A 57671-nucleotide genomic window follows, 5' to 3' on the forward strand; every position below is an offset into this window, starting at 1 on the left:
ACACCGGCACCGCCACGAACACCCCCGGGAGGGCTTGAAGCCCTTGGCGGAGCCACGCGAACGGTGACAGCGTCGAGAGGAACGCGACCGCGAACGCGAGCACCGCGGCCAGCGCGAACCCGAGCGTCGCCAGGGCCGCCGTCGGCGGGAGCGCCTCCCCGATGAGCTGCAGGACCCCGGTGCCGTACTGCGTGGAGAATCCCAAGTCCCCCTGCGCGTATCCGGTGAGGGTGGCCCAGTACTGCTCCCACCACGGCGAGTCGACGCCGTACGCGGTGCGGATGGACGCGATCTGATCAGGCGTCAGTCCCAGCTCGGGATTGTCGTACTTGATGAGGACGGCGTCGCCGGGCAGCAGCTGCAGCAGGACGAAGGTGGCCGTGAAGGCCGCGATCAGCACGATCGCGGCCTGCCCGGCGCGTCGGAGCGCGTAGCTCATGGGTTCGGCTCCCGAGTCCTACTGCTGCTCTTCGAGCCACACGTCGTAGAACAGCGGACGCGCGACCGACTCGAACTCGATCCCGTGGACGTACGGTGCTGCGCCGTACACCTGCGGCTCCTCGAACAGCGGGATGACGTACGCCTGCTCGGCGAGATGGTCCTGCACCGCCTGCGACGCCGCGATCCGCGCCTCCGCGTCGGGCGTCGAGGCCACGGCCTCGAGCAGGCGGTCGAGCTCGGCATCGTCCGACAGCAGCGTGTTGCGGTTCTTCGTGTAGTACTGGCTCTTGATGACGTCGAGGTCCGCGCGTCCGACCATCGAGTGGTAGAGCGGGGTCTTCAGCGGGTCCTTGATGTCCTCGGCGTACGTGCCGGCATCCGCCGACTTCACGTTGAGCTCGACGCCGATCTTCTTCAGCTGCTGCGAGACGAGTTCGAGCGTCTGCTTCGACAGCGGCTGCGGCTTCGCCTCGTAGACGTCCAGAGACAGGCGCTGGCCGTCCTTCTCGCGGATGCCGTCGGCTCCCGGCTCCCACCCGGCCTCGTCGAGCAGCTCCTCTGCCTTCTCGGGGTCGTACTCATAGAAGTCCGACTCGTCCTTGTATCCGAGAGCGGACGAGCTCAGTGCAGACGTGGCTCGCGGGTAGTTGCCCGTGAAGATCGTGTCGACGACCTCCTGGCTGTCGACACCGGCGACGAGGGCCTGACGAACACGGATGTCGCTCAGCAGGGGGTTGGTGAACCGCAGGCTCAGCCCGTTGTTCACACCACGGGTCTGCGGAGCGTACAGGTCGAAGCCCGACGACTCGACGCGCGCCTCGTCGAACGCCTGCACGTACCGGATGTAGTCGGCCTGGCCCGACAGCAGCGAGCCGATGCGCACGCTGTCCTCGGGCGTGACGATGAGGTGGATCTCGTCGAGGTACGCGCGGCCCTGGTGCTCGAAGCTCGGCGGCGCCCAGTCGTAATCCTCGCGTGCCTCGAGTGTGAGGTCGGTGCCCAGCTTCTCATCGGTGACCACGAAGGGACCCGAGCCCACGATGTCGACGGCGTTTCCGGCGCCGAGCTCCTCCAGCGAACGATCCAGCGTCGTCGGCGAGAGCAGGCCGGAGTTGATGGTCGACGTCGCCTGGAGGAAGCCGGGCGCCGGCGCCGAGAAGCGGAACGTCACGGTGTCGGCGTCGACGACCTCGCTCGAGGCGTAGTTGTTGATCGCCTCCGAGACCGTCAGTCCCAGCGTCGGGTTGCCGAGACCGTACGTGTCGAAGTTCTTCGCGACGGCGGCGGCGTCGAGCGGAGTCCCGTCCGAGAAGGTGACATCGTCGCGCAACCCGAACGTGTACTCCGTGGCGTCGGCGTTCACCGTCCACTCCGTCGCGACCCACGGCTCGATCTCGAGCGTTTCGGGATTCTGCCACGTCAGGCGCGCCGTGATGTTGTTCACGATGCCGCCGTTGGGGTAGAAGCCCGCCTGCGGCGGGTAGAGGTTCGTGTACGTCTGGTGCTCGAGGTAGGTGAGCGTGCCGCCGCGGACGGGGTCGTCGGCTGCGGCCGCCGCGCCCTCCGAGGCGGGCTGCCGCGACGCGCACGCCACCAGGGATGCCGCGGCGACGAGCAGGGCGGCAGCCCCGGCGGCGATTCGCAATGCGGGACGGGACATGGGTTCTCCAATGTGATTCGGGTGAGGTGAAGGGGTGCTGGCCACGCTAGGGAGCGGCATCCGTCGCCCGCCGATCGGGCTGTCACTGCTGTTCACCGTGCGCAAACGAGGGTCACCGACGTTCACGGGACGTAATACGGCGAGCTCAGCGACGCAGGGCGGCGGGTTCGGGTGCCCGCGCGAGCCGGGGCGCACCGAGCCCCAGGCGATCCCGAAGCGTCGCCCCGGAACGGCCGATGAGGCCCCGGCGCCGCAGTTCCGGCACGGCGAGGGACGTGAAGGACTCGAACTGCGACGGCTGGAAGGCAGACAGCACATTGAAGCCGTCCGCGGCGCCGGAGTCGCGCCACAGCTCGAAGTGATCGGCGATCGCTCCGGCACCGCCGACGACGAAGTTGGCCGGCACGGCGTGCGCGGCGATGAGGTGACGCCACGTGACCGGGTACGGACCGTCGAGGCTCCGGCCGGTGCGCCCGCGCACGATGTCGAGCGTCCGCGCCGCCGGCTCCGCGAAGCGGGCCGCGGCCCGCCGTGGCACCGCGTCGTCGACGGATGCCTCGCGCACGGCGTCGTCGGCGTCGATACAGGCGATGTCGAGGAACGATGCCAGCGAGCGGTTCGATGGGAACGCCGGCCGCCCGTCGGAGCCGGAGAAGCCGTCGTCGATCGGGACGAGCAGGAGCAGCCGGTCGACGATCGCGCGGGCCGCGGCATCCGTCTCCGCCACCACCGGCAGCACCGGGACGATGACCTTGAGCTCGTCGGGATCACGGCCGGATGCCTCCGCCAGCGTCCGCAGCCCGGCTCGCGTCGCCGCGGCCACGGCCGGCTCTCCCGCGGCGATGAGCGCGAGGTCGGCCTCGGTCGCGGCCAGCGCACGTGAACGCGGCGAAGTGCCGGCGTGGACGATCGGCGGATGCCCTTGCGGTGGGCGCGCGACATTCAGCGGCCCCTCGACTCGCACGTGCGCGCCCGAGAATGCGGCCGGGCGCAACCGGTCGGCGTCGATGAGCACGCCCCGAGCGGTGTCGGCGAGCCACGCGTCGTCGTCCCACGATTCCCAGAGCAGCCGCAGCGCGTGGACGAACTCGTCGGCGCGGTCGTAGCGCGACTCGTTGTCGGCGTGCGCGTCGCGCCCGTGGTTCGCCGCGGCGCGCGGCTCGGCGCCTGTGACGAGGTTGACGCCGGCGCGACCGCCGGTGAGGACGTCGAGGGATGCCGTCGCGCGAGCGGCTGCGTACGGATCTGCGTACGTCGAGTTGACGGTCGCGATGAGCCCGATGCGCTCGGTGACCCCGGCCAGGTACAGCACGGCGCTCAGCGGATCGATGCGTGCGAGCAGGTAGGGGTCGCGGAACTCCAGGTCGGGTCCGGTCGCGAGCCAGTCGCCGAAGAAGAGGTAGTCGAGGTCGGCGTCCTCGCCCAGGCGTGCGATGCGACGCAGGACCGCGGCATCCGACTGCGGGTCGTTGTGCGCGCCGGGGTAGCGCCAGCCTGACGGGTACGCGCCGAGTGTGCGCACCATGGCGCCGACGATGAGAGGCTCGCTCATACCGGCACCACGTCCAGCGAGGGCGCCGGGCCGACGGCGGCGAGGCGGCCGCGCGCGCGCGACCACTGGCTCCACGACCCCGGATACACCACGACGTCGATGCCCGCGATCACCCCGGCCAGCGCCGTGTGGGTCGCCGCGATGCCCGAGCCGCAGTAGGCGGCGACGGCGACTCCGTCGCGCACCCCGGCGGCGGCGAACTCGGCGCGGATCTCTTCGGCCGAGCGGAACTTCCCGGCTGACAGGTGCACGGTCGTCGGCAGGTTCACCGCGCCCGGGATGTGACCGCCGACGGGGTCCAGCGGCTCGCTGTCGCCGCGGTATCGCTCGGGCGCGCGGACGTCCAGCAGCAGGCCGTGGTCGGGCCACTCCTCCACGCCGTCGATGTCGGCGAAGCCGTCGCTGATGTCATCGAGAACGACATCGCCCGGCGGGCGCGGCAGCACGTCGCCGGTCTCCAGCGGCAGCCGCTCCGCCAGCCACCCGCGAAGCCCGCCATCGAGCACACGCACGTCGGCGAGTCCGGAGCGGGTCAGCACCCACCAGGCGCGGGCCGCCGCGACCGAATGCACGTCGTCGTACGCGACGACGGTGTCACCGGTGCGGATCCCCCAGCGCCGGGCAGCGGCCTGCAGCTGCTCGCGGGACGGGAGCGGATGCCGCCCCTCACGCGGGTCGCCGCGGCGGGCGAGCTCGTTGTCGAGGTCGACGTAGACCGCGCCCGGCAGGTGCCCGTCGAGGTAGTCCGGACGGCCCTCCGGCCGGTCGAGGCGCCAGCGCACGTCGAGGATCCGCGGCGGGGTGCCGCCGCGGATCAGATCGGCGAGGTCGGTCGGCGAGATGAGTGGGGTAGGCATGCGCTCATGCTGGCCGGGCGCCCGACTCGGTGAAACGCTGAGACGACACACGCCGCGACAGGGCGACACGCGGCGTCATACGGGGTCATCCGCGCGCTGAATCGCGGTGTCGCGATCGAATCGCGGTGCGCCGTGCGCACCGACTACCGCGAGTCGTACGCGACATCACGAGTGGACGACGGGGGCGCGGGTCAGCCGCGCAGCGCGAGGGCGAAGGGCAGCACCTCGGCCGCGCCTGCCCGCCGCAGCTCGCGGGCGGCGATCGTCAGGGTCCACCCGCTGTCGACGCGGTCGTCGACGAGGAGCACGGGCCCGTCGGGAAGGTCGAGAGTCGCCGCGGAGAAGCGCCCCCAGACGCCCGCCACCCGGAATGCGCTGTTGCCGCCCGGCCGGCCCGTCGGGCCGCCGTCTACGAGGTCGAGGGCGCCGAGGAACGGCAGCCGCCCGATCTCGGCGATGCCGCGGGCGAGCGAGTCCACCAGCTGCGGCTTCGACCGCGACGGCATCGCCACGACGGCCACGGGCCGGCGGTCCCAGCCCCACTCCGCGAGCACGCGGACGCAGGCCTGCAGCACGTTCGGGGGCACCGGCGCGTCCCCGGCGCCGACGGCGAAGAGGTCGCGCAGCGCGCCGCCCCAGCCGAGGTCGGTGAGGCGAGCGAGCGCGCGTCCCTCGGCTGCCTGCTCCTCCGAAGGGATCCGGCCCTTCACCGCGACTCCGAGCCGGTCGGCGCCCGTCGGCCACTGCCGCCGGGGCTCTATCGGCACGCCGACGCGATCGAGCGCGGCCGCGGCGGCATCCGTCGCCCCCGTCGCGATCTCGGTCGGGAACCACGCGCCGGCGCAGTTGTCGCAGCGGCCGCACGGGGCGGCGGTGTCGTCGTCGAGCGAGCGCTGCAGGAACTCCATGCGGCAGCCGCGCGACTCCTCGTACTCGATCATGTGCTGCTGCTCGGCGACCCGCTCGGCGGCGATGCGCCGGTAGCGGTCCTCGTCGTAGGTCCACGGCTCGCCGGTGGCGATCCAGCCGCCCCGCACCCGGGCGACGGCTCCGTCGACGTCGAGCACCTTCAGCAGCAGCTCGAGCGGCGTGCGGCGGATGTCGACGACCGCCTCGAGCGCGGGCGTCGAGAGCGGCCCCGCGGCGTCGGCGAGAGCCGCCAGCACCCGCTCGGCCCGCTCCCGGTCGGGCATCGACGCCGTGGCGAAGTAGTGCCAGATCTCGCGGTCCTCGGTTCCCGGGAGCAGCAGCACGTCGGCCGACTCGGTCGCACGGCCGGCGCGCCCGACCTGCTGGTAGTACGACACCGGCGACGACGGGGCGCCCAGATGCACGACGAAGCCGAGGTCGGGCTTGTCGAACCCCATCCCCAGCGCGCTGGTGGCCACGAGGGCCTTCACCCGGTTGTCTTTCAGGAGCGCCTCGGACTGCTCCCGCTCGTCGGTGTCGGTCTGTCCGGTGTAGGCGCGCACGTCGTGGCCCCGCTCGCGCAGCAGTCGCGCCGTGTCGTTCGCGGCGGCGACCGTGAGGGTGTAGATGATGCCAGAGCCGGGCAGGTCGCCGAGGTGGCTGATGAGCCAGGCGAGGCGGCTCGGCGAGTCGGGCAGGCGCAGCACGCCCAGCCGCAGCGACGCGCGGGCCAGCGGCCCGCGGATCGTGAGCACGCCTGGTCCGGCATCCCCCGCCGGCCCGTCGCGGTGCGCACCCGCGTCGAGCTGCTCGGCGACGTCGGCGACCACGCGGCTGTTGGCCGTCGCGGTCGTCGCCAGCACGGGGACCCCGTCGGGCATGCGCGCGATGAGCTCGCGCAGGCGGCGGTAGTCGGGGCGGAAGTCGTGGCCCCAGTCGCTGATGCAGTGGGCCTCGTCGACGACCAGCAGGCCGATGCGGTCGACGAGCTGCGGAAGCTGCTCGTCTCGGAACGAAGGGTTGTTGAGCCGCTCCGGCGAGACGAGCAGCACGTCCACCTCGTCGTGGTCGAGCTGCGCGAGCACATCGCCCCACTCGTGCGCGTTCGTCGAGTCGATCTTCACCGCGCGGACCCCTGCCCGGGCGGCCGCCGCGATCTGGTCGCGCATGAGGGCCAGGAGCGGAGACACGAGCACGGTCGGCCCCGCACCCCGTCGGCGCAGCAGCAGCGTCGCCACGAAGTACACCGCCGACTTGCCCCAGCCGGTGCGCTGGACCACGAGCGCGCGGCGCCGGTCGTCGACGAGCGCCTCGATCGCCTCGAACTGGCCCTCGTGGAAGTCGGCGTCGTCCCGCCCCACCAGCGCCCTCAGCACGTCGAGGGCCTCGGCACGGGTGGTCGTCGTCGGTGTCACGGGTTCCACCCTGCCCCATGCTCCTGACACGTCTCCCAGACGCGTCCGCGCGCGCGACCGGTCAGGCGCGGGGGGCCGCCAGCAGCTGGTCGAGCAGGGCGAGCGCGGCGTCCTGGGGAGCACTGGCGTCCAGGAGCCACTGGGTCTGCAGACCGTCGGATGCCGCGATCACCAGGGCCGCGACCGCCTCGGGGTCGACATCCGCCCGGATGCGACCGGCCTCCTGGCTGTGACGCACCCGCCTGGCCATGTCGGCGCGCACGCGGGCGAAGCGCGAGGTGGCGAACTCGCGGGCGGCCGGATGCCCCTCCTCCAGCGCCGTCGCGACGAGAGTCGAGTAGAGCTGGACGAGTCCCTGCACCTCGCGGTTCGACTCCGTCCAGCGACGGAGCGCCTCCACGGGGGTCTCGTCCTGATCGGTGGAGGGCTCGTCGTCGCCGCGTCGCTCGGACTCCTGGTAGACGGCGACGAGCAGCTCTTCCAGCGACCCGAAGTAGTGCTTCAGCGCGGCATGGGTGACGCCGACCTCCTCGGCGATCGCGCGCAGGCTCGTGCGGTCCGAGCCGCGCTGCGCGAAGACCTCGATCGCGCGGTCGAGGATCTCCTGACGTCGGGCGACGCCCTTCGCATACGACCCGCGCGGGGCCGGCTGGTGCTCGTCGCCGGACATGCGGCCATGCTATCCGACGAAAACCTCCACGTGGAGGTTTTCGTGGTACCGTGATCGTCGGCGGGGTCGGTCGACCCGCTCCCGCCCACAGCGACAACCGTCGAAGCAGACAACGAAGGAGCGCGACCGATGCCGGTCCAGACATCCATCCAGCTGTTCACCGTGAAGGACGCGCTCGAGGCCGACCTCGAGGGCACCCTCGCCGAACTGGCCGCCCGCGGCTTCACCGCCGCGGAGCCGTACGACTTCGTGCGCCGCGCCGAGCCGCTCGCGGCAGCGCTGAAGGCCAACGGCATCGCCGCCCCCACCGGTCATGCCTTCCTCGCGTCGACCTCGTTCGTGAACCCCGACGGCACGACGACGACCCGCCCGGTCCCCGCACCGGAGGCCGTCTTCGACGCCGCGGACACCCTCGGCATGACCACCGTCATCGAGCCCTACACCGACCCCGCCCTGTGGCAGAGCCGTGAGCACATCGCCGACATCGCCCGGCAGCTCAACGCCGCCGCCGAGATCGGCGCCGCACGCGGCATCCGCGTCGGGTACCACAACCACGCGCACGAGCTCGAGGCGACCTTCGACGGCAAGACCGGTCTCGAGGTGCTCGCCGACCAGCTCGACGAGCGCGTCGTGCTCGAGGTCGACCTCTATTGGGTGGCGCGCGCCGGCGTCGACTCGGCGGCGCTCCTGCGCCGGCTCGGAGACCGCGTGATCGCAGTGCACGTCAAGGACGGCACGCTCGACCCCGAGGCCGTCGCGGCCTACCCGCCGGCCGACCAGGTGCCCGCCGGCCAGGGCGTCGTGCCCCTCGAAGAGGCGCTGGCCGCGGCATCCGCCCTCGAGGTCGCCATCGTCGAGTTCGACCACTTCGGCGGAGACCTGTTCGACGCCGTCGAGCAGAGCCGCCGCTTCCTCGACGAGAAGGTGTCCGCCTGATGGCCGCCGCGACCCAGCCCGTCGGCGTCGGCCTCATCGGCGCCGGAAACATCAGCGACCAGTACCTGACGCACCTCACGAGTTTCCCCGACGTGCGCGTGCTCGCCGTCGGCGACCTTCTCGAGGAGCGCGCCAAGGCCCAGGCCGACAAGTACGGCGTGCCGCGCGGCGGCAGCGTCGAGTCGGTGCTGAACGACCCCGACATCGACATCGTCGTGAACCTCACGATCCCGGCGGTGCACGTGGAGGTGTCCGAGGCGATCATCGCCGCGGGCAAGCACGTGTGGACCGAGAAGCCGATCGGCATCGACCGCGAGGAGTCGCAGCGGCTGCTCGACACCGCCCGCGCGGCCGGTCTGCGGGTCGGCGTCGCGCCCGACACCGTGCTCGGCCCCGGTGTGCAGACGGCGAAGCGCGCGATCGCGCGCGGCGACATCGGCCGCCCGCTGTTCGCGACCACCACGTTCCAGTGGCAGGGTCCGGAGCTGTGGCATCCGAATCCCGCGTTCCTGTACGCCAAGGGCGCCGGGCCGCTGCTGGACATGGGTCCGTACTACGTCTCGACGCTCGTGCACGTGTTCGGCCCGGTCGCGTCGGTCGCCGCCCTCGGGCTCCAGGGCGTCCCGACCCGCACCGTCAAGTCGGGAGAGCTCGCCGGCCAGGAGTTCCCGGTCGAGATCCCGTCGACGCTGTCGGTGCTGATGGACTTCGAGCAGGGCGGTCAGGCGCAGAGCCTGTACAGCACCGACTCGCCGCTCAAGCGCCACGGCATCGTCGAGATCAACGGCACCGAGGGCACGATCGTGATCCCCGACCCGAACATGTTCGGCGGCGACATCTCGATCATCCGTCCGCTGACCGACGCGTCGGTGAGCGAGCAGGAGATCCTCGAGGTGCCGCAGGAGGGCGTGCTCACCGGCCGCGGCCTCGGACTGCTCGACATGGCGCGCTCGATCCGCGAGGACCGCCCGCACATCGCCACCGGCGAGTTCGGCTACCACGTGCTCGACACCCTGCTCTCGATCGAGGAGGCCGCGGCGTCCCGCGGCTTCGTCGAGGTGAAGAGCACCCTCGGCGAGGTCGGCTCGCTGCCCGCGGACTTCGACCCGCTGGCCGCCACGCTCTGACGGGCGCCGCCGCGCCGAACGCCCCCTGCCGCGAGGCGGGGGGCGTTCGTTTTGGGGATGACGGATGCCGCAGGCCGCGACACCGGAGCTCAGCCCAGCAGCGGCCGCTGCGTGACCCGCTGCTCCTCGTACTCCCGACGGGCCCGCTGCGTGGACTCGAGGGTCGAGACCTCGGCCACCGGGACGTCCCACCAGCCGGCGCCGTCGGGCGCGTAGATGAGCGGATCGCTGTTGATGTGGATGACGGTGGACCGGTCGGATGCCTTCGCCTGCGCGACGGCCGCCTTCAGGTCGTCGATGGCGGAGGCGCCGGGCTGGACCTCGATGACGTCGAGTCCGTAGCTGCGGGCGTTCATCGCGAGGTCGACCGGGAGGATGCCGTCGCCCTGGAAGTTGCGCGCGTGGGGGTCGTACTCCCGGTAGCGGGTGCCGAAGCGCTCTGAGCCGACCGTCTCGGACAGGTGGCCGATGGAGGCGAACCCGTGGTTCTGCACGAGGATCACGATGAGCTTGATCCCCTCCGCGACCGCGGTGACGAGCTCGGTGTTGAGCATGAGGTAGGAGCCGTCCCCCACCATGACGATGACGTCGCGGTCGTCGCCGTCGGCGAGGAGACCGCGCTTCGCGCCCAGTCCACCGGCGATCTCGTACCCCATGCACGAGAACGCGTACTCCACGTGATAGCCGAGCGGGTCGCGGACGCGCCACAGCTTGTGGAGGTCGCCCGGCAGTGAGCCGGCCGCCTGGACGACGACGTCCTCCGGCGCGCTCGTGGACTGCACGGCGCCGATGATCTCGGGCTGGCCCGGCAGGGCGAGCCCGGACGGCGCAAAGGCTGCATCGACCGCGGCATCCCACTCCGCCTTCACGCGGGCGATCCGCTCGCGGTGGTCGCGGCCGACCTGGAAGCCCTCGAGCTCGATCGAGAGCTCGCGGAGAGCCTCGCGCGCGTCGGCGATCACCGGCAGCTCGGTGCCGTGCTTGTAGGCGTCGAAGGACGCGACGTTGATGTTGACGAACACGACACCGGGATTCTGGAACGCCGTGCGCGAGGCGGTCGTGAAGTCGCTGTACCGGGTGCCGATGCCGATGACGACGTCGGCCTCCGCCGCGAGGCGGTTGGCGGCGGAGGTGCCGGTCGCGCCGACGCCTCCGACGTACTGCGGGTGGTCCCACGCGAGGGAGCCGCCGCCTGCCTGCGTGGTGCCGACGGGGATGCCGGTCGCCTCGACGAGCGCGCGGAGCTGGTCCTCGGCCCCCGAGTAGAGGACGCCGCCGCCGGCGACGATGAACGGGTTCTTCGCGCCGCGGATCGCTGCCACCGCCCGCGCGAGCGGGCCGCGCTCGGGAAGCGGACGGCGCAGGTGCCACTCGCGGTCGTGCAGGAACTCGACGGGCACGTCGAGGGCCTCGGCCTGGACGTCCTCGGGCAGGGCGATGGTGACGGCGCCGGTCTCGGCGGGATCGGTCAGCACCCGCATGGCGGCGAGGGCGATCGAGTACAGCTGCTCGGGGCGCTGCACGCGATCGAAGAAGCGCGACAGCGGGCGGAAGGCATCCGTCACCTGCAGCCCGGTGTCCCACGGCTGCTCGAGCTGCTGCAGCACCGGGTCGGCGACGCGCGTGGCGAAGGTGTCGCTGGGCAGCAGCAGCGCGGGGAGGCGGTTCGTCGTCGCGAGCGCCGCGCCGGTGAGCATGTTGGCAGCACCGGGACCGACGGAGGCCGCCGCGGCGATCGTCCCGCGCCGGCGATGCATGCGCGCGTACCCCACCGCCTCGTGCACCATGGCCTGCTCGTTGCGGGCCTGGTAGTACGGCATGAGCTCCGGCTGCTCGACGTTGACCTGCTTCAGCGCCTGGCCGATGCCGGCCACGTTGCCGTGCCCGAAGATGCCGAGCACCCCCGGGACGGTGCGCTCGCGGATGTCGCCGTCCACGGTCCACTGGTGCGCGAGGAACTCCACGAGGGCCTGGCTCACCGTCATCCGTCTCGTCGCGCCCATCAGCTGCTGCCTTCCTCGTCGTCGGCGGTGAACGGCAGTCGGTCGTCGACGTCCTGCCCGGTCCAGGTGTCGCGCACCCACGCGTGCGCGGGGTCGTCGCTGATCAGCCACACCCGCTCGGGGTCGGGGCCGGCCATCACGTTGAGGTAGTAGAGGTCGTACCCGGGCGCCGCCACGGCCGGGCCGTGGTAGCCGTAGGGCACGAGCGCGATGTCGCCGGTGCGCACCATCGCGTTGATGTCGATCTCGCCTGCGGGTGAGGAGTAGGTGCTGAACATGCCGAAGGATGCCTCGGGCGAAGCATCCGATCCGGCCACCGGCGCGGTCTCGAAGTAGTAGATCTCCTCGAGGCGCGACTCGTGGCCGGGGACGTGCTCGTCGTGCTTGTGCGGCGGGTACGACGACCAGTTCTCGGCGGGCGTGATGACCTCGCACACGATGAGCCGCGCGGCGTCCAGGGCCTGCGGGGTGCCGAAGTTGTGCACCTGACGGCTGGAGCGGCCCGCCCCGCGCAGCTCGACGGGCGTGTCGGCGGCGGGGACGTGCACGCTCGGCTTCACGATCTCGGTGGGCGAGGACGCGATCGCGACGCGGCCGGCGCCGGCGAGCACCGCGGTCGCGGCGGACGAGAGGTAGAGCACGTCGGTCGGCCCGTCGAACACCGACGCCCGGCCCTTCAGACGCGCCGTGGTGGTCTCGGCGCCCTCGAAGTACGAGACGGTGAACGATCCGGCCAGCGGCACGACGATGCGCTCCACCCCTGTCGGCGCGAGCGCGAGCGAGTCGGTCTCGGCCAGTTCGGCCACCCGGATGCCGGTGTGCGCCCAGCCGGGAGTGGTCTCGTCGACGACGCTCTCCCACCCGTCACGGGCGAGCTCGCCGCGGCGGTGGAACCAGCGCTGGTCGGTGGTGCTCATGTCTCCCAATCGGGGTGATCAGTGGTTCTGGGGGAAGCCGAGGTTGATGCCGCCGTGGCTGGCGGGGTCGAGCCAGCGGGAGGTGATGGCCTTCTCGCGGGTGAAGAAGTCGAAGCCGTGGACGCCGTAGGCTTTCGCGTCACCGAAGAGAGACTGCTTCCAGCCGCCGAAGGAGTGGTAGGCGACGGGCACGGGGATGGGGACGTTGATGCCGATCATGCCGACCTGCACCTCGTTCTGGAAGCGGCGAGCGGCTCCGCCGTCGTTGGTGAAGATCGCGGTGCCGTTGCCGAACCGGCCGGAGTTGATCAGCTCCAGGCCCTCGTCGTAGGACTGCACCCGGACCACGGACAGCACCGGTCCGAAGATCTCCTCGGTGTAGGCCCGGGAGGTGGTGGGGACGTTGTCCAGCAGGGTGGGGCCGAAGAAGAACCCGTCCTCGTGGCCGTCGACGGTGCAGCCGCGGCCGTCCACCACGATCCTCGCGCCGTCGGCCTCGGCGATGTCGACGTACTCGGCGACCTTGGCGCGGTGCGCGTCGGTGATCAGCGGACCCAGGTCCGGCTCCACCCCGTCGGTGCCGGCGCCGTTGCCGATCCGCAGCCGCCCGATGCGGTCCTGGATCTTCGAGATCAGCTCGTCCGCGACCGGCTCCACCGCGAGAACCACGCTGATGGCCATGCAGCGTTCCCCGGCGGCGCCGTATCCGGCGTTCACGGCCTGGTCGGCGACGAGGTCCAGGTCGGCGTCCGGCAGCACCAGCATGTGGTTCTTCGCGCCGCCCAGCGCCTGCACCCGCTTGCCGTGCCGTGACGCCGTCTCGTAGATGTACTGCGCGATCGGGGTCGACCCCACGAAGCTGATCGAGGCGACGTCCGGGGAGGTGAGCAGGCCGTCCACGGCGAGCTTGTCTCCCTGCAGCACCGTGAACACCCCGTCCGGCAGTCCCGCCTCCTGCCACAGTCGCGCCAGCCACAGCGCCGCCGACGGGTCCTTCTCACTGGGCTTGAGGACCACCGAGTTGCCCGCGGCGATCGCGATCGGGAAGAACCACATCGGCACCATCGCCGGGAAGTTGAACGGGCTGATGATCCCCACCACGCCGAGCGGCTGCTTGAGCGAGTACACGTCGATCCCGGTCGAGGCGTTCTCGCTGAACGCGCCCTTGATCAGGTGCGGGAACCCGCACGCCAGCTCCACCACCTCCTGGCCGCGCAGGATCTCCCCCATCGCGTCCGAGACGACCTTGCCGTGCTCGGCGGTGATGATCTCGGCCAGCTCCTGCTTGCGTGCGTTCAGCAGCTCCCTGAACGCGAACAGCACCGTCTGCCGCTTCGCGACCGAGAACCCGCTCCACACCTGGAACCCCGCCTGCGCCGATGCGATCGCCGCATCGACCTCCGTCTCATCCGCCAGCGCCACCTGAGCCTGCACCGCACCTGTCGCCGGGTTGAACACCGGCGCCGTCCGCCCCGAGACCGACGGCCGCTCCGCGCCGTCGATCCAGTGCGAGATGACGCGGACGTCCGAGTCGACGTCGGACGTCGCGGGAGAGATCTGGGTGTCGGTCATGTGAGTTCCTTCGTGAGAGTCGAGAGGTCGGAGTGGACGAGCCCCGCCGCGATGTCCACGGCGGCGGCGACGCCGTCGTCGGGGGGATACAGGAGCGTGCGGCCGACGGTGAGCCCACGCACGCCGGGGAGCGACAGGGCATCCTCCCACGCGGCGAAGGTCTCGTCGGGATCGACCCCGGAGTCGCCGCCCAGCAGCAGCGTCGGCATCGTCGTCGCCGCCATGACCCGCTCCATGTCGTCCACCACGGGCAGCTTCATCCACGTGTGCGAGCTGGATGCGCCCAGACCCGAGGCGATCGCCACCGACAGGATGACGGCATCCGTCGACAGGTCGTTGACGACGCGGCCGTCCGCGCGCGTGCTGAGGAACGGCTCGAGCATGATCGGCAGCCCGGCGGCCGAGGCCTGCGTGACGGCGGCGGCCATCGCCGTGAGCGTGGACACCGTTGCGGGATCGGCGAGGTCGATGCGGACCAGCGTCTTGGCGAAGTCGATACCCGCGCCGACCATCGTCGGCACGTCGTACGCGGTCATGCGGTCGTCCAGCTCGAACGCCGCGCCGCGCAGTCCGCCGCGATTCATGGAGCCGACGATGATCTTGTCGTCCAGAAGCCCGAGCGCGGCGAGGTCGTCAATGATGTCGGGCGTGCCGAGCACGCCGTCCACACCGGGCCGGCTGAGCGCGATGGCGAGCCGGTCGAGCAGCTCGTACCGGTCGGCCATCGCGGTGGGGTTCGGGCCGACCGCGAGCGCGCCGCGGGCGGGATGGTCGGCCGCGACGATGAACAGGCGGCCGTCGGCGGACAGCACGTCGCGCCGGCGGCGGGCGGTGAGGGAGGCGCGGATCACCTCGGGTGCCGTGGCACGCAGATCGCGCAGGCGGACGAAGTCGTCCGCGGTGAGGAACCGGGTCATCGGGATGCTCCCGCCCCGATGATCGCGGCCACCTCGGACTCCGTCGGCATCGCCGTGGAGCATTCCAGGCGCGAGGCGACGATGGCTCCGGCGACGTTCGCGAACCTCAGGAGCCGCTCCAGGTCCCAGCCCGCGAGCAGCCCGTGGCACAGGGCGCCGCCGAACGCGTCGCCCGCGCCGAGGCCGTTGACGACGTCCACGTGATGCGGGGGCACCACGACGGACCCCTCGCGGGTCTTCGCCAGCACCCCCTTCGGGCCCTGCTTGACGATCGCGAGCTCGACGCCGCGCTCGAGCAGGGCGTCGGCGGCGCGCTCCGGCTCCGACTCGCCGACCGCGACCTCGCACTCCTCGCGGTTCCCCACGGCGACGGTGGCGTGCTCCAGGGCACGGGTCATCTGGGCGTGCGCGTCGGCCGGGCCGGCCCAGAACATCGGACGGTAGTCCAGGTCGAAGACGGTGTGGCCGACCGTGCGCGCCTGCAGCGCGGCATGATGAGCGGCACGACTCGGCTCCTGGCTCAGCCCGGTCGCGGTGATCCACAGGATGCGGGCGGCGCGGACGGCGTCGAGGTCGAGGTCCGCCGGCGGCACGTTGAGGTCCGGCGCCTTCGGCTCGCGGTAGAAGTACAGCGGGAAGTCGTCCGGCGGGAAGATCTCGCAGAACGTCACCGGCGTCTTGAGGGTGTCGTCGACCGCGACGAAGCGGTTGTCGACACCCAGCCGCTCGAGCTCGGCGAGCAGATAGCGTCCGAACGGGTCGTCCCCGACGCGCGAGATCAACGCGACGTGCCGGCCGTGGCGGGCCGCGGCGACGCTCACGTTGGCGGCGCTGCCCCCGAGGAACTTGCCGAACGTCTGGACCTCTTCGAGCCCGACGCCCGACTGGAGGGGGTAGATGTCCACGCCCAGGCGCCCGAACGCCAGCACGTCGAAGGGAGGAGTGTTCTGGGTCATACCCCGCTGTACAACTCTCTGCGGCGCCCTCGGGCCGCCTCGGCGGACTCTTTGTCCTGACAATAGCACAACGCCTCCGGAAAGCGACACACCCGCCTGGACGTATGACAAACGCCTGGCGATGTATCATTGTCGGGACATTATGCTGTCGGGACTTGGAGTGGATGATGGCAGACGACGTGGTCAGGCTCGACGACTTCCTCTCGAGCATGGACCGCACCGGCCCCGTGCCGCTGTACTTCCAGGTATCGAGCGCGATCGAGAAGGCGATCCGGTCCGGTGAGATCCCGCCGGGAGCGCGGCTCGAGAACGAGATCGCGATCGGCCAGCGCCTCGGGCTCTCCCGCCCGACGATCCGCCGCGCGATGGAGGAGCTGGTCGACAAGGGGCTCCTCGTGCGCCGGCGCGGCATCGGCACGCAGGTGGTGCAGGGTCAGGTCACGCGGCAGGTGGAGCTGACGAGCCTGTACGAGGATCTCAAGAACTCGCAGCACGAGCCCGGCACCCGGGTGCTCGAACACGACACGCGCGCCGCCGACCCCGCGACGGCGGACGCGCTGAGCGTGCCCGTCGGATCCGACATCGTCTACCTCCGGCGGCAGCGTTCCACCGACGGCGTGCCCGTCGCCGTGCTCACCAACTACCTGCCCCTGGACTTCGCCGACATCACCACCGAGCAGCTCCAGCAGAAGGGGCTCTACGAGATCATGCGGGCGCGGGGCGTGACCATCCGCGTGGCCAACCAGAAGATCGGCGCCCGGCGGGCGCACGGCGATGAGGCGGGACTGCTCGACATCGACAAGGGCGGGCCGGTGCTCACGATGGAGCGCGTGGCCTTCGACGCCTCGGGCCGCGCGGTGGAGTTCGGCCACCACTGCTACCGGCCCGACATGTACAGCTTCCAGACGACGCTCGTGGCCAGGTAGGACGAGCGGGACGGATGCCGCAGGCCCGCGCCCGCGGCATCCGTCCGGTCACCTCGTTCAGCGCAGCGCGCGGTGCCCCTTGTACTCGGGCGACCACTGGCCGAGCGCCTTGCCCTTGGCCGTGCCGTTGATCGCCGACTGCGTCTCGGCGAACGTGAGCGTCGCGTGGGCGGCGGCATCGGACATCTGCTCGAGCAGCGTGTCGCTGATGTTGGCGTAGGTGTCGCAGGCCTGGTGGTAGCACGGGTCGAACGCGACCCCCGCGGTGCCTCCGTACAACTCCACCTGCGCCGCCGACTTGAGGTCCTCGGCGCCCGAGAACAGGCCACCGGCCGGGATCCCGGCGCCGATGAAGGCGAAATAGTCGCTGCGCCCGTCGAACGCCGTCGGCTCCGTGTCGAGATCACGCGCGTCGAACCAGTCCTCGAATACGCTCTCGACGATGTCGGATCCGTTGGGGCCTGTCGTGCCGAACCCGTCGCCGTCGCCGTCGTAGATGAACCGGCCGCCGTTCGGCGACCCGAGCATGTCGAAATTGAGGTTGACGGCGTGCTGCTTGATCTCGGCCTTGCTCAGCTGCGACACGTAGTGGTTCGAGCCCTGGAGGCCGTCCTCCTCGCCGCCCCAGAACGCGAACCGGATCCGGTTCTCGGTGTCGATGCCGAGCGCATCGATCTGGAGGGCCATCTCCATCAGCGCCGCGATGCCCGAGCCGTTGTCGTTGATGCCCGGCCCTTCGGGCACGGAGTCGAGGTGCGCGCCCACGATGACCGTGCGATCGGTGCGCCCGGTCGGAGTGTCGGCCAGCAGGTTCGAGGTCTGGATCGTCGTCTCGGTGGTCACGACGTTGATCTCCATGACCAGCCCGCTCGTGGCGACCAGCGCTGCCCCGAGGTCGAACGAGGTGCTCACGACCGGCACGGGGTCGGCGGTCCAGTCCGCCGTGCTGAGGGTGCCGCCGAAGACGCCGAACCGGTCGTCGTTGGGGTTCTCGTTGCCCTGGTTGAACATGATGACGCCCACGGCGCCGGCGGCCACGGCGTTGACCGCCTTGACACTGAAGTCGCACGAGCCGCGCTGCAGGAGGGCGATCGAGCCGGCGACGAAGTTCGCGAAGTCGGCGCTCTCGCAGCCGCTGGTCGACGCGCGGTCGCCGCCGAGGTTCACGTCGACGGCCTGGACGGCGGCTTCCACCGTGCCGTCGCCCGAGTACTCGAACGGGTAGAACTCATCGATGAAGTCGTATGAGACGTCCGCCGGCGCGGTCTGCGTGAGCGTCGAGCCCTCGTAGTCGACCACGGTGTACTCGAAGGGCTGGACCGTCGTGAGATAGCCGGCTGACTCGAGGGTCGTCTTGACGTACGCGAGCGACGCGTCGTACCCGCTGGTGCCGGCTGCGCGGTTGCCGCCATTGGCATCCGCGATGCTCTGCAGCGCCGCCAGGTGGGACTTCAGCCCGTCGATGGTGATGGCGTCGGTCAGGGCCGTCGTGTCGATCACGGGGGCCGCCGTCGCGGGGGCGCCGACCGCGGCGACCGTCAGGCCGCCGGCGACGAGAGCGGACACGGCGATCGTGGCGCCGCGCCTGGTTCGATGATTCACTGCTGCTCCTAGGGTCTCGGGAGAGTGATGTTCCGACGTCGGGAGACGCCTGAGCGGGAACCTACTCGCCGCCGACCCCCGGGGGAAGAGCGGTGCCGCGCGCAGCGGGGGCGCCCGGCCGGCGAGCTCAGAGGGAGGTCTCGGAGTGATCGCTCGCGCGCGTCGCCGCGCCGAGCGCCTCGCGGGCTGCGGCGATCGCCGCATCGGTCGCGGAGTAGCCGTGCTCAGGCCCGGGGAACACGCCGCCGCGCACCTCCCGCGCGTACGCCGCCACGCCGGCGACCATGTCGGGCCCGATGGCGCCGTAGCGCTTGACGAAGGCGGCCGTCTTCCCCTCGGTGATGCCGAGCAGATCGTGGATGACGAGCACCTGGCCGTCGGCCGGCCCGGCGCCGATCCCGATCACCGGGATCCGCAGGGCCGGCAGCACGACGGCGGCGACGTCGGCAGGCACCGCCTCGATGACGAGCACCGCGGCTCCGGCCTCCTGGACGTCCAACGCCTCCCGCACGATGCGCGCCGCCGACTCCGCGGTGCGTCCCTGCGCGCGCAGCCCGCCGAGCGCCACGGCCGTCTGCGGGGTGAGCCCGACATGGGCGACCACGGGGATGCCCGCGTCGGCGATCGCCCGGATGCGGCTCAGCCGCGCCTCGCCGCCCCCCTCGAGCTTGACCGCGTCGGCGCCGGCCTCCTTGACGAAGCGCACCGCCGTGGTCACGGCCTGCTCGTCGGACACTTCCGTCGAGCCGAAGGGCAGATCGCACACGACGAACGCGGAGCGCACGCCGCGACGCACCGCGCCCGCGAGCACCAGCATCTCGTCGACGGTCACCGACACCGTGGAGTCGTGGCCGAGCACGACCTGCGCCCCGGAGTCGCCCACCAGCACCATGTCGACCTCGGCCTGCTCGGCGGTCCGCGCGGTCGGGAAGTCGTAGGCCGTGACCATGACGATCGGCTCGCGGCGTGCCTTCATCTCGTTGAGCCGCTGCAGCGTCACCGGGGCGCGCATCATGAACCTCCAGGAGCCGGGACGCCGCGGGGAGCGACGACGGTGTTGTCGATGAGTCGCGTGGCCCCCACGCGGCCCGCGACGGCCACGAGGACGGGGCCGCCCACGTGCGCGATCGGCGCGAAGGTGCCGGGGTCGACGAGCGCGACGTAGTCGGGACGGATTCCGGATGCCTCGAGCACGGCCTGCGCCCGCGACCGCAGAGCCTCGGCGTCCGTGACGCCCGCGGCCGCGGCATCCGTCACCTCCTGCAGGGCGCGCGGGATCGCCAGCGCCCGCGCGCGCTCTTCGGGCGAGAGACGGGTGTTGCGGCTCGATCGGGCAAGACCGTCGTGATCGCGCGACGTCGGGCACACCACCAGCGACACGGGGATGCCGAGGTCGGCGACGAGGCGGCGGATGACGGCGACCTGCTGGGCGTCCTTCGCGCCGAAGTAGGCGCGGTCGGGCAGCGCTGCCAGCAGCAGCTTGGTGACGACCGTCGCGACGCCGTCGAAGTGCGAGCGACCGCGCTGCGCCCCTTCGAGCGTCTCGGCGATCGGGCCGGTGACGCTGACGGTGGTGGCGAAGCCGGGCGGATACACCTCCGCGGCGTCGGGGGCGAACACCACATCGACACCCTCGGTTTCGGCGAGGGCGAGATCGGCCTCCTCGGTGCGCGGGTAAGCCGCCAGGTCGGTCTGCTCGTCGAACTGCGCCGGGTTGACGAAGATCGACATCACCACGGTGTCATCGGCGGATCTCGCCGCGCGCAGCAGCGTCGCGTGGCCCTCGTGCAGCGCTCCCATGGTCGGGACGAGCCCGATGCTCCCGTCGCGCCTTCCGCGCAGCGCGTCGCGGAGATCGGCCACCGTGCGCACGACGATCATGACGTCGCCCCTCGCAGCTCGCGCGCGGCAAGGTCCCTCGTCGCGGCGGTGAGCGCATCGAACAGCTCCGAGCGGGCGGGCAGCCTGTCGTGCACGGCCTCCCGCTGGCGGGACACGGTGCCCTCGTCGCCGCGGGCGATGGGCCCGGTGAGCGCGGCCGCGCCGTGAGATCGCCAGTTGTCCAGCGCGGCCTGCGCCAGCGGCACGAGGGCGTCGCGCGGAACGCCGGCTGTCGCGGCCAGCTCCTCGGCGAACACCTCGAGAGCGACGAGGAAATTCGACGCGATCGAGGCGGCCGCGTGGTACGCGGCGCGGTCGGCGTCGGCGATCTCGAACGCCGTCATGCCGATCGCCTCGGCGATCGCCCGCGCCCGCTCGAGCGCATGGGGCGTGGATCCTGCGACCGCCGCGGGGACGCCGGCGAACGAGGTCTCCCCCGCCACGGTCATGAGGGGGTGGATGCCGAGAGCCTCGTGCGGCGCCAGCGGCTCGAGGGTCGTGGCCCCGGAGAAGTGCCCGACGAGCCGTCCGGGTGCGACCAGCGCGGCCGCGGCGGCGATCTCGGCGTCCGGGACCGCCAGGAGCACGATGTCGGCGTCCGCCGCCGTCGCGCCACGGCCGAGGGGGCCGGTCACCTCGACGTCCGCCCCGCGCAACGCCGCCGCGACCGCACGGCCGACGCGTCCGTCGCCGATGACCGCGACGGCGCCGAGGCCGCCGGGGCGCGCGCGATCGGGGTCGAGGTCGGGCATCGTCGTCGTCTCCCGTCGTGCGGCGTCTGGATCGCGTTCCAAACTACCCCCGCGCGCACACCCCTCACGCCCGGCCGAGCGGCACCCCTACGTCTGCGGCGACGTCTGGTACGCGATGCGGACCTTGCCGATCTCCCCGTCGAACGCGAACGGCATCCGGTCGGCGTACGCCCTCGACACGGCGCCGCCGTACGCGCGCCCGATGTCGAGGCAGTCGTTCGCGGAGAAGAGCAGTGGGGCACTGATCGGGACCACGCCCGAGGCCACCGCTTCGCCGTCGACGCGCAGCGTCACCGAGAGAGGTCCTCCGGGCCTGGCCTCGACGTACGTCGTCTCGACCTCGATCGTCACGTCGCCGGCCGATACCGGTGCCGACGTGGCGATGGTGGTGCGCTGCACGAGGAACAGGTTGTACTCGAACGTCAGCACGCCGTCCGCGAAGAAGCAGGTGAGTCCGCCGCCCGCGCCGCCGAGCTTGTAGAGCACGCCGTTCGCCCGATCGGGCACCGACGCCTTGATCGTGACGATGTTGGGTGTGTTGCCGAGCGCCGGCGCACAGAACTCGGGCACGCGCACGGTGTCACCCGACATCTCCCACGAGGTGTAGGGCACGGTGATGCGGAACTCCGGGTGGTAGACCGGCACCCAGAGCCCGGCACCGACCGGGAGGACCTCGTTCCTGGCCGCCTCCATGGCGAAGAGCTCCTTGAGCTCGGCGAGCTTCTCGGGATGCTCGGCCGCGAGGTCGCGAGCCTGGCTCCAGTCCTCGTCGAGGTGATACAGCTCCCACGCGTCGTGGTCGGGTGTCCAGGCGGCGATACCGGGAGGGACGCCCGGCACCCACGGCAGCCGCGGGCCGGTCGCCGACGCGATCCATCCGTCGGAGTAGATCGAGCGGCTTCCCATGATCTCGAAATACTGCGTGCGGCGGCGGCCCTCGGCGGACGCATCGTCCACGGCATACGCGAAGCTGATCCCGTCGACCGGATCCTGGTGGATGCCGTTGACCGACTCGGGATGCGAGATGCCGAGGATCTCGTAGAGGGTCGGGGCCAGGTCGATGACGTGGTGGAACTGCGTGCGGGGCACCGGGTCGTGCTCGACACGGCCGGGCCACCTCAGGAACATCGGGTTGCGCGTGCCGCCGAGGTGCGAGGCCTGCAGCTTCATGCCCTGGTACGGACTGGAGCCTGCCCACGCCCACGCGGCGTGGTACTGGTTGTCGGTCGCCGGCGTGCCGAGGGCGTCCAGCCCGCCGAGCTCATCGAGTGCGGCGAGGTGCTGCTCGATCGTCGTGGGGATCATGTTCTGCGCGAGAAGCTCGCTGATCGTGCCGTTCTGCCCCTCGCCGGATGAGCCGTTGTCTCCCCAGATGTAGACGACGAGCGTGTTGTCGCCGTAGCCGAGGTCCTCCAGCGCGTCGATGACGCGGCCCGCCTGAACGTCGGCGTGCTCGCCGAAGCCGGCGCACACCTCCATCAGGCGCGCCTGGAAGGGCTTCTGATGATCGGGGATGTCATCCCAGCTCTGCAGGCTCTCCGGACGAGGGGTGAGCACCGCGTCGTCCGGCACCCAGCCGGCCGCCTTCGCGCCCTCCAGCGCCCGTTCGCGGTAGACGTCCCAGCCGTCGTCGAACGCGCCGCGGTACTTGTCGGACCACTCCTTCATGACGTGGTGCGGGCCGTGGATCGCCCCCGTCGCCCAATACATGAAGAACGGCTTGTCGGGCGTGAGCGCCTTGTGGTCGCGCAGCCACCCGATCGCATCGTCGGCGATGTCCTCACTGAGGTGGTAACCCTCCTCCGGCGTGCGGGGAGGCAGCACCGACGTGGTGTTGCGCACGAGGTTGGGCTCGTACTGCGAGGCCTCTCCGGCGAGGAAACCGTAGAAGTACTCGAAGCCGTATCCCGTGGGCCACCGGTCGTACGGGCCGGCGACGGTGGTCTCCTCGGCCGGGGTGTTGTGCCACTTGCCCCACGCACCCGTCGAGTAGCCGTAGTTGCGCAGCACCTCGGCAATCGTCGCGCTGCTCTTGGGGATGTGCCCCGAGTAGCCGTCCCAGTCGTTCGCGAGCTCGGCGATCTGACCCGACCCCACGCGGTGGTGGTTGCGGCCCGTGAGCAGCGACGCGCGCGTGGGCGAGCACATCGCCGTCGTGTGGAACCTGTTGAAGCCGACCCCTTCGCGGCGGATCCGGTCGAGGGTCGGCGTGGCCACGGCCCCGCCGAGGGGCTCGGGCAGGGCAGGTCCGGCGTCGTCGATGAGGATCACCAGGATGTTCGGTGCGTCCTCGCCGAGATGACGCGAGGGCGGCAGTGGCGAGTACGTGGACTCCGCCAGCGTGCGCCCCGCGACGCTTCCCGACGTCTTGGGCGGGAAGGGCAGCGTCCTGGCCGGCGGGAGGGGCGCGCCCACGATCGTCTGGTTCTCTTGCGTCATCGTCTTCTCCTGTCACGGCGCAGTCATCCCGCTCGACCGGCGCGCTGACGGGCAGCCGGCCGAGACCCCCGCGTCACGGTATCGAGCGGCATTCCGCCCCACATCACTCGGATCGCGTGAAGCCGATGGCGAAAGGGGCGCAGGCACCTGGTTCACATGATCTGCATGGTGCGCGCGATCGGCGCACATTGTGCACTTGGTCCAGTTGTCCGGGTTTCGGAGCGGAGGCGGGCAGGTGGACGATGTCGAACGGCTGCGACGCTTCTGCGTCGACGACCCGGCGCTGGAGAGCGAATCCGGGGCTCCGTGGTGGTCGGGAGCGCTCGACACCCGCACCGTGGCGCTCGTGCGGATGGGGGCGCTCATCGCGACCGACGCACCCGCCGCGTCCATCCGCTCCGCGGTCGACGACGCGGTGGCGGCGGGGGTCACGCTGCACGAGATCGTGGCGGTGCTCGAGGGGATGGTGAGCGTCGTGGGCCTGCCCCGGGTCGTCGCCGCCGCACCACGGATCGCCGCGGCGCTCGGCTACGGCGACGACCTCGTGCCCGAGCCGGCGCTCTGACCCTGCCGAGTCCGGCGCGCGTCAGCCGCCGAGGAGTCCCAGCGCGCTCGCCCTGTCGACCGCGCCGCCGCGCGTGGTGACCCCGAGCTTGCGATAGATCGACCCGACCTCCGAGCTGACGGTGTTCCGTGAGATGAAGAGGCGCTGCCCGATCTCGGCGATCGTCAGGTGCGTCTGCAGATACGGCAGGAGCCGCAGCTCGGCCGGCGTCAGGGGAACGGATCCGCCGGCGGCGGGCTCCGCCGCGAGCGCACTGCGCAGCTCCGCCACCTGCGCCGAGACCACGCCGACGTCCGGTCGCCTGCGCAGCAGGTCGTCGATCTCCTTGACGAGATGCCACGCCGCTGACCGGTCCCCGATCGCGACGTGGGCTTTCGCGAGCTGGATGCGTGCGCGGATCGAGAGGTACGGAAGCAGGTACGTGCACCCGATGCGCGCCCGCATGCCGCGGGAGAGCAGCCGCGCCCCCTCGTCGCGGTCGCCGTCGTGGATGGCCACGCGGGCCGCGACGGCCAGCGCCAGCGCTGTGGTCGGGTAGCCGTCCATGTGACTGGCGTCGATGGCGCCGACGCCGCGTTGCGCGTGATCCCGGGCGACTCCCCAGCGCCCGGCGTCGATCGCCAGCAGTGCGAGCTCCGGCTCGCTGAGGATCACGGTGTCGGGGTTGCCGGCCAGCGTGGCGACCTCGACGGCCTCGTCGAACGCGTCCTCCGCCCCCGCGAGGTCGCCGACGAGCAGGCGGGCAGATCCCCACAGGTGAAGGGCCTGATCGCGCCAGGGACTGGTCGTCGGCTCGTGCTGCACGGCGTAGGCGGCATCCGCCACGACCCGCTCGTGCCCGCGCTCGCACATCGCGGCACGCACCATGGCACGCGCGGACTCGAACGCCACGCGGTCGCCCTCGGGGAGGGAGTCCAGATCGAAGGCGTCGAGGATGCGCGCCCAGCGTTCGCCGGCGGACACTTCGCCGAGGAGGACCGCCGTCCACGTCATCGTCACCACCAGCGGCGGGTAGCTGCGGACCAGACTGTCGCCGAGCTCCGACAGCCACCGGCGGACCGTGGAGACCTGCCCCATCTGGTACATCGGCAGGCCGAGTTCGGCGATGCGTCCGGCCGCGCTCTCGATCTCGCCGGCGAGCAGCAGGTGCTCCACGGCCTGGACGGGCATGCGATGCTCCTCGTGCCAGGCGGCGGCCCGACGGTGCAGCTCGGCGACGGCCACCGCGCCCTCGGCGCGCTCGAGCTCGGTCTCGAGGAATTCGCGGAACAGGGCGTGGAAGCGGAACCACCCGCGGTGCCGGTCCATCCCGACGAGGAAGAGGTTGGCGTCCTCGAGGTCGCGCAGCCGTGCACGTGCGTCCTCGATGCCGAGCACGGCGTTGCACGAGGCCGCCGAGAGCTGTTCGAGCACGGCGGCCCGGCGCAGGAAGACCTGCGTGTCTTCGGGAAGGCGCGCGACGCACTCCCGATAGAGATAGTCCGCGACGAAGCGGTCGTCGCCGGTGATGGATGCCGCGTCGCCGCCCGACCGCGCCACCAGGGCGCACAGGAACAGGCCCGTCGGCCAGCCCTCGCAGCGCTCGACGATGGTGTGCAGGTCGGCGTCGTCGACGCCCGCCGCTCCGGCGTGCTCGAACACGGCGCGCGCGGCGGCGTGGTCCAGCGACAGGTCCGCCGCGGTGATCTCCCAGGCGTCGCCGGCCGCGCGGAGGCGTCCGATCAGCGACGGCTCCCGCCTGCTGGCGAGCACGACCTGGGATCCCGCGGGCACGCGCGCCAGGAGCACCTCCATCGCATCCTGGCAGTCGGGAGAGTCCGCCCAGTGCAGGTCGTCCACGAACAGGACGAAGGCGCTCGGCGCGCCCGCGAGCGCGCCGGCCAGCAGCGGTGCGGAGCGGCCCAGCGCCGCGGTGCCGACACCGCGCATCTCGGAGACGACGGATGCCGCGCCCGGTGAGAACGACGCCGAGGCCGACGCGATCACCGACAGCAGTGACGCCGGGTCGACATCGGTGCGGTCCAGCGAGACCCAGGCCACGCGGCGGTCGTCGGATGCCGCCCACTCCGCCAGGAGCGTGGACTTGCCGTAGCCGGCGGGGGCGGTGACCGAGACGACGCGGGCGCCGCTCGCGCGAGCACGCTCGATCAGGCCGCGCCGGCTGACCGCACCCGGGCGAGCAGGTGGCGGCTGGGTCTTGCTGCGCAGAAGCACAGCCTGCAGGTCAGGGCCCCCCAGCCCGGACTCACGGAGAATCTCCGTCACGTCCGTGATCCTACGGGCCCGCGAACCCTGCCACAAACACGCCGGTCACACCAGCGAATGCACCGACTGCGAAAGACCTCCAAGTCCCCGCCCTCGCGTCCCCGCCCCTCCCAGGATATCGGCGGGTGCGGGGCTTGCGGCAAGGCCCCCACGGGGGCGCATACTGTCGGTCGCGACGCGCTCCCTCCGCCACCCCTCCGCACCTCAGCGTCGCGCAGCAGCCAGGAGTCGATGCCGTGAACACCACCCGGACCAGCCCTTTCCTCCTTCCCGAACGTCTCGCCGCCAAGACCGACCCTGTGCTCATCGGCGACGACGAACGCCACTTCGCCGCGATCGCCGAGAGCATCGCCCAGTCCGTCGCCGCCATCGAGGAGCGCCTGGACGCGCTCCGTCGTCTGCCCGGCGGACGTGGGCAGGCGGCGCTCGAACGCGACCTCGAGATCCATCGCCTGTCCGCACGACTGCGCACGCTGCGCCGTTTCACGATCGACGCGTGCCTGGGGCGCATGGTTCCCGCTGACAGATCGGAGCCGGCCTACATCGGGCGGTTCGGGCTCACCGATCCCGCGGGCCGGCGCCTCCTGGTCGACTGGCGGACGCCGGCGGCCGAGCCGTTCTTCGCCGCGACCCATGCGCGGCCGATGGGCCTTGCGAGCCGCCGCCGGTACCGGTGGACGGGCCGCCGGGTGACCGACTACTGGGATGAGGTCTTCACCGCGGAGGGATTCGCGCACAGCGCGGCCCTCGATGATCAGTCGGCGTTCATCGCCAGCCTGGGCGCGAGCCGTTCGCCGCGCATGCGGGATGTGCTCGGCACGATCCAGGCCGACCAGGACGCGATCATCCGCGCCGGCTCGCGCGGCAGCCTCGTCGTCGACGGCGGGCCCGGTACGGGCAAGACCGTCGTCGCACTGCACCGGGCCGCCTACCTCGTGTACTCCGACCCGCACCTGGGCGGCGGACGCGGCGGCGTCCTCTTCGTCGGCCCCAGCCCCGCGTACCTCTCCTATGTCGAAGACGTCCTCCCCGGTCTCGGCGAGGAGAGCGTGCGAACCTGCACGGTGCGCGACCTCGTGGCCGAGGGGGCAGCGGCCCCGCCCGAGGCCGACCCGCGCGTCGCCCGCCTGAAGGCCGACGCGCGCATGATCGACGCGATCGAGCCCGCCGTGCGCCTTTACGAGGAGCCGCCCCTCAAGGGCCTGCTCGTCGAGACGCCGTGGGCGGAGCTGCGGCTCGCTCCCGACGACTGGGCGGAGGCGTTCGCATCCGCCGAGCCCGGCGTGCCGCACAACGAAGCGCGCGACCAGGTCTGGGAGAGGGTGCTCGACATCCTCACCGACCAGGTCGACGGCGAGGAGGTGCCGCTGCACCAGCTGCGACGGGCTCTCGCACGCCACGACGACCTGACCAGCGCCTTCGCGCGAGCGTGGCCGCTCGTGGAGGCATCCGTCGTCGTCTCCGACCTGTGGACGGTGCCCGCCTACCTGCGCCGGTGCGCACCGTGGCTCACCCCCGAGGAGGTCCACCTCCTGCAGCGCGCGGAGCCGGCCGCGTGGACGGCATCGGACCTGCCGCTGCTGGATGCCGCGCGGCGGCGCCTCGGCGACCCGGACGCATCCCGCCGACGGCGACGGCGCGAGGCGAGGCTCGCGCAGGAGCGCGAGTACATGGCGCAGGTCGTCGAGCGGCTGAAGGAGGCCGGCGACGAGCTGATGCAGTGGCTGGACGGAGACGACCTGCGCAACAGCCTCGTCGACGAGTCCGTGCTCGACGCGGTCGAACCCGACGTGCTGGCAGGCCCGTTCGCGCACATCGTCGTCGACGAAGCGCAGGAGCTCGCCGATGCGGAATGGCGGATGCTGCTGGCCCGCTGCCCGTCGCGCAGCTTCACCGTCGTCGGCGACCGCGCGCAGGCACGCCACGGCTTCCACGAGTCCTGGCAGGAGCGTCTGCGGCGCGTCGGGCTGACCGAGGTGTCGATCGCGTCGCTCACGATCAACTACCGCACGCCGAGCGAGGTGATGGCCGAGGCCGAGCCGGTGATCCGCGCAGCCGTCCCGGACGCCAACGTGCCGACGTCGATCCGGTCGAGCGGCATCCCGGTGCTGCGCGCGCCGGTGTCGCGGCGCGACGCGATCGTCGGGGAGTGGCTGGCCACCCACCCCGACGGCACGGCCGCGGTGATCGGCGACGCCGCATTCCCGCCGCAGGATCGCGTGCGATCGCTCACCGCCGAGGGGGCGAAGGGCCTCGAGTTCGACCTCGTGGTGATGGTCGCGCCGTCGACCTGGGGGGTCGGCGTCGAGGGCGCCGTCGACCGCTACGTCGCCATGACGCGCGCGACCGGCCGCCTGGCGGTGCTGGAGGAGTGACGGGGCGCCGGCCGTCGGGGCAGCGTCAGGTCGCCTCGTCCCACCACCGCAGCACGCGGGTGCCGATCAGGGTGAGCCAGCGCGACGGCTCGCCCTCGGCGACGTCGACGGAGAACCAGGTGCGACCGGGCAGCGGTGTCGTCTGCAGCCACGTGCCATCGGGCTGACGCGCCGCCCGCACGAGGGCGACCGCGTCGGCCAGCCTCGGGTCGGGCCGGCCGCCCTCGAGCAGCGCGACCTCGCGGAAGTGGTCGAGCGCCGCCAGGGCGCTGTAGCGGTGGCGGTTCGGGTACACGAATCGGCTGACGAAGTCGCCGACGACCTCGCCGGTCGACGCACGGAGCATGAGGCGCCGGGACAGCAGGTACTCCTCGCCGCCGTGGCGGGCGTCGCGCATGCCGGCGTCGCCGGTGATCCGCTCGTAGGCGAGGATGCCGCGGGCGGCGTTCAGCGTCGAGTGGAACGAGGAGCGCACCGAGTCGCCCTCTTCGGCCTCGCAGTTCCAGCCGCCGTCGGCCAGGCGATGCTCCGGGAACCAGGCGACGAGCCGGGAGACGTCCGCTCCGAGCCACGCACCGGCGGCGAGCGTGTAGGAGTTGATGCAGACGTCGACCTCGCCGCCCCAGTACGGCAGGTCCTCGTACTCCCAGCGGCTGTTGACCGCCAGCTTCTCCGCGGTTCCGGCGAGCGCCCGGGCGTCCAGGCCCCACTCGCGCAGGTCCTTCAGCACCCACGTGGTGGCCGTCCAGGGCTGGCCGGGCTCGTCGGCCTCGGCGCTTCCGAAGAAGCCCGCCGGGAAGAACGCCCCTCCCGCCCATTGGCCGTCGTCGCCCTGCAGCGCCAGCAGCCGCGCGCCGAAGCCCTCGGTCGCAACGCGCGACCGCGTCGCCTGCCACACCTCCGGCGGGGCGCCGGCGAGGTCGCGCTCGACCTGCCAGCGCAGGGCGGGGTCGGAATCGAGGAGCCACTCGAGCACGCGCTGATCCGTGGTCATGACGGCAGAGTACCCACGCGGTCCGACGTTCACCGGGCTGCGGCATCCGTCCGCCGCGGCGGGTCGCACCTCCCGCGGTCGCGGGGCGAGAAGAATCGGCAGATGCCCATCGTCGACAACGGCGTGTACGTCGCCGGGAAGCGGATCCGGAATCCGTCGAGCCTCAGCGAGACCTTCGAGTACACGCGCGAACACCACGGGATGGCGTGGATCGGGCTGTTCCGCCCCTCTCCCGAAGAGATCGCGCAGGTCGCCGACGAGTTCGGGCTGCACCGTCTCGCCGTCGAGGACGCGCTCACCGGGCATCAGCGCTCCAAGCTCGAACGCTACGGCGACATCCTGTTCATCGTCCTCCGGCCCGCCCGGTACGTCGACGAGACCGAGAGCGTGGAGTTCGGCGAGCTGCACGTCTTCGTCGGGCCCGACTTCATCGTGACGATCCGCCACGCCGAGTCCCCCGACCTGGCCCGCGTCCGCCATCGCATGGAGGGCGAGCCCGAGCTTCTGGCCCGGGGGCCGGAGGCCGTGCTGTACGCGATCCTCGACGAGGTCGTCGACGAGTACACGCCCGTCATCGACGGCGTCGAGAACGACATCGACGAGATCGAGGACGCGCTGTTCGAGAACGGCGGCGTCACGCTCTCCAAGCGCATCTACGACCTCTCGCGCGAGGTGATCCTCCTGCAGCGGGCCGTCGCGCCGCTCGCCGACATGCTCGAGGCGCTCCAGCGCGGCGCCCCGAAGTACGAGGTCGACGTGGAGCTGCAGCGGGCCCTCCGCGACGTCCACGACCACGCGCTGCGGATCGTCGACAAGACGGTGGCCTTCCGCTCGATCCTCGACAACGCGCTCACCGTCAACGCGACGATCGTCACGCAGCGCCAGACGGATACCGCACTCATGCAGAACGAGCAGGTGAAGAAGATCTCCGGGTGGGCGGCGATCCTCTTCGGCCCCACGCTCGTGGGGACCATCTACGGCATGAACTTCGAGTACATGCCCGAGCTGGCGTGGCCGCTCGGCTACCCGATGGCCCTCGGTCTGATGGCCGCGACGAGCATCACCCTGTACTGGGTGTTCCGCCGGCGGCACTGGCTCTGAGCCCGAGCGACGACGCTCGAACGAACGGGGGCGGGCCGACCTGACGTCGAACCCGCCCCGCTGTCCCCCGCGCGTGGGGGCGGCCGGCGGCTCAGCCGCCGGCCGTCGCGTTCTCGTACGCCCGCATCGCGGCGGACTGCGCGTCGGCGAGCGCCTCTTCGGGCGTCTTGTCGCCGAGCAGCGCCGCGGTGACGGCGTTGTTCAGCTCGTTCTGGATGTCCTGCCCGGCGGGCGAGGAGCCGAACGACCGACCGTAGTCGAGCACCTCGTAGTAGGTGGCGATGGTCTGGTCGAAGCCGGCGTTGCCCGTCTCGACGACGTACTCGTCGCGGATCGCCTGGTCGGGGCCCGGCGCGCCGGTGAACAGCCCGGTGTTGATGCCGCCGTCCTCCTCGCGCGTCGCGGCGCGCGCCTCGCCGGCGGCCGCCCAGGCGTCCTCGCTGGTGAGGCTGATCATCCATGCGCAGGCCGCGGCGGCGTTCTCCGCACCGGCGGGGATGACGAAGGCCTGGCCGCCTGTGACCGAGAAGGGCTCGCCGTCGCTGTTCTTGAACGGCACGGCCTCGATCTGGATCTCGTCGACGTACGGCGACAGCACGTTCGGGTACCACTGCGCGTTCACCTGCGCGCCGACCTGGTCGGCGACGAACTGGTTGTTGTCTCCGAACGTGTCGAACGAGTCGGTGAAGCTCTTCACCGATGCGTAACCGCCCTGCGCGTCGTTGATCTGCTTGAGCATGTCGATGCCCGCGATGTTGCTCGGGTCGTCGAGCGTCGGCGCACCCTCCTCATCGGTGAGCTGGCCGCCCATGCCGAGGATCCACAGCGGCGCCTGGCCCGTCGAGACCGGGTCGAAGCCCAGGCGCGTCGGCACTCCGCCGGACTCCTGGTACATCTTCTCGATCGCGCCGAGGAGGGCGTCGGGGTTCGACGTGTCGATGTCCTCACTGGTGACACCGGCCTCGTCCATCACGCGCTTGTTCAGAATGATCGCCGGCGGCTGGTAGAACTGCGGCACGGCCCAGATCGCGTCGTCGTAGCGGACGTCGTCGACCACGAAGGGGTACCAGTAGTCGTCGGGGGTGACCCCCTGCGCCTCGAAGCACGCGTCGAGCGGGACGATGAGACCCTGCGCGGCGTACTGGGTGACGTACCGCCGGTCCATCTGCACGACGTCGGGGACGTCGCCGCCCGCGATGCGCGTGGTGAACTTCTGCGCGTCGAACGCTGTGGCGTCGAGGTCGACCTCGACGTCCGGGAGCTGCTCCTCCGCGTAGTCCAGCCGGGACTGCCCGACGTCGTCGGCGTTCTCGAAGCCCCACGCCGAGAGGGCGCCGGTCGGCTCGGCCTCGAAGTCGACGTCGCCGTCGGTGACTCCGCCGCCGTTGCCGCCGCCGCCGCAGCCGGCGAGGAGGACAGCGGATGCCGCGATGGCGGCCATTCCGATCATGCGCTTGCGCATCTGTTTCCCTTTCGCGTTCGTGATGTGTGGTTGTGGAATCGAGGTCAGCGTCGGAGAGGCATCCGTCATCCCTTCCTTCCCTGCGTCGCCACGCCCTCGATGAAGTACCGCTGGCCGAAGGCGAACAGGATGAGCATGGGGAGCGTGACCAGCAGCGACGCCACCATCACGTACTGGTAGTCGCCCTGGCCGCCGGCGGTGGGGCTGTACTTCGTCATCGCGTAGGCGATGCCCAGGGGCGCGGTGAACTCGTCGACGGATCCGGCGTTGAGGTAGATCAGCGCGGCCTGGAGGTTGTTCCAGCTCGCCTGGAACTCGAACAGGAACACGATGACGAACGACGGGATCGACAGCGGCATCGCGATGCGCCAGAACAGTCCCCAGTAGCTCGCGCCGTCCAGGCGCGCCGCTTCGAACAGCTCCTTGGGCAGGCTCAGGAAGAACTGCCGCTGCAGGAAGATGTAGAAGGCCGAGCCGAAGAGGTTCATGCCCCACAGCGGAACCCACGTGCCGAGGAACCCGGTCTCCTTCCAGATCAGGTAGATCGGGATCATCGTCACCGCACCCGGGAGCATCATGGTCGCCAGCACCAGGCCGAACAGCAGCCCCCGCAGCGGGAAGCGGAAGTACGCGAAGCCGAACGCGACGATCGAGCTCGAGATCGCCACCGTTCCGGCGGCCAGGAGCGCGATCGCCACGCTGTTGAACATCCAGCTCAGCAGCGGCAGCTGGTTCCACACCTCGACGTAGTTCTCGGGCACGAAGGTCTTCGGGATGAGCGAGTTGTCGAAGACCTCGCCGCGCGGCTTGAAGCTCGCCGCGAGCAGCCAGGCGAACGGGTAGAGGAACAGCAGCGCGAACCCGAGGAGGAGGATCGTCAGCACCACGCGCCCGGCGAGGGTCTTGGGCTGCGAGAGCCCGCGGCGCCAGCGGGAGCGCCTGGGCGGCGGAGCGGCGGCCACCGCGGCTTCGGGGGTGGGCCGGGACACTCCGGGGGTCTGCAGCGACGCCGACATCAGCGGTCTCCCTCGTAGTACACGAAGCGGTTGCCGAACTTCACCTGGATCACCGTGATGATCATGATGATGACGAAGAGCAGCCACGCCATCGCCGCGGCGAACCCGAAGTTGAACTGCCGGAACGCCTGCTGGAAGAGATAGATGGCGTAGAAGAGGGATGCCTCGGGCGAGGCGTTGCTCTGATCGCGCCAGAACAGCAGGTACGCCTGGTCGAAGACCTGGAAGGCGGCGATCGACAGCACGATGATGTTGAAGAACATCGCGCCCGAGATCATCGGCAGCGTGATGGAGAAGAACTTGCGCACGGGGCCGGCACCGTCGAGCGAGGCGACCTCGTACAGCTCGACCGGCACGTTCTTCAACGCCGCGAGGAAGATCACCATCGTGCCGGCGACCGTCCACAGCGTCATGATCACGATGCTCGGTTTCACCCACGCGGGATCGACGAGCCACTGCGGACCCTCGATGCCGAAGATGCGCAGACCCTGGTTGATCGCGCCGGTGTTGCCGTTCAGCAGCAGGAAGAACACCGCCGCGGTGGCGACGGCCGGGGTCATCTTGGGCAGGTAGTACAGCGTCCGGAACGCGCCGGCGCCGCGGCCGACACGGTTGAGCAGCATCGCGAGGATCAGGGCGAAGACGATCTCGAGCGGAACCGCCAGCACCACGTAGAACAGCGTGTTCGCCAGGGAGACACCCACCCGCGGGTCTTCGAACAGGCCGGCGTAGTTGGTGACACCGACCGGGCGGGCCGTGTTGGTGGCGAGGTTGTAGTTGCTGAACGAGATGTAGAGGCTGTAGACCATCGCGCCGGCGGTGAAGATCAGGAACCCGACGATCCACGGCGAGATGAAGAGATAGCCGGCGAGCACCTCTCGCTTGTCGTAGTGCTGCTTGACCTTGACCTTGACCTTGCGCGGGCGCTCCTTGCGCCGCGCGCGGCCCCGTCCGCCGTCCGCGCTCGAGTCGGTGGCCTCCTTGAGAGCCTCGACGACGGCGTCGTTCTGCGACGTCACGCTCATCGCGGCGCCTCGCTCGCTGGGCGTGCGCGACGCCCGACCTCGCGTCGCGCGGTGAGAAGTGGGCATGGTGCGGCCATGACGCGACGTTAGGCACCACCGCCGGCCGCTCTCCATGGGGTTGCGCGAAGCGCTGCTTCTGTGCATCCCCCGGGGAGGGGGCGCCGGCGGCGCCCCCTCCGGTCCGCGAGATCAGACGGTGAGGAGCACCTTGGTGGCCCGACGCTCGTCCATCGCCCGGTAGCCCTCGGCGGCCTCGTCGAGCGGCAGGGTCAGATCGAAGACCTTGCCCGGGTCGATCCGGCGGTCCCAGATCAGCTGGATCAGCTCGGGCAGGAACCGGCGCACGGGGGCCGGTCCGCCGTGGAGGTGCACCCCCGAGAAGAACAGCTCGAGCCCGTCGAGCGAGACGTCGTGCGAGACGCCGACGTACCCGACGTGGCCGCCCGGCCGGGTCGCGCGGATGGCCTGCATCATCGCCTCCTGCGTGCCCACCGCCTCGATGACGCTGTGCGCGCCGTAGCCGCCGGTGAGCTCCTTGATCTTCGCCACGCCCTCGTCGCCGCGCTCCTCGACGATGTCGGTCGCTCCGAACTCGCGGGCCAGGGCCTGCCGGTCGGCGTGCCGGCTCATCGCGATGATGCGCTCCGCGCCGAGCTGCTTGGCGGCGAGGATGCCGAGGAGGCCCACGGCGCCGTCGCCGACGACGGCGACCGTCTTGCCCGGGCCGGCCTCGGCGGCGACCGCGGCGAACCAGCCGGTGCCCAGCACGTCGGAGGCCGCCAGCAGCGACGGGATCAGGTCCGGATCGGGCTGACCAGGAGTGGCGACGAGGGTGCCGTCGGCCATCGGGATGCGGGCGTACTCGGACTGCGTGCCGATGGCGCCCACCGGGTACGCGTGGATGCACCGCGACTGGTACCCGGCCTGGCAGATCTCGCACGTGTTGTCGGAGGCGAAGAACGAGCCGACGACGAAGTCGCCGACCGTCAGGGTGCGCACGTCCTCGCCGATCTCGGTGACGACGCCGACGTACTCGTGTCCCATCGGCAGGTGGTCGGCCTCGTCGTCGCCGCGGTACGGCCACAGGTCCGACCCGCAGATGCAGGTCGCGGCGAGCTTGATGACGGCGTCGGTGGGCTCCACGATGACAGGATCGTCGCGGTCTTCGACGCGGACGTCGCGGGGTGCGGTCATGATGACGGCGCGCATGGGGTGCTCCTTGTTGTCGGGGTTCGGATGGGGGTGGTCTCGGGTTCGGAGGCGGTCAGCCGACGGATGCCGCCACCCCCGCCTGCTCCACGGTCGCCGCGGGAGCGGACCGGCGGGTCAGCACGACGTCGGCGACGGCCGCCAGCGCCACAGCCGTCACGGTGACGACGCCGAGAGGCAGGATGCTGGTCGCACCGGCGACCCCCACGAGCGGGGCGGCGATGCCGCCGAAGCCGAAGCGCACCATGCCCAGCAGCGACGATGCGGTGCCGGCCATGCGGGGGTGGTCGGCCAGGGCCAGGGTGGTCGCGGGGGGCGAGGTGATGGCGACGCCGACCGCGAGCGCGAAGAGCGAGACGATCACGACCCAGAGCGGCATCGCCGCCAGGCCGGATGCGAGCAGCCCGGCGGCGCCCAGCCCCGCGACCATGATGCCCGCCACGAGCGTCCCGCGAAGGCTCCAGCGCTCGGCCAGGCGGCCGGCGAGCCAGCCGAAGACCATGAAGCCGGCGGAGTTCAGCCCGAAGGCGAGCGCGTAGCCGAGGGGCGTCAGTCCGTAGATGCCCTGCAGCACGAAAGTCGCCCCTGCCAGGTAGGCGAAGAGTGCCGCGTAGAGGAAGCCCTGGTTGAGGACGGCGCCGAGGAACGCGGCATCCGTCACCAGCGTCCGGTAGTCGCGCATCGTGCGGGTCCAGCCGCCCTGCGTGCGGTGGGCGACCGGCAGTGTCTCGGGGAAGGTCTGCAGCGTGATGACGAGGATGCCCGCGCCGATCAGCGCGAGGAAGGCGAACAGTCCCCGCCAGTCGGTGACGGCGATGAGCACCCCGCCGAGAAGGGGGCCCACGATGGCGGCGAGTCCGCCCACCACCGTCAGCCGGCCGTAGAAGCGGATGAGCGCGCCGCCGGAGTACACGTCGCGACCGGCGGCCTGCGCGATGACGATGCCGACGCCGCCCGCGAAGCCCTGCACGAAGCGCGCGGCGATGAGCAGCTCGATCGTGGGACTCATGGCGCACAGCGCCGAGGTCGCGATGTACGCCGCGATGCCGACGAGGAGGATCCCCCGCCGACCGAACCGGTCGGAGAGCGGACCCGCGACCAGCTGCCCGACGGCCAGGCCCACGAGGCATGCGGTCACGGTGAGCTGGGCGACCGAGGTCGCTGCGCCGAGCTCGCTCGTGAGCGCGGGGAGCGCCGGAAGGTAGAGGTCCATGGAGATCGGCCCGAAGACCGTGAGCAGGAGCAGCAGCGTCGGCAGCAGCCGGGTGCGCGTGCTTCGCGGCGGAGCGGCGGTGTCGGTCATGCATCGAGCGTCGCGCGCCGCCGCTCGCCGGGGGAGTTCCTGATGAGACATGTACCGACAGGGCACCCTTCGCGCGGCCGAGCCGATCTAGCCTTCTCGTATGGACAACCGAGCCGAGGTGCGAGAGTTCCTCATGACGCGCCGGGCGCGGGTGACGCCCGATGCCGCCGGCATCGCGGCGGGGCCGAACCGCCGCGTCCCGGGGCTGCGCCGCGGCGAGGTCGCGATCCTCGCGGGCGTCAGCGTCGAGTACTACGCCAAGCTCGAGCGAGGAAGCATCGCCGGCGCATCGGCGTCGGTGCTCGAGGCCGTCGCGCGGGCCCTGCAGCTCGACGACGCCGAGCGGGCGCACCTGTTCGACCTCGCGCGCGCGGCGGACGGCATCCCCACCAGCGGCCGCCCGCGCCGCCGGAGTTCCCGCACGTCGGCGGCGCGCCCCAGCCTGCAGTGGGCCATGACGGCGATCACCGACGGCGTCGCGTTCGTGCGCGACCAGCGCCAGAACCTGCTCGCGGTCAACGAGCTCGGCCGGGCCTTCTACTCCCCCGTCATCGGCGACGGCGGACGTGTGCCGAACCTCGCCCGCTTCCAGTTCCTCGACCCGGCCGCCCGTGAGTTCTACCCCGACTGGGACCGGTTCGCCGAGATGTGCGTGGGTGTCATGCGCGCCGAGGCAGGCCGCGATCCGCACGACCCGGCGATGCAGGAGCTCGTCGGCGAGCTGTCCACGCGCAGCGAGACGTTCCGGCGGCTGTGGGCCGCCCACGACGTGCGCACGCACGGCGCGGGCACCAAGCGGTTCCACCATCCGGTGGTCGGCGAGCTGATCCTGGCCTACGAGGAGCTCGCGATCACCGCAGAGCCCGGGCATGTGATGCTCATCTACACCGCCGAGCCGGGGTCGCCCTCCGCGGAGCGACTGCGTCTCCTCGCCTCGTGGGCGGCGACGCACCGCGCCGAGGCGCCCGCCGCGGACGAGCACGCGGCCGAAGGCGCCTGACGCGCCCCGCGTCGGCGCCCCGGCGGTGATCCGCCGAGCCCGCTCACAGGGCGACGTGGAACTTCGGACCGGATCCGGCACCCTCCGGCCGCTCACCCGCCAGGATCGCGGGCAGATCCTCGAGGGCCACGGTGGCGGCGACGAGCGGGCGCGGGTCGACCACCCCTGCCGCGAAGGCGTCGATGGTTCCGGCGAGCCCGGGTGAGGCGCTCAGCACGCCGACCGCCGTCACGTCCTTCAGCGCCAGGTCGCGCGTGTCGATGAGACTCGGGGTTCCGGCGAGGCCGATGTAGACCACCCGCCCGCCGGGTTCGACCAGCTCGAGCGCCTTCGCCGGGAGCTGGGACGCGTTGGATGCCTCGATCACGGCGTCCCACGGCAGCTCCGGCAGCCGCTCCTGGGTCCAGACGTGGTCGAAGCCGAGCGATCGGGCGAACGCCCTCGCCCCCTCGTGGCGCGCGAGCAGGTGCACCTCGGCGCCGGCGGCGCGGGCGAACATGGCGCAGAGGAGCCCGATCGTGCCCGGGCCGAGGATGAGGCAGCGGTCGCCGGGCTGCAGCGCCGCACCCTGCACGGCCCGGAAGGCGTTGCCGCCCGGTTCGACCATCGCCCCCATCGCATCGTCCACCGGCTCGGGGAGTCCGTGCAGCGACGAGACGGTCGTCCCGACCTTCTCGGCGAGCGCGCCCGCCTTGCCCCCGCGGATGCCGAGCTCGAGCCGGCGCGCGCACACGTGCTGCCGTCCATGCTCGCAGCGCCGGCACGCCCCGCACCCCAGCATGGTGTCGCCGGTGACGCGGCGACCGACCCAGAGAGGGTCGACCCCCGGGCCGACGGCCGAGACGACGCCCATCCACTCGTGCCCGATGCGCATCGGATACGCGGCGTCACCGGTGCCGAGGTACGCCATCTCGCCCGTGAAGAACTCGATGTCGGTCCCGCAGATGCCCGCGCGCCGGACATCGACGACGACCTCGCCGGGGCCTGCTTCCGGTTCCGCGACCTCCTGGATCTCGGCGTGGCCGGGTCCGGTGACGACGAGCGCCCTCATCGCCCCGCCCACAGGTTCGGCGCGGTCTGGGTATCAATGCGACTCACGCGACACCTCGGATCCGGATGCGCCGACCAGGAAGTCCAGGTCGGCGCCCCTGTCTGCCTGCAGGACATGATCGACGTAGAGGCGCTCCCACCCCCGCCGGGGCCGGGCGTAGCCGTCGAGGGTGGCCTGGCTCGGCATCCGCTCGGCCAGCTCCTCCGCGGGGACGTCGAGGTCGAGTCGGCCGGCGCGCACGTCGAGGCTGATCCAGTCGCCGCTCTGCACGAGGGCGAGCGGGCCTCCCGCGGCGGCCTCAGGCGTCACGTGCAGCACGACGGTGCCGTAGGCGGTGCCCGACATGCGGCCGTCGCAGATGCGCACGACATCGCGGACGCCGCGCTCGAGCAGCTTCTTCGGCAGCGGCATGTTCGACACCTCCGGCATGCCGGGGTAGCCCTTCGGGCCGCAGCCGCGCAGGACCATCACGGACTCCTCGTCGATGTCGAGCTCCGGGTCGTCGACGCGTCGGTGGAAGTCCTCGATCGAGTCGAACACGACGGCCCGGCCGCGATGCCTCAGCAGGTGCGGCGAGGCGGCGGCGGGCTTGATGAGTGCGCCGCCCGGCGCGAGCGACCCGCGCAGCACCGAGATCCCCGCGTGCGGCTGCAGCGGCGCGTCCCGCGAGGCGATGACGTCGGGGTCCCAGATGCGGGCGTCGTCGACGTACTCGACGAACGGGCGCCCGGTGATAGTGAGGGCCTCCGGGTCCAGCAGGTCGCGCACCTCGCGCATCACCGCGAGGAACCCGCCGGCGCGGAACAGGTCGTCCATGAGGTACCGGCCGGCCGGCTGCAGGTTCACCAGCAGCGGCACGTCGGCCCCGACGCGGTCGAAGTCGTCGATCGTGAGGTCGATGCCCAGCCGCCCCGCGATCGCCAGCAGGTGCACCACCGCGTTGGTGGATCCGCCGATCGCCGCCAGCGCGACGATCGCGTTGCGGAAGCTGCCCTCGGTGAGGAACGTCGACGGCCGGCGGTCCTCCGCCACGAGCCCCACGGCCAGCGCGCCGGTCAGGTGCGCCGCCTCGAGCAGCCGCGCATCCGCCGCGGGGGTTCCGGCCACCCCGGGCACGACCACCCCGAGCGCCTCTGCGACCAGCGCCATGGTCGACGCCGTGCCCATCGTGTTGCAGTGCCCCTTGGAGCGGATCATCGACGACTCGGATCTCAGGAACATCGCCTCGCTGAGCGTGCCCGCGCGCACCTCCTCGCTGAGCCGCCACACATCGGTGCCGCAGCCGAGCGCCTCGCCCCGGAAGTGCCCGGTCAGCATCGGTCCGCCGGGCACGACGACGGCGGGAAGATCCACGGATGCCGCGGCCATGAGCAGCGCCGGGATCGTCTTGTCGCATCCGCCGAGGAGCACGACGCCGTCGATGGGGTTGGCGCGCAGCATCTCCTCCGTCGCCATGGCCGCCATGTTGCGCCACAGCATCGCGGTCGGCCGCACGTTCGTCTCGCCGAGCGAGATCACCGGGAGCTCCAGCGGGATGCCGCCGGCCTCGTAGACGCCGTTCTTCACGGACTGCGCGACCTCGGTCAGGTGCGCGTTGCACGGCGTCAGGTCGGAGGCGGTGTTGGCGATCGCGATCTGCGGGCGGCCGGTGAACGCGGAGTCCGGCACGCCGCGCCGCATCCAGGCACGGTGGATGTACGCGTTGCGGTCGTCGCCCGCATACCACTGGGAACTGCGAAGCGTCACCGGTGACCCACATCCCCGCCCGCTCGAACGGGCGCTCCTGCCATCCTGCCCGACCGCGAGGGGGCTCCGCGCGATCCGGCGCGGCCGGGACGCGGCATCCGTCACCCGCTCGTTGCCATCCGCGGACGCGTGTGTCCGAGCCCTGGCGCTGTCGTAGTCCGGCTGTGGGGGTTCTGTTGCCCGCGCCTTCGTAGCGTCTTCCACAGCACGAAGAACCCCTTCTCAGAACAGGAACCCGCCCACGATGGACATCACCGCCACCCCCGCCACCCCCGCCGCTCCGGTCGCCGCGCCCGCTCGTTCGCGCAAGCGCATCCTCCTTCCGCTCGCCGGCCTTCTGGTCGCCGCCGCCATCACCGTGGGCTCGGGCGCCGACTTCGTCGCCAACTCGGTCAACACCGGCAACGCCTACAGCACCGGCACGCTGACGCAGCAGAACTCGAAGGCGAACAGCGCGATCTTCAACCTCGACAACCTCAAGCCCGGCGACACCGTCAACGGCAAGGTCACGATCACGAACTCCGGCTCGCTGGCCGCGGTCCTCAAGCTGACCGAGAGCGCAACGAACGGCTTCGCGAACAAGGACAACCTCAAGCTCACCATCACCAACGGCTCGACCACCGTCTGGAGCGGCACCTTCGGCGCCCTCACCACGGCCGGCCCCGTCGCCCTCGGCCAGTTCGCCGCTGGGGAGGCCCGCGAGTACACCTTCAGCGTGACGCTCGCCCAGACCGCGGGCAACGAGGAGCAGGGCAAGACCGCCACTGCGACCTACACGTGGGATGCCACGCAGACCGCCGCGACGGTCACCAACCAGTAATCCGACTTGGGGTAGGGGGGACACGACATGAGCGCCGCGAAGACGTTCCAGCGAGTCGGCAGCGCCGCGATCACGATCGCCGCGATCATCGCCACCATCATCGCGGCGCTCATGTTCGTGCCCGGCCTCCTCGGGATGGACCGCTACGTCATCACCGGCGGCTCCATGTCCGGCACCTTCGAACGAGGTGCGCTCGTCTTCGAGCGCCAGGTGCCGGTGTCGGAGCTTCGGACCGGCGACGTCATCACGTACCTGCCCCCTGCCGACTCGGGCATCACCGAGCTCGTCACACACCGCATCGTCTCGATCGAACCGAACCCCGACGGCAGCCCGTCGCGGGTGTTCCGCACCCAGGGGGACGCCAACGCCGGCGTCGACCCCTGGACCTTCACCCTCGCCGACGCCGTCCAGCCCCGCGTGGTCGGCTGGGTGCCCCTCGTCGGCTGGATCTTCATCGCCCTGTCCGATGCGATGATCCGGATGCTGGCGATCGGCGTACCCGCCGCCTTCATCGCCCTGCTCTTCCTCCGCGACCTCATCCGCGCCGGCAGCCCACGCCGCGGCGCCGCCCCGGCTCCCGTCGCCTCCTGACCCGTGGCCCGCGTACCCGAAACGCGGGCCACGACCTTCCCCACCGCCGCCGGTCCCCGCTCACCGGCGACCTGCCCTTCCCGGAGCTCCCCATGGCACCCCTTCGCGCCTCCGCACGTCACCGCCTGATCGGCGGGGGTGCGACGGCCGCCCTCGTGAGCCTGTCGGCACTTCACCTGCTGGCAGCCTCCGCAGGCGACCCCCGCCAGGACCCGTCGGCGCTGGTGTCCGCCGTCCTCGGCACGGCGGGAGTGCTCGCCGCCCTGCGCCTCGTCACCGCGCGCTGCTTCGAGTCGCGGCTGGCCATGGTCCTCATCGGCGCAGCGACGCTGGTCGGCGTCTGCCTGACCCACACCATGGGCATCCCCGGCGCAGCTGCCGCGCCGTGGGACGGACGGGATCTCCTGCTCGCGGGCCTCGCCGCCTGCCTGACCGCGTCATGGCCGGCCACCGCGCGCCGCGTCGCCGACGGCTGCCCACGCTGATTGTGGAGCGGGTGAGGCGCTGCCGTGGCACGGCTGTAACCCGGCCGCGCGTAGCGTCGGAATCGCCCCGTCCGACGAGGAGAACCCGATGACCCGCACCGCGCTCCGCAACGCGGTGCTCGTGGTGCTCGCGGCCGTCCTGCTCGTCGCCGGGGGTCCGCTCGGACCGGCCCTCTCGTCGGCGTCCTTCACCGCCCAGACCACCAACGGCGCGAACCGCGTCGGCGCCGCCGTCGACTGGACGCCGCCGACGGTGTCGGTCCAGCAGCCCGCCGGCACCCTCCGCGACACCGCGACGATCACCGCCCTCGCGGCGGACGCCGAGACCGGCATCCGCAGCGTCGTCATCTCGGTCCAGGCCGTCGGAGCGGCGACGTGGACGACGCTCTGCGCCGACACCACGAGCCCCTACAGCTGCGCGTGGGACACCCGCACCACCGCCGACGGCGCCTACGACCTGCGCGCCGTCGCCACTGACAACTCCGGCTACGTCACCACCTCGACGAGCGTGCGCGCCACCGTCGGCAACGCCGTCGGCATCGTCCTCGCCGACCCGGGTGAGATCGTGCGCGGATCCGTCTCGCTCGCCGCCGCGCTGCAGAACCCCGGCACGGGCACCTACACGGTGAACTTCGAGTACGCCGTCGCGGGCACGGGGATCTGGAAGTCGGTCTGCACGACGACGACGTCGCCGTACACCTGCGCCTGGGCCACGGGCTCGCTCAAGGACGACTTCTACGACCTGCGGGCGACCGTCACCGCCAACGGCGTGACCACCGCGTCCAACGTCGTCGCCGACGTCCTCGTCGACAACGGGGCGCCCACCGTGGCGATGACCGACCCGGGGTCGCCGCTGCGAGGCACCGTGACGCTCGCCGCGACCGCCTCCGACGCCGCGTCGGGCATCGCCCGCGTCGTGATCCAGCTCTCGGCCAACGGCACGAGCTGGCAGGACGCGTGCACCGTCACCGCTCCGCCGTACTCGTGCCGGTACGCCACGACCGCGCTGCCCGGCGGGAGCTACTCCTTCCGTGCCGTCGCGACCGACGGGGCCGGGAACATCACGACCTCCGCCGTCATCGCACAGCGCGTCGTCGACAACACCGTGGCATCGGTGGCGATGGAGGACCCGGGCGCCTTCCTCAGCGGAGCGGCGAGCCTCACCGCGACGGCCAACTCGACGGCCGGAGTCGCGAACGTCGCCATCCAGATGACTCTGAGCGGCACGACCGCCTGGACCACCGTATGCGCTCCGACGGCCGCCCCGTACAGCTGCGCCTGGAACACCCGATCGGTCGCCGACGGTCTCTACGACTTCCGCGCCGTGCTCACGGACTCCGCCGGCAAGACGACGACGTCCGCGACGGTCGCCCAGCGCCGCGTCGACAACCGCGCCGTGCGCGGCACGGATGTGCAGACCGCGAGCGGCGGCACGACACCGGGCCGACTGGATGCCGGCGACACGATGACCTTCACGTACAGCACGCAGATGAACCCGGCGAGCATCATGGCCGGCTGGAACGGCGTCGGCGCGCCCGTGACGCTGCGCCTGCGCGACGGCAACCTGCTCTCGCTCGGCAACGCCGGCGACACGGTCGACGTGCTGGTCCCCGGCACGAGCACGCTCGTGAACCTCGGCTCCGTCAACCTCAAGGGCGACTACGTGAAGAGCAACAAGACGTCGACGTTCAACGCCACGATGACGGCGACCACCGCGACCGTGAACGGCCTGCCCGTGACCGTCGTGCAGGTCACCCTCGGCTCCCTCCTCGGCGGCGGCGCCCTGCGCACCGCTCCGACGACATCGGCGGCCGCCATGGTGTGGACGCCGTCCGGCTCTGCGACCGACCTCGGCGGCACCGCCTCTTCGAACACCCCCGTCACCGAGACGGGCAACCTGGACCGGGAGTTCTGAGTGAGCCGACAGCAGGGCGACACCCCAGGCGGGGCTGACGCAGCCCGAGACGACAGCCTGGATAGCATCGACGTCGTGGGGCAGCGCATCCTGGTCGTGGAGGACGACGACGGCATCGCGGTGCCGCTCGTGCGCACGCTGACCCGAGAGGGCTACGAGGTCGAGCGGGTGGCCGAGGGCGGCACGGCGGTCAGCCGGGTCATCGGCGACGGCTTCTCCCTGGTGGTGCTCGATCTCGGCCTCCCCGACATGGACGGCCTCGACGTCTGCCGACGACTGCGCGAGGAGGGCTTCGCCGGCGGCATCATCATCCTCACCGCGCGCGACGGGGAGCTCGACCGGGTGGTCGGTCTCGACGTCGGCGCCGACGACTACATCGCCAAACCGTTCGCGCTCGCGGAGCTCCTCGCGCGGCTGCGGGCGCTGCTGCGACGCAGCGCGGGGCTGCTGGCCGCCGGGACGGCGGACACCACCGCGGTCGCGGCATCCGGGGCCGGACTCACCGTCGACGCCGACGCGCGCCGGGTCTTCGCCGGTGATCGCGAGATCTCGCTGAGCACCAAGGAGTTCGATCTGCTCGAGCAGCTCGACCGCAACCGCGGCGCCGTCGTGACGCGGGAACGCCTCATGGACGAGGTGTGGGACGAGAACTGGTTCGGTTCCACCAAGACGCTCGATGTGACGATCGCCCGGCTCCGCCAGAAGCTGGAGGAGTCCGGCGCGGATGTGCGCGTCACCACGATCCGGGGCGTGGGATTCCGCCTCGACGACGGGGCGGCGGATGCGTGAACGCCTCGTCTTCGCCTTCGTGGCCCTCGCGGTGGGGATCATCGCGCTGTACGGCATCCCGCGCGCGTACATCGTCGCCGACCTGATCCAGACCAGCGAGGAGCGGCGGGTCGTGCGTCTCGCCGATTTCCTCGCGGTGCTGATGGCCGAGCGCGAGGCGGAGGCCGAGGTGACCGCGGAGTTCCTCGAGCCCCTGCTCATCGAGGGCGAGCACATCGTCTATGTCGACGCAGACGGCGAGCGCGTGCAGGCGGGCGTGAACCCCCGACCGGACGACATCGTCTCGACCGCCGAGGTCGAGGGGGGCGGAATGGTGGAGTTCGGCCGGTCCGACGACGTCATCTCGGGGCGGGTGCAGGAAGCGGTGATGCCCGTGGTGATCCTGGGCGTGGCGCTCATGGCGGTCTCGGCCGTCGCGGCCGTGCTGCTCGCGCGTCGCCTCTCGCAGCCGTTCACCCGGCTGGCCGCCGTCGCGCGCGACCTCGGCGAGGGGACGCTCGAGCGCGCGCCCGAGGACCTGCGCATCCCCGAAGCCCGGGCGATCGACCAGGCGCTGCGCACCAGCGCGTCCACGCTCGAGCAGCGCATCCGGCGCGAGCACGAGTTCGCCGCGAACGCCTCGCACCAGCTCCGCACCCCCATCACGGCGCTGCGGCTCGAGCTGGAGGACCTGTCGCTGTGGCCCGAGACTCCACCACCGGTGCGCGAGCAGCTGGAGCACGCGCTGCGGGAGATCGACCGTCTCTCAGAGGCGATCGCCGAGCTGCTCGAGATGGCCCGAGGCGGCACGCCGGGTGCGGACGCGTGGACGCCGCTGGCCCCGATGCTCACGCAGGCGGGCGATCGGTGGCGATCGCAGGCGGCGGCGAAGAGCCGTCAGATCCGCGTCGACGCGACGCACGTGACCACCGTGGACGCGCCGGCGCCCACGGCGCAGATCCTCGACGTCCTCGTGCACAACGCGCTGCAGCACGGCCGGGGCAGGGTCAGCGTGTCGGCGGCCCGCGCGAACGGCTACGTGACGGTGAGCGTCGGCGACGAAGGGCCGCGTCCCGCCGGCAACGCCATCTTCCAGCGCACCCCCGGCAAGAGCACCGGAGGCGGCGAAGGGATCGGGCTGGCCCTGTCGGCCGAACTGGCAGAGGCCCTGGGCGGGCATCTGCTGCTGGATTCGTCGCCCACGACGCGCTTCTCGCTGATCCTGCCGCAGAAGCGGCCGGAGTGACGCCCGGCCCTAGTCCCGGCGCAGCCCGCTGCTGCCGAGGATCCGCGTGGGCCGCAGCTGGATCGCCACCCGCTTCGGGTTCACGCGCGGCTGCCGATACCGCTCGGCGTAGAGCGAGACCGCGAGCGCGACTTCCTCGGGATCGTCGTGGACGGTCGCGGTGCCGGGGAAGCTGAGCCACCGCGCCCCGTCGACCTGGCTGATGGTCGCCGTCCCGTCCCGAAGCACGTTGCGCACCTTCTGGGAGTCGCGCGACGTGATGACGCGGAGGATCCCGTCGTGGAGTGTGAACCCGACGGGGACCGAATGGATGCCGCCCCACGGCGCCATCGTCGACAGCGTGGCCAGGTGGCGCTCGCGCACGAACTCGAATCCGGCCGACGACAGTTCCCGCACCGCCCCAACATACCGGGGGCGGACGCCCCGGTCGGTGCGGAGAACGACTGGGACGACCGTCACGCCATGATGCGGCCAGGCGTCGGTCAGCCGAGCTTGCGCACGGCGCGATCGAGCGCGTGGCCGATGGCGGTCGGGTCGATCGCGGGTGCCGCACCGCGCTCCACATCACGCGCCCACGACTGGCCGATGTAGCGCATGACCCCGGCGAGGAGGTGGGTGATGATGTCGGCCTGATCGGCCAAGTCGTCGGGAGCCTCATCGGGGTACTGGGTCTGCAGTCGCAGCTGGATGATCTCGCGCAGCTCGTGCTCGATCGACGCGAGACGCTCCATCTGACGGGCCATCAGGATGGGGTTGGTACCCACCGCGCGGATCCGGCGGGCGAGGAGCCCTGGGTCGCTCGCCATCGCACCCGCATCGATCCGGATGAGCTGCGTCGCCTCGCGCAGCAGCGGGCCGGTGGACACGATGAAGGCGCGCGCAGCGCGCTCGTCCACGGTCGGCGCACCGGGGCCGATCAGAGCCATGTCCTTCGTCTTGAAGTGGTTGAAGAACGTGCGCTGGCTCACGCCCGCGCGAGCGCAGATCATGTCCACCGTCACCGCCTCGTACCCGTGCTCGAGCACGAGGTCGACCGCCGCGGCTTCGATGGCCGCGGCCTTCGCAACGGCGTCGCGACGACGTGGACTCGGTGACGTGGACATGATCTGCGCTCCTCGGCTCACTCGTACCGTAGCGACTCGATCGGGTCCTGGCGGGCCGCGCGGCGTGCCGGCAGCACGCCGGAGACGAAGGCGATCGCCATGATCACGACGATCACCACGGCGACGCCCGCCGGTTCGAACAGGAGGATCCGCAGGCCCGGGAGGTCGGCCAGGACCGTCTGCGACAGGGAGCCGGCGAGCGCGGATCCGACGGCGACTGCGGCGAGCGCGCCCAGCGCCGAGCCCAGGAACCCGATCACCACCGCTTCGAGACTGAACAGCCCGAACACGCGACCGTTCGACATCCCCATCGCCTTCATGAGTCCGATCTCGCGCGTGCGCTCCTGCACGCTCATCAGGAGCGTGTTCACGATCCCGAAAGACGCCGCGATGAGGGCGACCACCGCGAAGGCGCTGAGGACGCCGATGATGCCGTTGATGATGGTCTGGACGACCCCGAGCTGGTCCTCGACGGTCTGGCCTGCGAGATCCGCGTCGGCCAGCTCGGCCTTGACCGCGCCGATGTCATCGGCAGTCACCGCTCCGTCGTCGCCGGAGCCTTCGAGGTAGGCGACCGCGAGCGGCCACGCGCGAGGCTGCCCGGGTATCGCCTGAGCGGCGGCGACCTCCTCCACGAGCGCGGCGTTGGCGCCGGCGCCCGACGCGAACAGGCTCGTCCGCGCCACCCCCACGATCGAGGCCTCGACCTGCCGCTCGGCCAGTCCGGCGTCGCTGAAGCCGAGCATCACACGCGCGTCGACGGCCGAGTCGGCGTCGGCGAATCCCAGTGCGGCGACGTACTCCTCGGGGATCACCAGCTCGTACCCGGCCGATTCCTGGTCGAGCTGGGCGCCGGCGACGAGGTCGCTCCGCCCGATCGACGACGTCGGGTTGATGTCCATCTCGAACCTGGTCGCGTCGTCGGCGGTGGCCTGGACCCAATCGATCTGGACCTGGCTGACGGCCTCGACCGAGCGGACGCCGTCCATCCCGGCGATCGCTTGGACATCCTCCTCGTTCAGCAGCGTACCGCCGGCCAGCGGATTGGCCGCGGCGGCCTGCTGACGCCCGTCCGGATCGAACTCGTCAGGGCCGTCGGAGGTCTCGGTCGTCGCGGCGGGACTGACGAGCAGGACGTCTCCCGTGCTCAGGGTCGAGACCTGCCGCTCCACGTAGTCGTTGACGCCCGCACCGAGCGCGGTCGTGAGGGTCAGCGTGAAGGCGCCGACGAACAGGCTCAGCACCGTGAGGGTGGTGCGCAGCCGGCTGCGGAAAGCGTTGCGGGCCGCCGTGCGCACCAGATCGCTCGTCCTCATCGCGACACCTCCGTGAGCGCTGCGGCCGTGGTCGCGGCATCCGTCGAGATCAGCCCGTCGGCGATGGCGACCGCCCTCCCGCAGCGATCGGCGAGTTCGCGGTCGTGGGTGACGACGACGAGGGTGATCCCGCGTTCGCGCTGCAGCCCGAAGAGGATCTCCTCGACCTGTGCGCCCGTTGCGGAGTCGAGGTTTCCGGTCGGCTCATCGGCGAAGATCACCGACGGCTCGCCCACGAGGGCGCGGGCGATCACGACTCGCTGCTTCTGACCCCCGGAGAGGTCCGTCGCACGGTTGGCGGCCTTGTCGGCGATCCCCAGAGCGTCGAGCGCGGCCATGGTCCGGCGCCGCCGCTCCTTGGCCGGCGCTCCGGCGATCACCAGGGGGAGGCTGACGTTTTCGAACACCGACTGCCCGGCGGCGAGGAAGAACTGCTGGAAGACGAAGCCGAAGGTGGAGTTGCGGAGGGCGTTGAGGTCGCGAGCGCGGAGGGTGGCGGCATCCGTCCCCTCGACGATCACCTGGCCGGAGGTGGGCCTGTCGAGGAGCGCGAGCAGGTGCATCAGGGTCGACTTGCCCGACCCGGACTTGCCGACGATCGCCAGCGATTCGCCGCGTTTCACGGCGAGGTCGACGCCGCGCAGCGCGTGAAACGCGCTCTCGCCGCGTCCGTAGGTGCGCGTCACAGCGCGTGCCTCCAGAACGGGCGAGCCGCTTGCGGCTCGCCCATCGTCCGCTTGGGGTGTCATCATGGTCCCTCTCTCAGAAACTTACAGTGACTGCACTTTATACCGCAGTAACTGCATGTAGGCCGAGAGAGGCCGATCCGGCCTGCGGAGTCAGCGCACAGCCGCCACCGGGGCCTCGACGCTCTCGTCACCGGCGTGCTCGCCGGCACGCCCTGCGAGAGCGTCCAGGCCCGCCGCGCGCGCGTCCGCGTCGGACACGACCGGACGCCGCGGCCACCAGAACCGATCGCGGGTGATGAACGCCATGGCCGGCACGATCACGGTGCGCACGAGCAGCGTGTCGATGAGGACGCCGATGCACACGATGACGCCGATCTGGGTGAGGGTGATCAGGGGCAGCACGCCCAAGACCGCGAACACCGCCGCGAGAAGGATGCCCGCGCTCGTGATGACGGCGCCGGTGGCGGCGAGCGCCCGGATCATGCCCTGCGTCGTGCCCAGCACGCGCGACTCCTCCTGGGCACGCGTCACCAGGAAGATGCTGTAGTCGACGCCGAGCGCGACGAGGAACAGGAAGCTGAACAGCAGCACATTGGTGTCGATGGCCGGGAACCCGAAGAGCGGCGATTGGAAGAGCCACCAGCTGGCCCCCACGGCGGAGAAGTAGCTCGCCACCACCGCGAGCAGCAGCAGGATCGGGGCCACGAGCGCACGCAGCAGGATGATGAGCACGACGAGCACGACCACGAGGATGAGCGGGATGAGCAGCGCCTGGTCACGCGCCTGCGCCTGCGCGACATCGAGGGATCTCGCGTCGAGGCCACCGACCAGCGCGTCGCTCGAACCGGCGTCGGCGAGTGCGGTGCGCATCCGTTCGATCGTCGCGAAGGATTCCGGCGTCTCGGCGGCATCCGACAGCACGACATCGATCCGGGCGAGATCGCCGCTCTCCTCGGTCACCGTCGCACCGTCGACGCCGTCGAGGTCGGACAGCGTCGCCACGACCTGCTCGGCATCCTCGCTCGGAAGGACGACGACCGCCGGCGAGCTCGTGCCGGCCGAGAACGCATCGGCGAGCACCTCCTGCCCCTGCACGGCCTCCGGCTCGCGGAGGAACCGGTCGCTCTGCGACAGGCCGACTTCGACGAAGAAGAGCCCGCTCGCGAGCGCTGCCAGCACGCCGAAGCCGGACATCGCGACGACGACCGGGCGCCGCGACACCGCACGGCCGAGCTTCCCCCACGGGCTGCGGGCGATGGCGTCGCGCGAGCCGAACCGGGGGACGTAGGGCCAGAACAGGCCCCGGCCGAACAGCACGAGGGCTGCCGGCAGCACGATGAGCGCGAAGGCCATGGCCACGAGGATGCCCACCGCGCAGGCGAGCCCCAACGCCCGGTTGCCGGCGATCTCCGCCAGGAGCAGTGTCGCCAGCGCGAGGGCGACGGTCGAGCCGCTCGCGATGATCGCGGGGCCGGCGCCGCGCATGGCGCGGCGCATCGCCTCACGGCGATCGGGGCTGAGCCGCAGCTCGTCGCGGTATCGAGCGATCAGGAGGAGCGCGTAATTGGTGCCCGCACCGAAGACGAGGACCGACAGGATGCCGGTGATCGACGCGTCCAGCGCGATTCCGGCGGCGGCGGCCACCCGGTTGGCGACGATTCCCGCCACCGCGTCAGCGAGACCGATGACGACGAGCGGCACGATCCAGAGCCAGGGGCTCCGGTACGTCACGATGAGGAGCACCGCGACGACGATGACGGTGGTGAGGAGAAGGGTGAAGTCGGCTCCCGCGAAGACTGCGGCCACATCGACCTCGAAGCCCTCCGGGCCGGTCAGGTAGACACGCACGTCCTCGAGATCGGCCGCGGCCGCTTCGCGGATCTCCGCGGCCCGCTCGGCTTGGCGCTCGACGTCGGACTCGGGGTCGAGCGGGACGACGAGAAGAGCGACCGTGCCGTCTTCCGAGATCTGGGCGGGCGGAACGAAGCCGTCCGGCGTGAAGTCGGCGAGCTCCCCCGCCGCCTTCTCGCCGATCAGCGCGACCTCGTCGGACGACAGGTCTCCGTCGTCGGCGGCGAACACCAGAAGCGCCGACGTGGTGTCCGCACTCGGGAACTCCTCGAGCAGCTCGTCCACCTGCACGGACTCCGCCGAGTCGGGCAGCCCCACGGTGGGCGCCGTCTCCGATTCCGCCCCACTGCCGAGGGCGAAGAACCCGCCCGCGATGAGGCCGGCGAGCACCAGCACGATCCACGACGTCTTCGCGGAGGTGACGAAACGGAGGAAGCCGTTCATGGCCGCCCTTTCCCTAGCAGAACTAATGTCTAGATTATCTAGATATAAGTCAGACTGCGCAAGTTCGGGTTATCATCGACGCATGGATGCCGTCGTCGCTGGCAACACGGACGCCTCCCGCCGCCCCCGCGAGGCTGACGCGGGCGGCCCGCCCGTGCGCCCGGCGACCGGCCTGCTGCGCGACCTCATCACCGTGAGCGACCTGTTCGAGCGGCGGCTGCGGACGCACCTGACGGTGAACCCCACCGACCTCGAGGCCATGGAGCACCTGATCGCCTCGGGGCCGCTCGGGCCGAGTGAACTCGCGCGCCGGCTCGGCATCACGACGGCGTCGACGACGGCACTCGTGGACCGGCTCGTAGGACTCGGCCATGTCACCCGCGAGCCCCATCCCAGCGATCGCCGCGGGGTGCTGGTGGTGCCGACGGAGACCTCGCGCGAGAGCGCCCTTTCGGTGCTCATGCCGATGATCCTCGACGTCGACGCCGTGCTCGACGACTTCAGCGCCCAGGAGCAGGCGATCATCACGGCGTACCTCTCCCGGGTCGTCGAGGTCTACCGCTCCCACGTCGAGCCGGCCCGCTCGTGAGCGCGCCGCTCGCGCGCGGCCGACGATGGCGCCGCCTCTCGGCCGGTTCTCAGGAAGACATCGGCGTGGCCCAGTAATCTGCCGACAGCAAGGGGAGTACTCCGGCGCGGTCGACTCGTCACTACGGATGCAGGGTGCATCCCGGGTCACCGGTCCTCGATCAGGGGATGGAGAAGACCTTGGCGTCATCCATCACGCCAGGTCTGGAGATCCCTGTGAACATCACCCCGCTCGTCTGGTTCATCACGATCGCGGTCACGATCGCGTTCTTCGTCTACGAGTTCTTCGCCCACGTCCGCAGACCCCACGAGCCGTCGATCGGCGAGTCGGCCCGCTGGTCGGCGTTCTACATCGGACTCGCGCTGCTCTTCGGCGTCGGCATCGGCGTCATGTCGGGCTGGACGTACGGCGGCGAGTACTTCGCCGGCTACCTCACCGAGAAGGCGCTCTCGGTCGACAACCTCTTCGTCTTCCTCATCGTGATGACCGGCTTCGCGGTGCCGAAGATCTATCAGCAGAAGGTGCTGATGATCGGGATCGTCATCGCTCTCGTCCTGCGGGGCGTGTTCATCGCGGTCGGTGCCGCGCTCATCGAGAACTTCTCGTGGATCTTCTACCTGTTCGGCGCGCTGCTGCTGTTCCTGGCGTACCGTCAGGCCTTCGCGCACGGCGAGGCGGACCCCTCGCAGGGTCGCTTCATGTCGTTCGTGCGCCGCCACCTGCCGGTCAGCGACGAGTACAACGCGGATCGGCTCACCGTCGTCAAGGACGGTCGGCGCTTCGTCACCCCGATGCTCCTCGTGATCATCGCGATCGGCTTCGTCGACCTCGTCTTCGCCGTCGACTCGATCCCCGCGATCTACGGGCTGACAGAGGAGGCCTACATCGTCTTCACCGCGAACGCGTTCGCGCTGATGGGGCTCCGCCAGCTCTACTTCCTGATCGGCGGCCTGCTGGAGCGCCTCGTCTACCTCGCGCAGGGTCTCGCCGTGATCCTCGCCTTCATCGGCGTCAAGCTGGTGCTGCACGCGATGCACGTCAACGAGCTCCCGTTCATCAACGGCGGCGAGCCGATGCTGTGGGCCCCCGAGATCCCCATCTGGTTCTCGCTGCTGTTCATCGCCGGCACCATCGCGGTGGCGACGGCGGCGAGCCTCATCAAGACCCGCGGCGACCGCGACGCGCCGGCACGCCCTCTGACCACGCCGGCCGCGGACGACGAGATGGCTGCCGACCGCGAGAGGGAGACCTCGTGACCCGCCGGCACTGAGCGACGCCCGGCGGGGCCGGCATCACGCTCGCCGCTCGACCCCGCCGTCCTCGATCGCCTGCGTCGGCCACTGCCACGTGGTGAGGCGCCCGCACATCCCGAAGCCGCGGGCGTCGCGTGGCGTGGCCCTGGTCACCGCGGCCTCGCCGAGCGCTCCGCGCCGCCCCGCTTCGAGTGCGTCCAACTGAGCGCGCGTGGCATCCGTCTCCGCCGCGACGGTCTGCTGCCAGATGGTGCGCCACCGCGCGACGCGGGGTTGCACGAGCGCCGCAGCCCGGCGGTGGAAGCGCTCGAGCGCCGATGGCCCCTCGTCGTCGATCGCGGCGCAGAGCGACGCGTACCCCTCGAGCGCGAGATCCCGGCGCGCGCGGGCCGCTGCGGCCCGCTCGTCGTCCGAGCCGCCCGCAGGGAGCGCGGCGGCGCGCGCGTACGCCTCAGGGTCGGCGAGGACGTCGTCGGGGAACGTCATGACGGCGTCGCCGGCCTCGGGGAGTCCGGCGTTCGACATGACGACGAGCAGACGCAGGTCTCCGCCGTTGATCAGCCGGTGCACGGTGCCGGGGGTGAACGAGACGATGTCGCCCGGAGCGAGCGGGTGCTCCTCGCGGCCCACGGACGACAGCGTCTGGACCGCCCCTGCGCCCGCGACGACCACGTAGCCCTCGCTCGATGCCGTGTGCAGGTGGGGGGTCCCGCCCGCGCACCCGTCGGCCGCTTCCCAGTCGTACACGGCGAGCTCGCTGAGCGCGACCCCGCCGGGGAAGCCTGCCATCAGAGCACTGTCCCCGCGGCTGCGGCGAGCGCCGGGGCGGCGTCGGCTCCGGCATCCGCGATGGCCACCGCGTAGCGGAACCGGACGGTCTCGCCCGGCGCCACGACCAGCTCCTCGCTGAAGAACGGTGCGGGGTTCAGACACGCGAACGGCTCGGATCGCACGAACCACTGCGGCGGATGCTGCGGATTCCGGGGGTCGTCGACCATGACGACGAGGGACTGCTCGTCGATGTCGTCGTGGCGGCCGACGTAGCCCATCCACGCGTGACGCTGTCCGCGGAGGTCGTCTCCGGTGCCGCGCGCGCCCTCGGTGACGACCAGCCCGTCGGTGAAGGAGCGGGGGCCGCGCCAGAACAGGCCGCCGTATCCGGCGTTCTCCCGGCCGCGCGTGGTCGGGGACCCGATGGGGATGCTCTCGTCCGAGACGTTCGTCAGCGCGGTGTCGAAGGTGAGCGCCCAGGCGGTGTCGTCGAGGATATGCGCGCCGAGCTGCCGCTGCTCGGCGAACAGCCGCCTGCCGTCCTCGGCGATCCATTGCAGGTCGTGGGCGTACGAGGCACTCGTTCCGTCCGTCGACGCTCCGCCGCCCTGGTGTACCTGCGCCCCGTTGTTGGGCAGCTGCACGTACCCCTGGCCGTTGACGTACGTGACGCCGCCCCAGAAGTTCTCGTCGCCGACGACGGGCAGCGACCATGCGATGCCCTTGTGCCAGACGTGATCCCAGGGGCGGAACAGGCTGACCAGTCGCCCGGCCCGCGTGCGGATCGGGTGAAGGTACGGCTTCGGCGACTCGAACTGGACGGTGTCGGGGACGTACGTATACCGGACGAGCTCGACATCGCCGTCCCGGATGCTCAACGCGCCGACGCCGTCATCGTCGATGCGGATGCTCACGCGCCCGCCCCGATCGGCTCCTTGACGGGCGCCCAGGGCACCGCGCCGCCGTCCATCGCCGTCGCGAACGGGTCGTCCGGCGTGATCTGACCCGCACGGATCGGAACTCCGCGGAACGCCGACGCGTACGTCGCGGCGGCGAACTCGAGCGTGCGCCGGGCGTCGGCGATGCCCACGCCCGGGTCCCGCCCCTCTTCGAGTGCTGTCACGATCGCCTCGATCTGGCTGCGATGGCTGGTCGTCTCCGGGCTGTCCGACGAGTGCCACAGCGACGCGAGCTCTTCGTGTCCGCGTGCCGGCGTGAAGGTCCAGTCGCCGTCGGCGTAGCCGTAGAGGTGCTCGACCTCGACGGTCGCGCAGTCGAAGTCGAAGCGCAGGCGCGAGCTCTCGCGCGGCGAGACGATGGAGTTGACGATCGTCGCGAGGGCGCCGTTGTCGAACTCCGCGACGGCGACCGAGACGTCCTCCGTGTCGGTCGGCAGCTTCTGCCGAGCGGCGAACGCCGACACGCGGGACCAGGGACCCAGCACCGCGAGCAGCAGATCGAACTGGTGGATGCCGTGACCCATGGTGGGCCCGCCGCCCTCGACGTGCCACCGCCCACGCCAGGGGAGGTCGAAGTACTCCGGGCCGCGGTACCACTGCGTCTCGCAGGTCGCGACCATCGCGCGACCGAGCGCACCCTCCGCGAACAGACGGAGCAGCCGCTGCGCCGCCGGGCCGAAGCGGTGCTGGTACACCGTGAGAACGGGCACGCCCGTCTCCGCGGACACCGCGGCCAGCTCATCGGCCTCGGCCAGGCTCAGCGCCGTCGGCTTCTCGACGAGCACCGGGACCCCGGCCCGCATCGCCGCGATGGCGAGCGGCACGTGCGTCTGCGGCGGAGTGCACACATGGACCAGGTCGAGCGTCTCCGCGGCGAGCAGCTCGTCGGCCGATGCGTACACCGAGGCCCGCGGGCTGTGCTGCAGCGCGAAGGCCCCGGCGCGGTCGCGGTCGACGTCCGCGACGGCGACGACCTCGATGCGCGGGGCCAGACCCGCGATGGCGCCGGCGTGCGCGTGCGCGATGCCGCCCGTCCCGATGATGGCCGATCGCAGCGGGGCGGCGCCTCGCTCGGGCGTGGTGGCGGATGGCATCGTTGCTCCCTCAATACAGTGAACGTTCACTAAGTTGCTTCAGAGCGTATGCGGCCTCGCGCGCGCCGTCAAACCCGGCGTCGAGAACGCGACCCACGGCCGGCCCAGCCGGCGCGCACGTCACCGCGCGCGAGGCGCCCCGGCGGTGAGGTGAGGCCGCCCGCCTGCGCGGTGCTTATCGTGGCAGGAAAGACCGGTGCGGTATGGTGCTGGCCGGTGTGCCGGGAAGTCGGGTCGGCGAGGCAGTCCGTCGCCGTCCCTGGAAGAGACCCTCGATGACCTCAACCACAGCCTCCGAGCGGAGACCCCTCCGGCGAGCCCAGCGGGTCCTCAGCGGGTTCATCAGGCGGTCGCCCGCCCGCGCGTCCGTGCTCGTGTTCATCAGCGCGGCTGCGGTCTTCTCGCTGCTGCTCCGGCTTCCCATCGCGACGGCGACCGGCAGGGCGGCACCCTGGCAGGACGCGATCTTCACCGCGACGTCGGCGATCACCGTCACCGGCCTGACGACGGTCGACACCGCGACCTACTGGTCGCCCTTCGGGTGGATCGTGATCCTCGTCGCGATCCAGATCGGCGGCCTGGGGATCGTGACCCTCGCGCTCCTGCTGGCGCGCGCTGTCACCCGGCAGCTGGGGCTCGGCGGCAGAGTGTTCGCCCAGCAGAACATCGGATCCCCCGAACTCGGAGAGGTGCGGCGCCTGCTGCAGATCGTCGTGCTGACGACCCTGTCGATCGAAGGGGCCCTCTTCGTCGCGCTCGCCCCCGCCTTCATCGTCGCCGAGGGCTGGGGCAGGGGCCTGTGGCACGGCCTGTTCTATTCGATCTCCGCCTTCAACAACGCCGGCTTCTCCGTCCACGAGGGCGGTCTGATCCCGTTCCGGAACGACGGCTGGGTGCTGACGCCGATCGCGATCGGCGTCTTCGTCGGCAGCTTCGGATTCCCGATCTTCCTCAACCTCATCAACACGCGATGGAACCGCAAGCGGTGGAACCTGCACACCAAGCTCACCCTCGTCACCACGTCGCTGCTGCTGCTGGTCGGCGCCGCCGCCTGGACGGCGACGGAATGGAGCAACCCGGCGACGATCGCCGACTACACCGTCGGCGAGAAGGTGCTCAACGGCCTGTTCGCC

Annotated in this window: 49 protein-coding genes (2 of these 49 only partly in view); 16 read left to right on the forward strand and 33 right to left on the reverse strand. The window is 71.4% G+C overall.

Translation table 11 applies throughout. The features are described 5' to 3' along the window. From V6R91_RS00675 to V6R91_RS00700, 6 genes are all read right to left on the reverse strand, one after another. On the reverse strand, positions 1 to 439 hold the start of the coding sequence (locus tag V6R91_RS00675; protein WP_336393670.1) for an ABC transporter permease. Its footprint begins 539 nt before the window's first position; 439 of the gene's 978 nt are visible here — the first part of the coding sequence; the start codon lies at positions 437 to 439; its stop codon lies off the left edge, out of view. 18 nt (positions 440 to 457) lie between these two features. After that, entirely contained in the window at positions 458 to 2101 is a 1644-nt protein-coding gene (locus V6R91_RS00680; protein ID WP_336393671.1) for a TIGR04028 family ABC transporter substrate-binding protein, read from the reverse strand. Between the two features lie 145 nt (positions 2102 to 2246). Then, entirely contained in the window at positions 2247 to 3653 is a 1407-nt protein-coding gene (locus V6R91_RS00685) for an NtaA/DmoA family FMN-dependent monooxygenase (RefSeq protein WP_336393672.1), read from the reverse strand. Continuing rightward, positions 3650 to 4510: a sulfurtransferase gene (locus V6R91_RS00690; RefSeq protein WP_336393673.1), complete on the reverse strand. Its 861-nt coding sequence runs from the start codon at positions 4508 to 4510 to the stop codon at positions 3650 to 3652. The genes V6R91_RS00685 and V6R91_RS00690 overlap by 4 nt, the downstream gene beginning before the upstream one ends. Before the next feature lie 191 nt (positions 4511 to 4701). Then, on the reverse strand, positions 4702 to 6834 hold the full coding sequence (locus V6R91_RS00695) for a RecQ family ATP-dependent DNA helicase (RefSeq protein ID WP_336393674.1): 2133 nt from the start codon (positions 6832 to 6834) through the stop codon (positions 4702 to 4704). A gap of 61 nt (positions 6835 to 6895) precedes the next feature. After that, on the reverse strand, positions 6896 to 7504 hold the full coding sequence (locus tag V6R91_RS00700) for a TetR/AcrR family transcriptional regulator (protein ID WP_336393675.1): 609 nt from the start codon (positions 7502 to 7504) through the stop codon (positions 6896 to 6898). Positions 7505 to 7633: 129 nt separating this feature from the next. Here V6R91_RS00700 and V6R91_RS00705 point away from each other — a divergent pair, with 129 nt between their 5' ends. Together V6R91_RS00705 and V6R91_RS00710 are read left to right on the forward strand one after the other, a co-directional pair. After that, complete coding sequence (locus V6R91_RS00705) at positions 7634 to 8440, forward strand: sugar phosphate isomerase/epimerase family protein (RefSeq protein WP_336393676.1); 807 nt, start codon at positions 7634 to 7636, stop codon at positions 8438 to 8440. Further along, positions 8440 to 9567: a Gfo/Idh/MocA family protein gene (locus V6R91_RS00710; protein ID WP_336393677.1), complete on the forward strand. Its 1128-nt coding sequence runs from the start codon at positions 8440 to 8442 to the stop codon at positions 9565 to 9567. Before V6R91_RS00705 ends, V6R91_RS00710 begins: the two co-directional genes overlap by 1 nt. Before the next feature lie 89 nt (positions 9568 to 9656). Here V6R91_RS00710 and iolD read toward each other — a convergent pair whose 3' ends face one another. From iolD to iolC, 5 genes are read right to left on the reverse strand one after another with little or no spacing between them, the layout of a single operon-like run. Next, positions 9657 to 11570 carry a 3D-(3,5/4)-trihydroxycyclohexane-1,2-dione acylhydrolase (decyclizing) gene (gene iolD / locus V6R91_RS00715; protein ID WP_336393678.1) on the reverse strand — a complete coding sequence of 638 codons (1914 nt, stop codon included), beginning with the start codon at positions 11568 to 11570 and terminating at the stop codon, positions 9657 to 9659. After that, entirely contained in the window at positions 11570 to 12487 is a 918-nt protein-coding gene (iolB, locus tag V6R91_RS00720) for a 5-deoxy-glucuronate isomerase (RefSeq protein WP_336393679.1), read from the reverse strand. Before iolB ends, iolD begins: the two co-directional genes overlap by 1 nt. A gap of 18 nt (positions 12488 to 12505) precedes the next feature. Next, positions 12506 to 14059, reverse strand: a complete 1554-nt coding sequence (locus tag V6R91_RS00725) for a CoA-acylating methylmalonate-semialdehyde dehydrogenase (protein ID WP_336393680.1) — start codon at positions 14057 to 14059, stop codon at positions 12506 to 12508. Then, entirely contained in the window at positions 14056 to 14976 is a 921-nt protein-coding gene (locus V6R91_RS00730) for a class I fructose-bisphosphate aldolase (protein WP_336393681.1), read from the reverse strand. Before V6R91_RS00730 ends, V6R91_RS00725 begins: the two co-directional genes overlap by 4 nt. Next, positions 14973 to 15932, reverse strand: coding sequence for a 5-dehydro-2-deoxygluconokinase (gene iolC / locus V6R91_RS00735; protein WP_336393682.1), 960 nt, complete (start codon positions 15930 to 15932; stop codon positions 14973 to 14975). Before iolC ends, V6R91_RS00730 begins: the two co-directional genes overlap by 4 nt. Before the next feature lie 167 nt (positions 15933 to 16099). On the opposite strand from iolC, the gene V6R91_RS00740 reads away from it, so the two are divergent. Continuing rightward, entirely contained in the window at positions 16100 to 16858 is a 759-nt protein-coding gene (locus V6R91_RS00740; protein WP_336393683.1) for a GntR family transcriptional regulator, read from the forward strand. Positions 16859 to 16915: 57 nt separating this feature from the next. Here V6R91_RS00740 and V6R91_RS00745 read toward each other — a convergent pair whose 3' ends face one another. The 5 genes from V6R91_RS00745 to V6R91_RS00765 form a co-directional block, all read right to left on the reverse strand. Further along, a complete protein-coding gene (locus tag V6R91_RS00745) occupies positions 16916 to 18460 on the reverse strand; it encodes a M20/M25/M40 family metallo-hydrolase (protein ID WP_336393684.1) in 1545 nt (514 codons plus the stop codon). A 127-nt stretch (positions 18461 to 18587) separates the two neighbouring features. Continuing rightward, complete coding sequence (panB, locus tag V6R91_RS00750; RefSeq protein ID WP_336393685.1) at positions 18588 to 19475, reverse strand: 3-methyl-2-oxobutanoate hydroxymethyltransferase; 888 nt, start codon at positions 19473 to 19475, stop codon at positions 18588 to 18590. Then, a complete protein-coding gene (gene panC / locus V6R91_RS00755; RefSeq protein ID WP_336393686.1) occupies positions 19472 to 20341 on the reverse strand; it encodes a pantoate--beta-alanine ligase in 870 nt (289 codons plus the stop codon). Before panC ends, panB begins: the two co-directional genes overlap by 4 nt. Next, complete coding sequence (locus V6R91_RS00760) at positions 20338 to 21093, reverse strand: Rossmann-like and DUF2520 domain-containing protein (RefSeq protein WP_336393687.1); 756 nt, start codon at positions 21091 to 21093, stop codon at positions 20338 to 20340. Before V6R91_RS00760 ends, panC begins: the two co-directional genes overlap by 4 nt. 87 nt (positions 21094 to 21180) lie before the next feature. After that, positions 21181 to 23532, reverse strand: a complete 2352-nt coding sequence (locus V6R91_RS00765) for an arylsulfatase (protein WP_336393688.1) — start codon at positions 23530 to 23532, stop codon at positions 21181 to 21183. Between the two features lie 235 nt (positions 23533 to 23767). On the opposite strand from V6R91_RS00765, the gene V6R91_RS00770 reads away from it, so the two are divergent. Then, positions 23768 to 24097 carry a carboxymuconolactone decarboxylase family protein gene (locus V6R91_RS00770; RefSeq protein WP_336393689.1) on the forward strand — a complete coding sequence of 110 codons (330 nt, stop codon included), beginning with the start codon at positions 23768 to 23770 and terminating at the stop codon, positions 24095 to 24097. A gap of 21 nt (positions 24098 to 24118) precedes the next feature. Here the strand turns inward: V6R91_RS00770 and V6R91_RS00775 are convergent, their stop codons facing one another. Continuing rightward, positions 24119 to 26362 carry an AAA family ATPase gene (locus V6R91_RS00775; protein WP_336393690.1) on the reverse strand — a complete coding sequence of 748 codons (2244 nt, stop codon included), beginning with the start codon at positions 26360 to 26362 and terminating at the stop codon, positions 24119 to 24121. 236 nt (positions 26363 to 26598) lie between these two features. On the opposite strand from V6R91_RS00775, the gene helR reads away from it, so the two are divergent. Then, positions 26599 to 28737: an RNA polymerase recycling motor ATPase HelR gene (helR, locus tag V6R91_RS00780; protein WP_336393691.1), complete on the forward strand. Its 2139-nt coding sequence runs from the start codon at positions 26599 to 26601 to the stop codon at positions 28735 to 28737. 25 nt (positions 28738 to 28762) lie between these two features. On the opposite strand, the gene V6R91_RS00785 is transcribed toward helR, so the two are convergent. Beyond that, positions 28763 to 29731 (reverse strand): squalene cyclase, encoded by a 969-nt coding sequence (locus tag V6R91_RS00785; protein WP_336393692.1) that lies wholly within the window; start codon positions 29729 to 29731, stop codon positions 28763 to 28765. Positions 29732 to 29833: 102 nt separating this feature from the next. Here V6R91_RS00785 and corA point away from each other — a divergent pair, with 102 nt between their 5' ends. After that, positions 29834 to 30832, forward strand: a complete 999-nt coding sequence (gene corA, locus V6R91_RS00790) for a magnesium/cobalt transporter CorA (protein WP_336393693.1) — start codon at positions 29834 to 29836, stop codon at positions 30830 to 30832. A gap of 91 nt (positions 30833 to 30923) precedes the next feature. On the opposite strand, the gene V6R91_RS00795 is transcribed toward corA, so the two are convergent. The 5 genes from V6R91_RS00795 to V6R91_RS00815 form a co-directional block, all read right to left on the reverse strand. After that, positions 30924 to 32294 (reverse strand): ABC transporter substrate-binding protein, encoded by a 1371-nt coding sequence (locus V6R91_RS00795; RefSeq protein WP_336393694.1) that lies wholly within the window; start codon positions 32292 to 32294, stop codon positions 30924 to 30926. A gap of 65 nt (positions 32295 to 32359) precedes the next feature. Beyond that, positions 32360 to 33310: a carbohydrate ABC transporter permease gene (locus V6R91_RS00800; RefSeq protein WP_336393695.1), complete on the reverse strand. Its 951-nt coding sequence runs from the start codon at positions 33308 to 33310 to the stop codon at positions 32360 to 32362. After that, positions 33310 to 34335, reverse strand: coding sequence for a carbohydrate ABC transporter permease (locus V6R91_RS00805; protein WP_336393696.1), 1026 nt, complete (start codon positions 34333 to 34335; stop codon positions 33310 to 33312). Before V6R91_RS00805 ends, V6R91_RS00800 begins: the two co-directional genes overlap by 1 nt. Before the next feature lie 189 nt (positions 34336 to 34524). Beyond that, positions 34525 to 35544, reverse strand: a complete 1020-nt coding sequence (locus V6R91_RS00810; RefSeq protein WP_336393697.1) for a zinc-dependent alcohol dehydrogenase family protein — start codon at positions 35542 to 35544, stop codon at positions 34525 to 34527. Positions 35545 to 35599: 55 nt separating this feature from the next. Next, complete coding sequence (locus tag V6R91_RS00815) at positions 35600 to 36847, reverse strand: multidrug effflux MFS transporter (protein ID WP_336393698.1); 1248 nt, start codon at positions 36845 to 36847, stop codon at positions 35600 to 35602. 100 nt (positions 36848 to 36947) lie between these two features. On the opposite strand from V6R91_RS00815, the gene V6R91_RS00820 reads away from it, so the two are divergent. Further along, complete coding sequence (locus V6R91_RS00820; protein ID WP_336393699.1) at positions 36948 to 37847, forward strand: helix-turn-helix transcriptional regulator; 900 nt, start codon at positions 36948 to 36950, stop codon at positions 37845 to 37847. Positions 37848 to 37890: 43 nt separating this feature from the next. On the opposite strand, the gene V6R91_RS00825 is transcribed toward V6R91_RS00820, so the two are convergent. Beyond that, positions 37891 to 38898 carry a zinc-dependent alcohol dehydrogenase gene (locus V6R91_RS00825; RefSeq protein ID WP_336393700.1) on the reverse strand — a complete coding sequence of 336 codons (1008 nt, stop codon included), beginning with the start codon at positions 38896 to 38898 and terminating at the stop codon, positions 37891 to 37893. Positions 38899 to 38931: 33 nt separating this feature from the next. Further along, positions 38932 to 40644, reverse strand: a complete 1713-nt coding sequence (locus V6R91_RS00830; protein ID WP_336393701.1) for an IlvD/Edd family dehydratase — start codon at positions 40642 to 40644, stop codon at positions 38932 to 38934. Between the two features lie 244 nt (positions 40645 to 40888). On the opposite strand from V6R91_RS00830, the gene V6R91_RS00835 reads away from it, so the two are divergent. From V6R91_RS00835 to V6R91_RS00860, 6 genes are all read left to right on the forward strand, one after another. Further along, the gene (locus V6R91_RS00835) at positions 40889 to 41464 is read left to right on the forward strand and encodes a TasA family protein (RefSeq protein ID WP_336393702.1); all 576 of its coding nucleotides are present in this window, start codon (positions 40889 to 40891) and stop codon (positions 41462 to 41464) included. Between the two features lie 27 nt (positions 41465 to 41491). Continuing rightward, complete coding sequence (locus tag V6R91_RS00840) at positions 41492 to 42055, forward strand: signal peptidase I (protein WP_336393703.1); 564 nt, start codon at positions 41492 to 41494, stop codon at positions 42053 to 42055. A 92-nt stretch (positions 42056 to 42147) separates the two neighbouring features. Then, positions 42148 to 42540, forward strand: a complete 393-nt coding sequence (locus V6R91_RS00845; RefSeq protein ID WP_336393704.1) for a hypothetical protein — start codon at positions 42148 to 42150, stop codon at positions 42538 to 42540. 88 nt (positions 42541 to 42628) lie between these two features. Beyond that, a complete protein-coding gene (locus V6R91_RS00850; RefSeq protein ID WP_336393705.1) occupies positions 42629 to 44455 on the forward strand; it encodes an Ig-like domain-containing protein in 1827 nt (608 codons plus the stop codon). Between the two features lie 75 nt (positions 44456 to 44530). Next, a complete protein-coding gene (locus V6R91_RS00855) occupies positions 44531 to 45244 on the forward strand; it encodes a response regulator transcription factor (protein WP_336393706.1) in 714 nt (237 codons plus the stop codon). Continuing rightward, positions 45237 to 46469, forward strand: a complete 1233-nt coding sequence (locus tag V6R91_RS00860) for a HAMP domain-containing sensor histidine kinase (protein WP_336393707.1) — start codon at positions 45237 to 45239, stop codon at positions 46467 to 46469. The genes V6R91_RS00855 and V6R91_RS00860 overlap by 8 nt, the downstream gene beginning before the upstream one ends. A 9-nt stretch (positions 46470 to 46478) precedes the next feature. Here V6R91_RS00860 and V6R91_RS00865 read toward each other — a convergent pair whose 3' ends face one another. From V6R91_RS00865 to V6R91_RS00885, 5 genes are all read right to left on the reverse strand, one after another. Continuing rightward, a complete protein-coding gene (locus V6R91_RS00865) occupies positions 46479 to 46865 on the reverse strand; it encodes a PPOX class F420-dependent oxidoreductase (protein WP_336393708.1) in 387 nt (128 codons plus the stop codon). 86 nt (positions 46866 to 46951) lie between these two features. Beyond that, positions 46952 to 47572: a TetR/AcrR family transcriptional regulator gene (locus tag V6R91_RS00870; protein ID WP_336393709.1), complete on the reverse strand. Its 621-nt coding sequence runs from the start codon at positions 47570 to 47572 to the stop codon at positions 46952 to 46954. 17 nt (positions 47573 to 47589) lie between these two features. Then, positions 47590 to 48888, reverse strand: a complete 1299-nt coding sequence (locus V6R91_RS00875) for an ABC transporter permease (protein ID WP_336393710.1) — start codon at positions 48886 to 48888, stop codon at positions 47590 to 47592. After that, positions 48885 to 49574, reverse strand: a complete 690-nt coding sequence (locus tag V6R91_RS00880) for an ABC transporter ATP-binding protein (RefSeq protein ID WP_336393711.1) — start codon at positions 49572 to 49574, stop codon at positions 48885 to 48887. Before V6R91_RS00880 ends, V6R91_RS00875 begins: the two co-directional genes overlap by 4 nt. Before the next feature lie 153 nt (positions 49575 to 49727). Further along, positions 49728 to 51872, reverse strand: coding sequence for an MMPL family transporter (locus V6R91_RS00885; RefSeq protein ID WP_336393712.1), 2145 nt, complete (start codon positions 51870 to 51872; stop codon positions 49728 to 49730). Between the two features lie 82 nt (positions 51873 to 51954). On the opposite strand from V6R91_RS00885, the gene V6R91_RS00890 reads away from it, so the two are divergent. Both V6R91_RS00890 and V6R91_RS00895 read left to right on the forward strand, forming a co-directional pair. After that, positions 51955 to 52461: a MarR family winged helix-turn-helix transcriptional regulator gene (locus V6R91_RS00890; protein ID WP_336393713.1), complete on the forward strand. Its 507-nt coding sequence runs from the start codon at positions 51955 to 51957 to the stop codon at positions 52459 to 52461. Positions 52462 to 52676: 215 nt separating this feature from the next. Beyond that, the gene (locus tag V6R91_RS00895; RefSeq protein ID WP_336395011.1) at positions 52677 to 53717 is read left to right on the forward strand and encodes a TerC family protein; all 1041 of its coding nucleotides are present in this window, start codon (positions 52677 to 52679) and stop codon (positions 53715 to 53717) included. A gap of 36 nt (positions 53718 to 53753) precedes the next feature. Here V6R91_RS00895 and V6R91_RS00900 read toward each other — a convergent pair whose 3' ends face one another. From V6R91_RS00900 to V6R91_RS00910, 3 genes are read right to left on the reverse strand one after another with little or no spacing between them, the layout of a single operon-like run. Beyond that, entirely contained in the window at positions 53754 to 54503 is a 750-nt protein-coding gene (locus tag V6R91_RS00900; protein ID WP_336393714.1) for a cupin domain-containing protein, read from the reverse strand. Further along, positions 54503 to 55399: a PmoA family protein gene (locus V6R91_RS00905; protein ID WP_336393715.1), complete on the reverse strand. Its 897-nt coding sequence runs from the start codon at positions 55397 to 55399 to the stop codon at positions 54503 to 54505. Before V6R91_RS00905 ends, V6R91_RS00900 begins: the two co-directional genes overlap by 1 nt. After that, positions 55396 to 56538, reverse strand: coding sequence for a Gfo/Idh/MocA family protein (locus V6R91_RS00910; protein WP_336393716.1), 1143 nt, complete (start codon positions 56536 to 56538; stop codon positions 55396 to 55398). Before V6R91_RS00910 ends, V6R91_RS00905 begins: the two co-directional genes overlap by 4 nt. A gap of 275 nt (positions 56539 to 56813) precedes the next feature. On the opposite strand from V6R91_RS00910, the gene V6R91_RS00915 reads away from it, so the two are divergent. Next, a protein-coding gene (locus V6R91_RS00915) for a TrkH family potassium uptake protein (protein WP_336393717.1) crosses the window boundary here: on the forward strand, positions 56814 to 57671 show its 5' portion. It continues 525 nt past the right edge of the window; the window shows 858 of its 1383 coding nt (coding positions 1-858); the start codon lies at positions 56814 to 56816; its stop codon lies beyond the right edge, outside the window.

The organism is Microbacterium sp. CCNWLW41, from assembly GCF_037083505.1.

Bases quoted from the DNA above. Each gene is read 5' to 3' on its own strand.
- V6R91_RS00700 (WP_336393675.1), bottom strand. From the start codon at position 7,504: ATGTCCGGCGACGAGCACCAGCCGGCCCCGCGCGGGTCGTATGCGAAG.
- V6R91_RS00870 (WP_336393709.1), bottom strand. From the start codon at position 47,572: ATGTCCACGTCACCGAGTCCACGTCGTCGCGACGCCGTTGCGAAGGCC.
- corA (WP_336393693.1), top strand. From the start codon at position 29,834: ATGCCCATCGTCGACAACGGCGTGTACGTCGCCGGGAAGCGGATCCGG.
- V6R91_RS00805 (WP_336393696.1), bottom strand. From the start codon at position 34,335: ATGAGCGTGACGTCGCAGAACGACGCCGTCGTCGAGGCTCTCAAGGAG.
- V6R91_RS00765 (WP_336393688.1), bottom strand. From the start codon at position 23,532: ATGACGCAAGAGAACCAGACGATCGTGGGCGCGCCCCTCCCGCCGGCC.
- iolB (WP_336393679.1), bottom strand. From the start codon at position 12,487: ATGAGCACCACCGACCAGCGCTGGTTCCACCGCCGCGGCGAGCTCGCC.
- V6R91_RS00820 (WP_336393699.1), top strand. From the start codon at position 36,948: ATGGACAACCGAGCCGAGGTGCGAGAGTTCCTCATGACGCGCCGGGCG.
- V6R91_RS00705 (WP_336393676.1), top strand. From the start codon at position 7,634: ATGCCGGTCCAGACATCCATCCAGCTGTTCACCGTGAAGGACGCGCTC.
- panC (WP_336393686.1), bottom strand. From the start codon at position 20,341: ATGATCGTCGTGCGCACGGTGGCCGATCTCCGCGACGCGCTGCGCGGA.
- iolD (WP_336393678.1), bottom strand. From the start codon at position 11,570: ATGGGCGCGACGAGACGGATGACGGTGAGCCAGGCCCTCGTGGAGTTC.
- V6R91_RS00730 (WP_336393681.1), bottom strand. From the start codon at position 14,976: ATGACCCGGTTCCTCACCGCGGACGACTTCGTCCGCCTGCGCGATCTG.
- V6R91_RS00900 (WP_336393714.1), bottom strand. From the start codon at position 54,503: ATGGCAGGCTTCCCCGGCGGGGTCGCGCTCAGCGAGCTCGCCGTGTAC.
- V6R91_RS00795 (WP_336393694.1), bottom strand. From the start codon at position 32,294: ATGCGCAAGCGCATGATCGGAATGGCCGCCATCGCGGCATCCGCTGTC.
- V6R91_RS00840 (WP_336393703.1), top strand. From the start codon at position 41,492: ATGAGCGCCGCGAAGACGTTCCAGCGAGTCGGCAGCGCCGCGATCACG.
- V6R91_RS00685 (WP_336393672.1), bottom strand. From the start codon at position 3,653: ATGAGCGAGCCTCTCATCGTCGGCGCCATGGTGCGCACACTCGGCGCG.
- V6R91_RS00845 (WP_336393704.1), top strand. From the start codon at position 42,148: ATGGCACCCCTTCGCGCCTCCGCACGTCACCGCCTGATCGGCGGGGGT.
- V6R91_RS00785 (WP_336393692.1), bottom strand. From the start codon at position 29,731: ATGACCACGGATCAGCGCGTGCTCGAGTGGCTCCTCGATTCCGACCCC.
- V6R91_RS00860 (WP_336393707.1), top strand. From the start codon at position 45,237: ATGCGTGAACGCCTCGTCTTCGCCTTCGTGGCCCTCGCGGTGGGGATC.
- V6R91_RS00890 (WP_336393713.1), top strand. From the start codon at position 51,955: ATGGATGCCGTCGTCGCTGGCAACACGGACGCCTCCCGCCGCCCCCGC.
- V6R91_RS00850 (WP_336393705.1), top strand. From the start codon at position 42,629: ATGACCCGCACCGCGCTCCGCAACGCGGTGCTCGTGGTGCTCGCGGCC.
- V6R91_RS00875 (WP_336393710.1), bottom strand. From the start codon at position 48,888: ATGAGGACGAGCGATCTGGTGCGCACGGCGGCCCGCAACGCTTTCCGC.
- V6R91_RS00800 (WP_336393695.1), bottom strand. From the start codon at position 33,310: ATGTCGGCGTCGCTGCAGACCCCCGGAGTGTCCCGGCCCACCCCCGAA.
- V6R91_RS00825 (WP_336393700.1), bottom strand. From the start codon at position 38,898: ATGAGGGCGCTCGTCGTCACCGGACCCGGCCACGCCGAGATCCAGGAG.
- V6R91_RS00835 (WP_336393702.1), top strand. From the start codon at position 40,889: ATGGACATCACCGCCACCCCCGCCACCCCCGCCGCTCCGGTCGCCGCG.
- V6R91_RS00740 (WP_336393683.1), top strand. From the start codon at position 16,100: ATGGCAGACGACGTGGTCAGGCTCGACGACTTCCTCTCGAGCATGGAC.
- V6R91_RS00760 (WP_336393687.1), bottom strand. From the start codon at position 21,093: ATGCCCGACCTCGACCCCGATCGCGCGCGCCCCGGCGGCCTCGGCGCC.
- V6R91_RS00910 (WP_336393716.1), bottom strand. From the start codon at position 56,538: ATGCCATCCGCCACCACGCCCGAGCGAGGCGCCGCCCCGCTGCGATCG.
- V6R91_RS00815 (WP_336393698.1), bottom strand. From the start codon at position 36,847: ATGACCGACACCGCCGCTCCGCCGCGAAGCACGCGCACCCGGCTGCTG.
- iolC (WP_336393682.1), bottom strand. From the start codon at position 15,932: ATGACCCAGAACACTCCTCCCTTCGACGTGCTGGCGTTCGGGCGCCTG.
- V6R91_RS00725 (WP_336393680.1), bottom strand. From the start codon at position 14,059: ATGACCGACACCCAGATCTCTCCCGCGACGTCCGACGTCGACTCGGAC.
- V6R91_RS00710 (WP_336393677.1), top strand. From the start codon at position 8,440: ATGGCCGCCGCGACCCAGCCCGTCGGCGTCGGCCTCATCGGCGCCGGA.
- panB (WP_336393685.1), bottom strand. From the start codon at position 19,475: ATGATGCGCGCCCCGGTGACGCTGCAGCGGCTCAACGAGATGAAGGCA.
- V6R91_RS00690 (WP_336393673.1), bottom strand. From the start codon at position 4,510: ATGCCTACCCCACTCATCTCGCCGACCGACCTCGCCGATCTGATCCGC.
- V6R91_RS00680 (WP_336393671.1), bottom strand. From the start codon at position 2,101: ATGTCCCGTCCCGCATTGCGAATCGCCGCCGGGGCTGCCGCCCTGCTC.
- V6R91_RS00885 (WP_336393712.1), bottom strand. From the start codon at position 51,872: ATGAACGGCTTCCTCCGTTTCGTCACCTCCGCGAAGACGTCGTGGATC.
- V6R91_RS00810 (WP_336393697.1), bottom strand. From the start codon at position 35,544: ATGCGCGCCGTCATCATGACCGCACCCCGCGACGTCCGCGTCGAAGAC.